The organism is Agarilytica rhodophyticola, assembly GCF_002157225.2.
In the GTDB taxonomy this organism is placed as follows: Bacteria; Pseudomonadota; Gammaproteobacteria; order Pseudomonadales; family Cellvibrionaceae; genus Agarilytica; species Agarilytica rhodophyticola.
Genome location: NZ_CP021745.1, coordinates 57,672 through 115,342 on the forward strand (window position 1 = coordinate 57,672; position 57,671 = coordinate 115,342).

Consider the following 57,671-nt stretch of genomic DNA (forward strand, 5'->3'; position numbering starts at 1 on the left):
TAAGTACGTGGAATGTAATATAGTCCGACAGAATCAGTTTTAAGAGACACAAAATCATCAATATCATGCACAATAATTCAAAACATTGTCTTACTGATTTGAAATTCCCCTTTTTTACCTAGGGGTTTTTCTATAGACTAGGAGCAAAACCGATACTTATAGCTATTTCCATGGATCCAACTATCAATGACAGCGATATTGAATCGCTGAATCAATTTTTACTTTCTTGTGAGTTACAAGAGGGAAACAATCCGCGTTATATAAATGGCGGTGGTATTTTTAAAGCGTCTATGCCACATAGTAAACAGCCGATGTTCTATGAGCCGCTAATCTGTTTAGTCGCTCAAGGAGAAAAGTTATGTCATGTTGGTGACGAAACCTTTAACTACAAAAAAGGCGATTTTTTTATCAATATGCTACCTATGCCCGTAAAAGCAGAAATCGCAGTAGCATCTGAAGAAACACCGTTTTTATCGGCAACTTTATCTATTGATCTCGTAAGAGTGGCTGACATGCTGCTAAAAATTGAAAAATTAGAAGGTGAAAGGGCACCTACTACTAATCAAACCAATTCTTGCCTAATGGTAGGTAAGGCTTGCGACCAATTGGTCACAGCATTTCATAGATTGGTGGCACTTGGAGCAAACGAAATGGATTCCGCCGTTTTAGGGGAATCTATAGTGAATGAAATATACTATCGCATTCTTATGAGCGAATATGGCTTTTCGCTACGCACACTCTTGTCTCAATATGGGCAGGTACAACCTATTTCCAAAGCGGTAAGCTTTATTCACAATAATCTAGATAAGAATATCCAGATTCAAGAACTTGCATCGTTATCTAACATGAGCAAGACAACATTTTTTAATACATTTAAGAAATTAATGCATGTTGCACCAAATCAGTACATCAAATCATCTAAGCTGCAAAAAGCACAATCACTATTAAAAAATGGAATGCAGGCCAATGAAGCGAGTTTTCGCGTTGGCTATAATAGTTTTTCTCAATTCAGTCGTGAGTATAAGCGTCTTTTTGGATTTTCTCCTTCAGAGACCAGACTACATCCCAACTAACGTTATTTAGTATACCGATTCTGAACCTATAGCTCAGTACTAGGCGAGGTTTTGGTCCATTTATCGTCCTTGGGTTATTAATGATAGTTAGGTGAAAATCAAACTGATAGGTCTAAATCTTGACATACTACCTATCGATAGATAGTATTGGCAGTATTATTTACTGTGCAGATAACAAGCAATCATATCGATATGCTGATTTCTGATTCATCCGGAACCATAGGATAAACAAAGTTTGCAAAGGTGGCCTCAATGCAAAAGTCGCTCAATACTCAATTGAATTTCATTCGAAGCAACAGCCATATGAAGCCTAGAGTAACCTACTCAGGCACGAATGAAGGTCAACAATATAATGAAGCCTATAAATTTTTTGATGTTGCTATCGAAAATGCTCGCTTCAAAGAAAAAAAATTTACTTTAAACGAGCACGGGTTTGAGCTTATTGAGCATCATCTGACTGACACAAATTTTGAAAATAACGCATGGATAAGCGAAGCTTTTTATTCAGAGATTAAGAATATTGTTGCTAAAGCAAGTGGAGCCTCCGAGGTGTTTGTATTTGATCATACAATTCGTCGAGGTACTGACAATAGTAAACGTCGGCCTGCTCAACACGTACATGTGGATTACACCCATACCACCGCAGCATCTAGAGCAGCCGTGATAATCGATGAGAATAGATTGGAACGCTTTAAAGGCAAACGCTTCATTCAAGTTAATTTTTGGTGCTCTATTAAAGGACCTGTAGAGCAACTGCCTTTAGCATTCTTAGACTCCCAGAGTTTGGATGAAAATGATTTGGTGAAAGCAGATATTGAATTCAAAAACCCAGACCACTTGGGCGAAATATATGCTTTAAAATATAACCCGAATCAAAAATGGTTTTATTATGCAGATATGCAACCACAAGAAGCACTCCTCATTAAAGGGTACGACACTAATCAACATGCAATATCCAAATTTACACCGCACTCTGCATTTATAGATCCTACATCAAAACGTGGTACTGCTCCTCGACAAAGTATCGAAGTGCGCACATTTGCGTTTTTTGACTAGGTGCTAAGCGTATGACATACCCTTCTCAACACCTTCTGGGAAAGCAAACAACTCTCGTTGATCTTGAGGGTGATGTTCACTCATTAATGCATAAATTCCGAGAAGCTGAGCCTGTCTCATTTGTACATTCAATCAACGCTTGGTTAGTTACTCGACACGATGACTGTTGTTTGGTTATGCGGGATACAGAAACGTATACTGTAGATCACCCAGGTTTTACCACAGCCCAAGTAATTGGCCCGACGATGTTATCATTTGATGGTCAACTACATAAACAACATCGTCGTCCCTTTGAAGCACCCTTTCGCAAAACTGCAATTAAAGAAAGCTTTGATAGAAAAGTAAACAAACATATTAATGCTCTCATTGATAAGTTTGAAGAGCTAGACGGGACCGAACTTATGAAGTCTTTCGCGGGCCCAATTTCTGTTCTCACCATGCAATCAGCACTAGGCATGGAAAACGTCTCTATTTCACATGCGCTTAGTTTTAATAACAGTATTATTGATACAGTTACCGCTTTAACCGCAGGAAAACCTAAAGATCACATAGGTAGCGAGGCGTTTTCTGCATTTCGAGACAGCCTAACACCTGAATTAAACTCCGACCCTAACACCAGTCTATTAGCCAGCGCTCACGCTAACCCAGGAGACCTTAATGATGATCAACTACTGTCTAATGCAGCTCTGTTATTGATAGGCGGCATTGAAACCACAGAAGGCATGATTGGTAACGCCCTGTATCATTTACTGTCGGATCTCGACTTACTAGAACGAATAAAATCTGATACGAGCTTAATTCCTAAATTAATTGAAGAATCACTCAGATTAGAACCCGCCGCCGGAGTCATAGACCGTTTTGCAACAAAGGACGTGGTACTAAGAGGACGAACTATTAAGAAAGGTGATTTAGTTCGCGTGTCTCTTAGTGCAGCCAATCGAGATCCCAACGTTTTCGAGAGGCCAGATAAATTCGATTTATCTCGCACTAACCTCAAATCCCATGTCACTTTTGCCCAAGGGCCTCATGTTTGCTTGGGTTTACATCTAGCGAGATTGGAAGCTATAAAAGCAATAGAAATTATTCTTAAGCGAATACCAAAGTTACGTTTAAATAGTGAATACAGCACTAGTGCAAAACCCAAGGGACTAGTGTTTAGAAAACCTGATAAATTATGGGTGGAATGGTGAAGAATTTTAGGGAAGGTTGAGCAATAGGTGCACCTGATTACCTAGGTGCACTTATTAAGGCTTCGCCAAAAATGCTACTTATAAAAACGCAAAAGAATTTTGAAGTTAAGCTAATTTAGCTAGTACAAAAATAAAATTTTATTTTGCTGAGGTATCTGAAATAGTAGGATCTATTAATACGGAGAAGTTATCATCGCTGACCTTGTAAAGATGTTCTCGACCGCGATATGGAAGATAGCAACCATGTCCTCTTACAAACTTTCCTATTACATTGTCACTATAATAAAGTGATGCACAAATGTAAGTATCTCTGCCACCTTCATTGCCGCCAATAACCGCATCATTTCTAATTTTATTAGGTAGGGCACCACGGACGTAAGGTCCATGTAGACGCTTTTCCCATCGTAATCCGCCGGAGATTAGGCGATGTTCAAGAGACAGGAAGGACTTACTGCTCTCTTCTCTTCCTCTGTAGGGAACGTAACATGTGTCGCCTGATCGAGTACCTGGAATATTAGCATATTGGCATACATATACAGGACTATTAGAATTTTGGCGATTAGACTGAACAAGAGAGTGATTAGGGAATTGGCTTGGAGATATATCTAGCCAGCCACCACCATACACCCAGCTATTAGGATCTGAATAAGCATTGGCCTGGTTGTGACCAAAAAGAGAAAAAAGAACAGTCAGAAGAAGTGATTTTAATTTCATTTAATGCATCCTATATATCCAAAATTAGTTTTCTAAAATCATTTGCTTCGTTAAAGAAGACAAGTGAAAAACTTTAGCACCTGTCAACATTATGTTCGCCCCCCCAAATGGGGTGAGAGAATAATTTTGACGCCTCAAGATGCTAAAGATTGAATGGTTTGTTCGAACCGGATCACTTATCCTATAAGATTTAGAAAACCTATAACGCTATCTAAGCCAGCGGCCTTCTTCACAATTTAAAAATAAGGCCAACGATTATTAAGGATATATAATAGTTTTAATAGATAACGCTTAAAAAGGACGGCCTTGATTAAACTCAAAGCGCTGACCGCTGTATCTTCCCGAAGAGCTAAAAACATTTAACTGCGTTGCCAGAATAGCATTCTCCAAACAATGATCTGAGTACCAATAGATTTTACCTACATTAATTTGTATAGTGCTAGGGTCGTCGATAATAATTTCTCCCAACTGTCCCGGTGTTAATGTTGCACCCACTGTGGTATCGATGGGAGTGTTAGTTTGGGAGAAGTTGTCGTCGTAAGTTACAGAATTTGGCAAATATGAGTTACCATTAACATCTGTCAAAAATAGCTTAATATTTACTGAGTAAGGACTAACGTTAGTAATATAAAAAATACCCAGCCATGCATTGGTTGAGGTGATCATTGTAGGCGTCCAAGCATAACCTGATTTTGAAGTGCCCACAGGGCATTGATTGTCAGCCTTCACAGAAGAAAAAGAAAAAAGTGCTATTAGCAAAGATAATATTCGATGTTTCATAAAAAGTTCCTTATTGTAAAAAAGTCATAGCAAACAATAAGATCACCATATTTTATCTCGAACGTACAGATCTATTTTTCTGTTTATATAATGCATGAAAGAAGATTTTGTAATGTACATATATGGTATTTTTATAAGGCTTAATTTATATTCAGCAGCTTCTACCTCCTTGCTAAGTAAAGCTACACTTTGTTAATTATTCAGGCCTAAGATCATTAATAATCTGTGCATCAACCCAATATATATCTACCTCTTTGTTGCTTCTGCCCTTTGCTCGACGATCAAAGAAGAGATATTTCCCGTCAGGCGTTACACTTGGATAATTTTCAGCATCGGCAGTGTTTATTTTTTCCCCCATATTGATGGCCGGCCCCCAAGCGCCATCTTTCGTTCGAAAGCTGATATAGAGATCTGACGAGCCATAGCCACTTTCTCTAATACTGTCCCAGATAATGTAAGATTCATCGGGTGCGATAAAGGGGTGAGCATTATAGTTACCCACAGAAAACTGCGGCCCTAGTAACTTCGGCTCTTCATATTTGTCATCTTGTAACCGAGAGTAGCGTAGAGGGATATCGAGGTTTTCACTATAGGTATCAAAATAGTGGGTGCCACTGGTAGCAACAGAAGTTCGCATAATGAGGATGTCTTTTAGAGGTTCCGCTAGACTTTTCAGGTCTGACCAATCGTTACCTACACGTTCTATATATTTATTTTGTAAATATATAGTGTCTCCATCTGGGGAGATGGAAAGCTCACTCACGTCTGATTTAATAAGCGATTCTTGCCATTGGTTGTTCTTATATTCAATAACCGTCAAGGCCTTACCTTCTTGCTTAACCCTTATGAAATAGAACGCGTTCATACCCGGCGCGAATGTACCCTCGATTTCTTTAAAAGCCTTTGTGTTAACAATGCCGGGGGCAAAGATTTCAGGCCTTGAGCCAGGTGGTTTTTGTCCGAGATAGGGCCCTTTGAGGGCTGAAAACTTATCTCCACTATAACTTTTACTACTCATACATAAAATAGCAAGGAGTAGGGTAACTATCGTATAAATACTGTTCATAATTCGTTCTTTATCACTTGTTAAATATAGTTAGTACAAGCCGTTTAATTAGGCTGAGAAGGCCGAGGATAACGAATTCGTATTTAAATACCTGAAGTCCTAGTGATTTTTAGCTGACTTCCAGCTGAAAAAAAAATAATGTCTATTTATCAAGTAATTACAATGGAAGGTTTTACTATAATCGAGATATAGATCAAGGTTTAGAACAACTAAATCGAAGTCTCGTCAGCCTCTAAAGCAGGCTTATATTGAAACGACAATAGCATCGCCAAGCCAGGATCTTTTCTTGCGATTTCAACCTTACCTTGCTGTGCAATCATTAGTTCATCCACCAGAGCAAGTCCGATACCTGTACCTTGGGTAGTGCGTTTAAGCTCATCACCACCCCGATAAAATAAACCGAAGATTTTACTGGCCTGATCTGTAGTGATACCTTCACCATAGTCACGTATCTCAAGTTGGATCCATTGCTTATGACTAGGATGAAAACGAAATATAAAATCGATTTTTTGCCGACATACATCTTTAATTCGAGTTTTATCAAAGAACTTTATAGCATTATCAGTAATATTGATGATGACTTGAGAAAAAGCGTCTTGATCAACTAACACCGTCAAATTTTCTGCACAGGGAAGTTCCATCAAGAAATTTTGTTGAAAACCATGCTTTTCTATGATTGAGGAGGTTTTAGAGCGAATAATATCCTGCAGTAACGCCAACTCCGTAGGTTCTAGCTTAATATTTTGTTGCTGGTTACTAAGACTAGACAATTGTAGAATATTATTAATTAAACGAGTAAGTCGTCCACTCTCATTATAAATAAATTCATAATAATCTTGCCGGTGTTGTTTAGAGATGATTGTACCTTGTTTGAGCATTTCTGAGTACATGCGGATTGAAGTAAGAGGTGTTTTTAACTCATGACTGACGGAAGACACAAAGTTAAGCCTTTGCTCGGCTAACATTAGTTGACTAACACCTAAGCGATAAAAGCCATAGCAAGCGGCTAAAATAACGACAATTAAAACAAGTATAAAAAGCTTACTAAACAACATCGACGCTGTCATAGGGATCTTGTCAGTAGAAACAAACACCCAATAATCACCAAAAGGACTAGAGAGTCTAGACCGAGAAATAAGTTGTTGCTGCCAATTTCCATCAAGTTGTTGCTGCCAATTTCCATCAATAGGCAACTTCGGTTTTACTTCAATTATACCATCTGATGAGCTTTCGTATAAAAAATAATCTGCTTGGTTGGGGGAATTAATATTCTGTAGCTTAACAAGTACAGGGGAAGTAAAACGCCGTTTCTCTAACAGACCAATAAAAGCGTATTGTAGATAGGCTTGGCGTTCTACTATGTAGCCTTGTAATTTATTTTGCTGGCCATTAGAAACGATCCGATAAAAAATAAAATATTTGGGGATATCAAAAATAACTTTAAATAATCCATCTTCTTTTTTTATGCCCCAACGTAGTTGATTTTCAATTGTGCTAGACTCAGAAAGTATTTTATAAACTTTAACAGCTAATTTTTCGCGCGCTATTAATTCTGAATCATTTTCCCCCTGAGCGATATAATTATCATCCTCCTTTGACCAGGAGAAAGGCCAAACAGGACTATTAAAGTGTCCTTTGTTATCATATTGAAAGTACCCAACCAGCCCCCTTATGTATCGCTGCACAGCTAACTGTTCAACATCAAGATCAGATAAAGGTGATATAGATTGTTGCAGCTGCTTGGTGAGAGGGTTATATATCTGCTGATAATAAGCAAAAGCATTGTTTGGTAAATTGTTAGATAAGGTTAACTTTGTAAAGAGCTTTCGATTAACAGAAATAACAAAAGCGTCGGCTTCCCTTTGATAGCTGGCGAGAGCATTCTCTTCAAGCTGCTGGTACCCAAAGTAAAGCAAGCTTGTTAAGGGAATTAATAAACACAATAAAAAACCAAGGGCGAAATAACGCAATCGGCGCAAACGTTGAGAATAATTAAGTAAAGGCTTATTTAGAAATCGCATTCAATCAGTATACAGCTGATAGCCTTCGCCACGATGAGTAATCAAATGCTTAGGGGACTTAGGGTCTATCTCTATTTTTTTACGGATTTTAGCAATATGAATATCCACCGTACGTGTATCCATATCACTGGTATTTTTATACCCCCACACTTCGGTAAGCAATTCATTACGCGAGACAGGTACCTTCTGGCAGTGTAAGTAATATAGTATTTCAATTTCTCGACGGGTATATTTTATTTCCTGTTGATAGGATACGCCAGTCAAAGTTTGAGTACAAATGGATACATCTTTAGTTAATATAAGCTTACTACTTTCTCCTGTCCGACCCGAACGCCTAAGTAAGGCATTTACTCTTAGTACTAATTCAGAGGTAGAGAACGGCTTGGCGACGTAGTCGTCGGCGCCAAGTGTTAAGCCATTAATGATGTCCTGTTCATCATTTTTAGCTGTAAGCATTAAGATAGCTTGGTAACGAGAATGCTGCCTTAAAGCGTCACACACCTCGAAACCGTTCATCGAAGGCAACATAACATCTAAAATAACGCAGTCATAGTTGCCGTTGATCGCAAGCGATAGACCATTTTTGCCATCTGTCTCGCTCTCAACTTCATAGCCATGAAAGACAAAGAGATCTGTTAGCCCTCTTAATATACTAGGCTCATCCTCAACGATTAGAAGTTTAGATTTACTATTCAAACTGTTCTCTTTTTTAATCTTACCTTCATTTGGCCCACTACATCATATCGCCAAGACTGTAGCAAATATTTACGAAGGACAAATGTAAACTTTTGTAAAAATCCAAGCCTCTCATTTTTACTTGCTGTGCCTATTTGGAGTCTTAGTATTCTCTTATATTGGCAGCTGACCACGCCAAGGAGCTACCTATGAACTTCAAGTTAATAAGCTATCATCTAATAATAGCACTTTTCTACATGTCATTGTTTAAAGCAACTATATCAAAAGCAAGAGCAGGGGAGACGGAAGACTTTGTTGCTAGGGTAAAAGAACACTATCAAAAAACACTGCCAATTAATGCTTTCTCGATGAAATATCATTTCTTAAATAGACGATATCAAGATCACAACTATTGGGATTATAAAACACCGAACCTTTACATGTCACAGCGAGTGGTTGAAGTAGATATGGAAAAAAAGCATTTTTATGATAATGATGTCGTCTACTTCGCTGGAGGACGACTCTATGATAGAGCCCAATTCCAAAATGATAAGGAAAGTTTTTTTTATGAAAGAAGTGCTACATTTTTAGGAAAAGCCATTCTTCGTCAAGATTTAGATAGTTTTGATAGATTCATGAGCCATATTGTTATGAATATAGATTTTTTGGCGGTAAGACCTTTACTCGAAGAAGTAAAGATAAAGAAAAATGTTACGCTCAAAAAGAGTAAACATTCCAACACAGCAACTCTTACGCATACAACATCTGATGGTGATACCGTCGCTTACAAATTTCGTAATGACCCATTACAGTTAGTATCCATCAACCATAGTTCACTCAATGGTATTTTTGTCTATAAAGACTATCAAACTTCACGCGATATAACTTATGCTCGAAAGGTATATCAATATTATGATGGTGAAACAAAGCCAACCTATATAAAGTTTAATGATCATTTTGATATTATTGATGAGGTAGATCCTGCCAGACTTCAAGTTCCACAAGGGTATGGCCCGGAGCTTCAAGAAGGAGATGGAATATTAGTGTCGAAGGAAATCGCTAAAAACCTTTATCTTGTTACTGATTCCTCAGCAGTACATAACAGTTTACTTAAAGTAAATGGCGATGAAATTTCTATATTTGGTGCCACTGGAACCAGTGAGATAGCCGAGAAGACAATTGAGCTCATCCGCGAGCAGTTTCCAGAGAAGAAGATATCATCCGTTTATGTTAGTCATCCCCATGGACACCAAATAGCAGGTCTTAAAGTTTTTGCCGATCAAGGTGTCGAGATAATGGCCGATGAATACAGTATTGCAGGTATCAAAGCTTACCCGAACTTCACTAAGGATATCAGTAAATTTAAGTTCAGAGTAATTGAACATGAACAGGTCATCGATGGTGGGCAATTTTATGTATTAGAAAATATGCACTCTAAGCGACAAAGTTTTGTTTATTTTAGGGAAAGCGGAATTATCTTTCAGTCACACTTCCTTCATGTTCCTCTTGACAATACCATTGCTAAAGTAATACCCAATTATACTAGAACCTTTATAGACTTTATCAGGAGCAAGAACCTAAAAATTAATCGGGTTGTCGGCAACTATGTTAATAATAATATTTCCGTTGAAGTAATGAATAAAATTTACGATGTTAATATTTAGTTGCTAGATAGAATTTAATGAATATTGGCTTGTTATTGGCAAGCTAATATTTAGACTCAGTGATTTTTGATACTGACATTTTTGTGATTAGAACTATCATGGGATAAAAGAGAGTATAAATGTAGTTGTAAATTGGTAATCTTGCAACAGAAGATGTCACTTTTTACAGGAGCACATCACAAATGGTAAAGCCAAAATAACAATCGTATTATTTCTAGCAGACAAATTTTTTAACTATTTTTAATATTCAACATACTATCACAATATGTTGAATATTTATATGATCACTTGATTCACAGATTTTCTACATATAGAAACATAATTCTACAACTCACTATGCAATTTAATTTATATGCCACATAATTAAATAGCCCTTGAATTAATTCAAATAACAGTCATATGAAAAAAATACCCTAATAAAATTAGTAAACTAGCCGCTAATGAAAGTAGCCCATCTTCATTATTTAAAGGTTATTTTGGCGATGCACGATTATTCGACATTCAATCGGTATTACCAAATAAATTAAATCCGAAATTTCTCATTATTTATTTTATCGAAACAATTTTTCGAAGAATTAAGCCCAATTAACGAAAAAAATAACCATAAAAATCATTAAAAAAATTTAATATATGAGTTGTTTTTTATTTTCGAATTATATTAATCACGTACTTATATAGTGCATTACATGCAATTTTTTTGTGCACTTTAATAAAGTACTACCAATCAAAATTTAAATTGTACTGAAACTCTTGGGTCTGACAGGTTTAGTTGGATCAGGAAAAATAATTGTTGAGAAAGTTAGAAAAATAATTCTATGAGCGATACGATTGATTTTCACGAAAAATATCAGAAAATTAAATTGTGAACTAATTCAACATTATAAATATATATTAACCTTGTGGCAGATTTGCCAAATGCTTTGGGTAGTATTTTTAAAAAAATTCTGTAGGGTTAACACAACACTGTCGAAAATTTTAATATAAAACTCTAAAATAAGTTTTATATAACACTCTTAGTAAATTTTATATAGTGCTCTGAATAGAGTGCGATCCCACTAGAGCGCCGATCAATAATTTATTCAGGAAAATCTACAACCGTATATCTGGATGATACTTGTTATAGCTTGACACATTTAAAAACAGAACTTATAGAGGAAATTATGAATTCGATAAAATCAACTCGTACACTGCTTACAGGTTTATATTTTTCTGTAGTTAGTATTTGTAGTTCAGCAACTGATATTCATATTGACTTGAATACACAAAAGTTTATCAATAGTCATTCTGAATTGGATCGAACAAGATATTTTAATATACATATGTCACCATCTGTAAATGCATGGACAAAAAAAGAATTAGACGTTCTACTTGATCTAAATGTAGGTTTTGGACGACAGTTTTGGGGACCGTTCGCCGAACGCAAGCCACCATACCCAAACTCTACGCAATCAAAAAGTTTAGGTGCAAGAAAATTCTCTTACGACAGTAAATCAATTTATTATGATGTTTTGAGTCACCGCAATGTTGTTACATCCCATCCAAAGGATAGTTTCACGCCGGGAATGGATACGGCGGCAGCCGCGAAATGGGCTGCTGACTATTTTAAATATTATTGGGATGATAAAAACCGCCCTGAATACTACGAACCTATGAATGAGCCCTTCGTTAAGGCTGATGAGTTTGGTATTGACCAAAAGGAAGCAATGCGGCAAATGACTAATCTTTTCCGCGATATCGGTAAAGAGTTCGATAAACAAGGAATCAATACTAAGGTCATTGGTTATTCATCTGCTTGGCCTTCAATGGAAAAGTGGGACTTTGGACATTTCCGTAGCCGAATGAAACCATTCATGGATAGCGCAGGCCCGTATATGGATGCGTTCGCCGTTCACCTTTATGACGGTATTAATGTTACTGGAGCCGATAACCAACGTTCAGGCTCAAATACAGATGCCATTTTAGATTTGATTGAAACCTATAGTTTTGTTAAGTGGAATAAGGTTAAACCACACGCTATTACGGAGTACGGCGGCATTGAAAGTGAAGAAGTTTTTGGTAAGAATTATTCCGACATTAAGTCAGCTCAGTCGGTACGCTCAATCAATCATATGCTGTTTCAGCTAATGGACCGACAAGATCGACTTCTTACTTCTATTCCATTTATCACGGGTAAGTCTCCATGGCATTACGAAGATCCAAAAGAAAAATGGGAACCATATGAAGCGACAATTCGTAACCCGGATAAAAATAGTATTAAGGATGGCAAGCCAACACGTTTTTATTGGACGCCACGCCTTTATTTCTATAAGTTATGGTCTGATGTAAAAGGTAAACGTGTAAAAGCCTATTCAGACAATATTGACGTTCAGGTTCAAGCATTTGTGAGCGGTAAAAAAGCTTATATTGCTCTGAATAACTTATCGGAGGATTACCAACACGTTTCATTAAGCTTTGCAAACGCAATGGGAAATATCTCCAGCATCAATAAAAAGTCATTAAAAATTTTTAAAAACTTAAAGCCGGTTTATCTTAGCCAGAAGAATCTTGGTAGTATGAATAACCTTGGTCTTGAAAGTGGTGAAACTGTGGTTCTAGAATACAATTTTCGTTACGAAATTAACCTAAATGAGCGGTTAGATGTTAAGTCCTATTATTCAAAAGATCACTTAAAACCTATTCTGGCAAACAAAACAATTTGGTTTAACATAAATCATATACCGGTGCCGAAGCAACAGGGAAAATCTTATCTTAAAATAAGCTTCTCCCGTGCTCATGAAAAATCAAAGTCACCTAAAGTCCTTATAAATTCTAACTCATACAAACTACCCTCAAACTGGAAAGGTGGTGATCAGGCTAGCCGCGATGAATTTTTTGGCACAGTAGTGGTTCCGGTGAATAATGCTCATTTAAAAAAGAATAACGCTGTAGGTATTGTATTTCCTGATGCCGGTGGCCGAGTCAGTTCTGTTGTATTGGAAGTTCATAATGAGAGCTCACCTGATAGTTCAGAAACAGTACGGATCATAGGGACACCTACGACACTCGATTCATCGAAAAACCATTCATTTGAGGTGAAATACACTGCCGAACGACGCCGAGAAATTATACTGGAACTCTGGGGTGCAACAGGTTTTATTGGGTCAGGAAAAAGAATTGTTGAGGCAGGCAGCGGCAAAACGTCAGTGAAGCTCGAACTTAATTCTGTACCCGTATCTCGCAAAGGCTATTACATAAAGACGAGCATCCGCCCGATTGGAAGTAGCTGGAAACATAACTTAAATACTAATACATATAGAGACATTAGAGTTGCTTCTATTCCAAAAAGAAAAACCTCAATTGTTATATCTGATGGCGGAAAGTGTGTGAATCTTACAGGCAATCAGTCTAATAACGGCTCAGCATTTGACCAACAACGCTGTGATTCTGGCAATAGTCGACAAGTTTTCTTACTACAAGAAAAAGCACAAGGCTGGTACCACATTAGAGCTACTGCTAGCAATAAATGTTTGGATATCAAGGAAGGTAGCTCAAAGAATGGAGCAATGATCCAACAATATAGCTGTGAAGATACTAATCCTAACCAGCTGTGGCAACTGGTAGATAACGGCAATGGCTGGTATCAAATTAAGTCTAAAAAAACCGGCAAGTGCATAGATCGAAATGGCTTCAAGCATGATAACGGAAAATCTATTCAACAATGGTCATGCACAGGTGGTTCGAATCAAAAGTTTAAGTTTGTCACTCGTTAAAAGATACCTATAGATAAATTAGATTTTGATGTAGCATGATATTGTTTTTGAAAAATTAAACAGGTTAACCGTGTTATGCGGAGTATGGCTATTTGCTCATGTGTCGAGCCTAGTCATACACTAACCACCAATAGCAAATCAGATATAGATATAGCTGCAACACGTGTTACAGATAGAGTGGCCAGATACCTTGTGGTAAGTCATCTGTCATCAATTAAAAAGCTGCATTTCCACTACTTTTTATTTAAATCTAATACCTTTTAGTATTGGACATAAAGAGAGCCAGTATGTAAAATAACAACAAATTCAAATACAAGTTATGCTTACATGGCCATTCCTAAACCTGTTCCTCTTTACCCTACCTATGCCGATTTAAAAGATGTTAATTTTGATGAGTATCCGCAATTGCAGCAATTTTTAAACTCCTCAGACAAGTGGTGGCTAAAGCATTGGAATTGGGGTCAGGAATTTTTAAGCTATATTGGCCGCAATAAATCTGAACATACCTATATTCGCTTTCGTAATGAAACAGAGCGGTTTTTACTTTGGGTATTTCTTATTAAGCAAATGCCAATGGATCAATTGAGGAAAGCGGATATTCTGGAGTATGCAGATTTTTGCTGGAAGCCACCGGTATCATGGATATGCTTGGCGAATTATGAAAAATTCGTATTTCATAATGGTGCCTATAGTCAGAATAAGCAGTGGGCGCCTTTTCGCCTAAAATTACCTAAAAATACCAAGCATGAAGAAGCTCCGGATAGAAAGAAATATAAACCTTCTCAACAAACACTAACAGCGACTTTCACTGCAATAATTGCATTTTATAAATATCTTATGAATGAGGAATACCTTTACGGCAACCCAGCACAAATAGCGAAGGGCGATTGTCGGCACTTTATCAAAGATGCGCAGATAAAAGAAGTTAGGCGTTTGAATGACGAGCAATGGCAGTATATGTTTGAATTGGTGTTAAAGCTTGCTAATAGGGATCGCTTATACGAACGTAGTTTATTTGTTATTGCGGCGTTAAAAACATTGTTTTTACGTATCTCCGAGTTATCAGAACGTCCGAGTTGGACGCCGACAATGAGCCACTTTTGGGAAGACTCTGATGGCAATTGGTGGCTCAAAGTTTTCGGTAAAGGACGCAAAATTCGCGATATCACCGTGCCTCCAAATTTTATTGATTATCTTAAACGTTACCGAGAATATCGGGGTCTGACACCACTACCTGCTCCAGGAGAAAACCAGCCTATTGTAGAAAAAATTCGTGGTCAGGGGGGTATGACTTCACGCCAATTAACCCGAATAGTACAAGACATTTTTGATAAGGCTTATGAACAAATGCTTGAGGTGGAGGGAGAAGATAAAGCGAGAAAGCTAAAGGAGGCATCAACCCATTGGTTGCGCCATACAGGCGCTAGTATGGAAATTGAAAGAGGGCGTGCGCTAAAAGATTTATCAGAAGATCTCGGTCATTCAAGTATGGCCACAACAGATACCATTTATGTGCAAACAGAAAATCGCATTAGAGCGAAAAGTGGTAAAGGTAGAAAGGTCAATTAGTATCAATTATTAAAACCTGCAAGTGACTGCAAACTTAGGAGGAAAGCAATGCCAAGCTATCTTTAAGTTTGGCGTATAATTTTCCCTTTTATCCAGAAAAATATTCATGTGTGCCAATAGAAACAATTGAATGTCATCTGAGTGGACAGCTTTACACATTGCTATTAGACTAAAAATTGGAAAAAAGGAGAGCACATGGATATATTCAGAAAGTTAAAAGTATTATTTGATTATGACGCCATAGCAACAGTTTTTGTTACCCTGTTTTTTATCTTCGTTTTTGCAGTAGTCATACAAGGGGCACAAATACCTGCAACCTGGGTACTGGGATAGCTTGGAGTTTTCATAGCACACTATAAACTCACAGCCATCATAGACTAAGAACTAGTGGTAGAATTATTTTGCACATCATTTTCTTTTTCTTTGGCTCTTAAGTTAATCTTCTCTTTCTCTTCGATTAGACGATTAATTACGTCATCTTTAACGGCAATTTCAGCTTCATATTTTGCAAGTTGAATGGTTATTTTTTGTTGTCCCTGTAATAAGTTATTCACTTCTTCTTTAAGTTTTTTATTCTCATATTCTGTGGTTTCTGATAATTGATAATACTTGTGTTTATCCGATTCGAGGGCATGTACCTGAGTTTCCAGACTCTTCACTTGTGCACCCAAACTATCAGTTCCTGTTTCAAGCTTAACCACATCCTTATGGCAAGAACTCAACTCAGAAATTAAACGTGAATTATCCTTATTTAACTGGGTAATATCCGTTTGTTTAATTGATAGAGTTTGGTTAAGTGTTCGTATTTCTGCTTGTAATTCTCTAACATGCTGTTCATGCTTCCTATGATCTTGATCACGCTGCTCTTTTACCGCTTGTCGGTAGTGTTCAAGTGCTTCTCTGCTGTGACGATGTTTATCTTCAAGAGAATCTATATGTGTTTGTTTTTCATCAAGGAGTTGGCTCAGTCGTGACTCATTTTGTTGATACTCTGTTTGCTTTATTTCCAGCTCTCGCAACATAGCGTCTTGACGGTCTATTTCTTTTTCGCACTGTTGTAACGCGTCCTTTAATTCAACACCTTGCTTGTTAAGCTCAATAGAATCTACTTTTAATCTCTTATTTTCATTATCGATATCTGTTAGCTTCTCTTCGTAACTAAGCTTTAACTTCTCTACTACATCATAAGCTTCTTGACGCAAACCGGCAGCAAGCCTCATAACCAATTCCTTGATGGGTTGGCTTAACAAGGTTTCGTCATCCATTGTGGTAGAGGCTTCTTCTTCCAGCTCTTTAAGATAGCGATGTATGGTTGATTTTGAGCCTGTATTACCAAGTTCTACCCGCACAGCATCAATGGAAGGGTTTTGACCTTTTGCTATCAGTGCTTCACGTGCGTTTGCGACTAACGCTTTATTTATCCCGCCCCTAGCCATTTTACTTACCCACCTCATAAGGTATCTTTTATTACATTACATACTACAGAATTACATGTTCTTAATCTAATCTATTTTCCACTTTCATAGCATATAAATACAATTATTACTTATAACTCAATAAAATCTAATATCAAGACATAGGTTTGCGTTAGATGAGAGATATCTGCGAATAATTAAATATAACGTTGCAACTCTTATCTTTCTATAATATCTAGAAGCTATAATACTTATAAATTATTACGTACATCGATGTTTGGACTGATATTACCATGTGAATCAATTTTTATCCTATCCACTATATTTCCACGTAGTGAATTACCTTGAACTAATATATTTTCTGTATTCAGGTCAGTGATGACAATCCCGTAGCTGTTTTCTCGAATTATATTATTTTGCATACAGCATGTTTTGTATAAAAATTAACATTATTACCAATAATATTTTGTGCATACATTCTCCGGTAAATATTTATAAATTACATTGGATAAAAATTACATACTGTTTAATATACCTGTGTTATGTTTTTAGTTGAACTTATCTATTCATTTTTTATTAATAACGGAGACACTATATTAGCGGCTCAATTTAATTAGATAGTGAGTACAAAATGAAAGGAAAAGTTAGTGACGCTCTTATCATTAGTTTGATAGCTAGTTCAGCATTTTCAAGTACAGCACTTATTGCTACGTGTGAGAACCCACAGTGACATTACGTCCCTGAAGTACACCTGTTTTATGAAACATATGACCTGTCGATCTATAATCAGCAAAGCAGCCTTGACGAGAAATTAACAGACACTCCTGTTGTTGGTGCACTATGTTCACAACGGGAATCAAAATTAAATAGCCTACTTAGGGTATCAAGTCCACTGATGGCTTTTTGCCAAGAAAATATGCTCCGTATCTACTCGATCAGCGATAGTGGTTCTTTTAATGTTCAGTCTGAACAAGACAATACAACACCTCAATTCTGTATCGTCGCCGAGGGTTACATTAATGATGTATATATTAATACATTTGGACAGTTGACTAGTAATTAAACCCCAATATTTATCAGTGCTAATCTAAAGCTTTTAACAGGTTAATTACAATAATCTTTATGCCGTTATTTGGTACTTGATGTAGCGTAGCCATAGGACTCAATGATTCTTTGAGCACTATGGCTGCTTAGGAAGCGTAAAAACTCGCGAGCTGCGGCGTTAGTGTTGCCTCGGCTCAGTAACGCCGCGTCCTGTTTTATTGGTCTATGATATTCCCTCGGAACAAGCCAAAAAGAGCCTGTTTTTAAATGGTTTCCATCCATAATTTGAGAAAACGCAATAAAACCTATTTGGGCATTACCAGTACGCACAAACTGGTAGGTTTGTGCGATATTTTCTCCCTGCACCCATTTGGCTTTGGTCTTATCGTGCAGCTGTAGGCTCTTCAATGTATCAACAGCAGCGACACCGTAAGGAGCAAGTTTTGGATTAGCAAGCGCGAGCTTATTAAAACTCCCCATCTTTAATACTTCTGGGTTATTTTTGATCAACTTTGAGTTTGCAGACCATAGAGCCAGCCTTCCGATGGCATAAGTCGCGATCTTATCAGGTACAACGAACCCTTCTTTTTCGAGCTTTGCAGGTATTGTTTGATCCGCCGATAAAAAGATATCAAACGGCGCGCCATGTCTTATTTGCGCATAGAATTTACCAGAGGCACCAAAAGATAAAAGGACTTTGTGACCGCTAGACTGTTCAAAAACTTTGGTAATATCTAGCATCGTATTTTTGAAATTGGAGGCAACAGCTACATGAACATTTTCAGCAAAAAGAGAGTGGCTTAGCCCTAAAAAAATCGCAATAAGCAGCGTCTTATGTACCATAATATATTTTTCCGATAGGCTCTAGATCGTAATGCCTATGCTGTAGTATAAACTGGTACGTTGTAATCTTGCACAAGTATCGCGTTAAAATGAACATCACTGTTCAGTTAATACTCATTTCATGAGGTGGTAGGTGGTTTATCAAGTGAGTCGAGTTATTTTTCTCATATTAGTTCTAGGTGGCTCTGCTGTAGCAGCCGAAAATAAAAACTGGTCTTTTGGAGGGAATTACCGGCTACGATATGAAAACTTAGATAACCCATTTAGGGCGAATATAGAAGACTCTGATCAAGTACTAGCCTCACGATTACTGGCTAGTGTAAAGTTTAATAATGACGGGGTATTTGGCGAATTTGAACTACAGGATTCACGTACATGGTTGGATGATGACAGTACACCTCTAGGTACTGATGACGTTAACCCATTAGAGCCGCTACAAGTTTATATCGGCTGGCGAAACAAAAATAATTTCTCCGCTAAAGTTGGTCGCCTAACCCTTAATATTGGTAGCCGTCGATTAGTGTCACGTAATGGCTTTCGCAATACAATCAATGCTTTTAGCGGCATGCACACATCATGGATAAAAGATAACTGGCACGCACAAACTTTATATACCCTCCCCCTACAACGCCGTCCTAGCGATCGTTTAGCCTTGGACAACAACGAAATTCAAATCGATAAGCATTACTCGGGAATTCATTTTGCGGGTATACACGTAACCCGAGAAAAGCAAAACAAAGAGTTGTTAGAGCTCTACTATTTTATGCTAGATGAGGAAGATCAAGCTAATTTAAATACAAGAAACCGCGCACTCAACACTTTAGGCCTAAGGTTATTACAACCGAAAAAACTTTCACACTGGGATTATGAATTTGAAGCGGCATATCAATTTGGTGAGGCACGAACAAATAGATCCGTTTCTAATACCAATGACTTAGACGTAAATGCAGGCTTTATTCATGTTCACCTTGCTTATCAATTTAACAGCTTATGGTTTTCTAGAATAGTTCTGCAAGCAGATTATGCCAGCGGTGATAAAGATCCCAATGATAATAAGTACAACCGCTTTGATACTCTGTTCGGGTCTCGAGGCTTCGAGTACGGGCATACAGGTATATACGGTGCTTTTGCCCGAAGTAATATTTTATCTCCTGGCTTGAGATGGGAATTCCAACCTCGCGATGCACTCTCAGCACTTGTCGGCTATCGCTCAGTTTGGCTAGCCTCTGACAAAGACGCATTAACCACTGCAAATGTCGTTGATCCGAGCGGCAACACCAGCAAGTTTGTCGGACAGCAGTTACAAGTTCGCCTAGATATTAAGTTATCATCATCCATTAAATTTGAAGTCGGTGGGGCTTACTTATTAAAAGGTAGTTTTTTAAAAGATGCTCCTAATGCATCGCCCACTGGTGACACCCATCATATATATTCTCAAGTGGTCGTTAAATTTTAAATCTGCTACAAAATTAGTGGACTGCGGATTTCTTTTTTGCCAAGGCGACCAAAGCATGAGCAAAGGCGCTGTCATCATTAGTGCGCATACCAAGATGAATTTGCTTATAAACACCAGCTTTGCCCAATGCTATTGCTTTTATTGGTAATTGTTCTGCAAACTGATCCACTAGCCAGCGAGGTAATGTTGCTACACCACGATGTGCTGCCACCAGCTGTAGCATAATCTCGGTGGCTTCCACCGTTTTATGCTTTTGGGGCCGACAGTTTGCCGGCAATAAAAATAAGCTGTAAATATCCAAGCGTTCAATATCTACTGGGTATGTATAAAGAACTTGATCTAATAAATCTTCAGGCTCGATAAATTGACGTTGATAAAATGGATGCTCGTGTCCAACAACTAATACCTGTTCATAATCAAAAACAGGAACAAAGGAAATTCCTTTTCGCAATAGGGGATCCGGTGTAACTAATACATCGATGTCGTGATTAAACAGCGCGGCCATTCCACCAAATTGAAATTGTTGTTTCACATCCACATCAACTCCAGGGAATTGCTCAAGAAAATCGTGAACTACGGTAAGCAACCATTGGTAGCAAGGGTGACATTCCATGCCTATGCTCAGGTTACCGCTCTCCCCTTTAGCATACTGTTGCAAACTCTCATCAATTCTCTCGAGCTGAGGTAATAAGCGCCTTGCTTCTCTTAACAAATAGTGTCCAGCCTCCGTTAGTTGAATCTGCCTCCCCTCCTTTCTCCACAAAGACAAGGCAAATTTCGCTTCTAACTTTTTTATGGTGTGACTCAAGGCTGATTGTGTCAGGTTTAATTTATCGGCCGCTGCGGTTAGTGAGCCCTGACGATCTATCTCAAGCATAATCCTTAAGTGCATTCTTTCAATCATTGTTGAACCATGAATAATAGTAATGGGTGCATAGGGATATTACCACTATTCATCATGAGTAGTCCTGTTGATACTGCGATTATTATTAAACCGATACTTTAACAGCAAGACTAATATACTCAGGTATCTCTACATATACCTTCCTATATATTTCGCCATAAATTGAGTACTTACTGGAGTATGATTATATTGGTGTTAGCGGGCTCTAACTTGCTACTTTCTCAAAGAACAAAATGATAAGATTATAGGGGCATTTCACTTATTTCTTTTAAGCAACTATTGCATAAACAACGATCCCAACGTTCAGCAATGAATGCTCTTTGTTTATCTGACAAATGAATGTCGCTGCAATGACAAATCAAAATAGAGCCCATTTTACACTCAAAATCTTTAAGGCAACGGGGACAAACAATAGTCTCATGCTTTGGCATCACTTCTGTATTCCAAGAAATATCTAGGCATATTATATGCTGGCACCAATGGATGAACAAACCCCTTATTATTTAACACGCCAACTATTGTTAGACCATGCCATAATCCTTTAACTGTGCACTTCAAATGTTACGCTTTTCTCACAACCATAGATTTCCGCTGGATAAACAACTAACGAATAGAAATACTATTAACCTGGTGGCTAATTAATATCGAGATGTAGATCAACTATATGGTTATGCCCGTCGTCGAAACAATTAACAATAAGCTCGACATCATATTACTATTTTTATTTATTTAACGTCTGGAATTGACGGATAAGTTGTTGTTAATAGATCCTATTTATATGCATGTGTTTTTGTTCTAAAGATCATCATAATTTTGGCAGTTTATATGAAGATAAATAAATATGAATTCTTATTTTCTGAAGTCAAAAGCCTGGAAAAATTCAACGTAATTATTGAAGATATCTTTTATGTCGTATCAAAAACCTTAGTTGGCCTTAAAGAATCGGATATTCGCGACATTATTCAACAGCCTTCAAATGTAGATGTTAGAGCCATGCTGATGAGACATGGAAATAAGACGGTTGGCTTTGTTATCGTTCAAAGAATAGATGTGACAATAGAAAACAAGGTTATCAGTGTTTTTCAATCGGTGGCGAGTGTGCTGCCAAAATATCGTACAGTGATAAACTTATCAAGTTACGTAAATGAGGTGGCGCTAAAACATAAGTTTTGTTTTCCTTTTCGCGAGATATTCTGTCTAGGTTTTTACACTTCACCGTCCATTTATGATGCTTTTCAAAAAGACTACTATGAGTTTTACCTCACAGTAGCCAATGAAATGCCAAAAAACTGTAAAAAAGTTATTGATTACTTAATACAAGAAGTTGAAAAAAATAAGAGCTCATTAGAATCTTCTATTGCTCTAATGGATAACTCACAATTCTCATATTTTACCAACGTTATTTCAAAAGTAGGTTATAAAGACCATTGTGGCATTTGTATTTTAATCCCTTTTTCTTGGCAAAATATTGGGATGAGTATTCTCAAAAAGATGAAAGCGCAAAAGCTTTTAACTAGAGAACGGATAATACAAACAAAAAACAAAACTTTTTTAACTGAAAAATAGTATTGTCCTCTCGTATAAGTATTTGAAAATAAATAAGCACCCTATTCTACTAGATCGATCGCACCTTTAGCCATTCTACCATTGGAATGGGCAACACCTTTTACAATTCTCTTTTTCCAACCAAAGTCACTTCCCAATATTTTTGCTTGTTTTAGCCCTTCTTCATAAAAAGATAAGCCTCGGGCAAATCTCTGTGCTCCTTGACGCATAGCCTGGGGAGTTCTACGTAAGCTTTCATGATGAATATCTGTATCCTGATCCCCTAACAAAACCACAACATCTTTACTTAGAGCTGTTTTTAAGTGCTCTTTCGATACACCAGAATTCTTGAGTCCATATGGGTAGATTTCATTTAGGCTGGGAAGTGTGTACCAACCGGCATTGGCGGCAATGTAACGTTTTACACGAGCATTAGGCTTATAATAAAGATAACGATGAACAAACTGTGAGCCGGCGGAATGGCCATATATGGTGTAGTGTGTTTGCTTGCTCTTGATAGCTAGAACAACTGTGTCAAAAATAGACTCGATAGACGAAAACGTCCATTTTTCTTCCTTTCGTAAAGCATGGTCATTAGCAAAGACATAACCCAAGTTATAGTGTTTAGACGAAGGGAAATCTGCTTTAGAGAATTCTGGAGCGATAACGATGACGCCCTTGTTTTGTGCTAAGGGTTGCCACTCTTTAAGATATCTATGAGCGCCTCGCTTTGCACCATGCATCATGATAAGGATGGGAGCTTTTTTCATATCTACGCCCTTAGGCAAAAACACCCATACTGGGATTTTGGGGCCTGCCCAATCACTAAAAATAAAACGATTAATGTCACCGGCTTTTAACTGCTCATTGCCTGACAACAAAGGCGATTCAATATTGTTAAAGTAACCTTTGATTTCTTCTGAGTACCCACTATGAATATATAGCACTAACAGTAAAGTACTGATCTTAATAAAATAGTGAGATAAGCGGCGATATAAATAACGAGACATGCATTTCTACCTTTTTTTTTGACAAAAATATCCTATGCAAGCTGTGTCCGCAAATGAAATATTTACATTTTTAAATGCATAATTCGCAAAACCTAAATTTAATAAACTAGCGCTTAGATGTAACTTTGCAAAAAATAGTTGTTAAGGAATGTGAGGTAAAAATAGATAAGGTGTGATGGACTTTGATAGAAATTATGCTGGTTATGTAGGGGATACCTCATAACCAGCATATACATAGCAACTGCTTATAATACTAACTACGTGTAAATAGCTACTTTACTTTAGATCAAAGCGATCCAAACGCATGACTTTAGTCCAAGCATTAACAAAGTCTTTTACAAAGCGTTGTTGCGCATCGTTATAAGCGTAAGCTTCAGCAACTGCTCGTAGTTCAGAGTTAGAGCCGAAGATCAAATCTACAGTTGTTGCTGTATATTTCACACGGCCAGTTTTACGATCGACGCCTTCATAAAGGCCTTCAGTCTTTGCTTTTCTCCATTTAGTTGACATATCCATCAGATTAACAAAGAAGTCGTTATTTAAAGTACCAGGCTTACGGGTGAATACACCATGTTTAACACCACCGGTATTCGCATCCAGCGAACGCATACCACCTACAAGAACCGTCATTTCTGGTACGGTTAAGTCAAGTTGATCTGCTCTGTCTACTAGCATATCGGCTGGTGAACGGTAACTTGTACCTTTATTAAAGTAGTTTCGGAAAGCATCGGCCTTGGGCTCAAGCAAGCTAAAGGATTTAACATCTGTTTGCTGGGCGGTAGCATCTCCACGGCCAGGTGCAAATGGAACTTCAATCTTCACACCGGCATCTTTAGCGGCTTTCTCAACTGCAGCTGCTCCACCAAGAACTATCAAGTCAGCCAGCGAGATTTTATTACGGCCTTTGTTAAAGCGTTTTTGTACGCCTTTTAACTTGTCTAGAACTTTGGCCAATTCTCTTGGGTTGTTAGCCGCCCAATCCTTTTGTGGTGCCAGTGCAATTCGAGCACCGTTAGCGCCGCCGCGCATATCTGCTGCACGATAACTTGATGCCGAAGCCCAAGCAGTGCGAACTAATTCAGGCACAGTTAAACCAGACTTTAAAATTTGCTTTTTCAGGTCTTTAATCTGCTTAGCATTTACCAGTTTATAATCGGCAGTTGGAACAGGATCTTGCCAAATCATCGCTTCTTGAGGGTATTCGTCACCGAGGTAGCGGGCACGTGGTCCCATGTCACGGTGGGTTAATTTATACCACGCTTTAGCGAAAGCTTTTTCATACTCGTCAGGATTAGCAAGAAAACGTTCTGCGATCTTTTTATAGTCTGGATCATATTTCAATGCTAAGTCGGCAGTTGTCATTACAGGAGGATTGAACTTACCTTTGACATGGGCATCGGGAACAGATTTGTGCAATGATTCATCCGTTGGAATCCATTGGATAGCACCACCGGGGCTGCGAGTTTGTTTCCATTCAAATTTAAGCAGGTTTTCAAGATATAGGGTGGTCCACTGTGTTGGAGCTTGCGTCCAAGCACCTTCAAGTCCACTTCCTACCGTATCTTCAGAATGGCCTTTACCACACTTACTTTTCCAACCTAAACCCTGTTGCTCGATTGGAGCCGCGGCAGGTTCTGCGCCGACACACTCACTTGGCTTGTGAGCTCCGTGCATTTTACCGAAGGTGTGACCACCAGCAACAAGCGCTAAAGTTTCTTCATCATTCATAGCCATGCGCCCAAAGGCAATACGAATATTTTTTGCTGAGCCTAGTGGATCAGGCTTACCCATAGGACCTTCAGGATTAACGTAAATCAATCCCATATGGGTAGCACCGAGAGGACCTTGTAATTTGCCTTCACTGCCTCGACGATCACTGGCCAGCATTTCTACTTCTGGTCCCCAGTAAACCATGTCAGGTTCCCAATCATCTTCACGGCCTCCAGCAAAACCGTAAGTTTTGAAGCCCATATTCTCAAGAGCCACATTACCAGCAAGAACAATAAGGTCACCCCAAGAAAGGCTTTCACCGTATTTTTGCTTTACCGGCCAAAGTAAACGGCGAGCTTTATCAAGGCTAACATTATCTGGCCAGCTATTGAGAGGATCGAAGCGTTGTTGTCCGCCATCTGCACCACCACGTCCATCTAATGTACGGTAGGTACCAGCGCTATGCCACGACATGCGGATAAAGAAAGGTCCATAGTTACCAAAATCAGCAGGCCACCACTCTTGTGAGTCGGTTAACAGGGTATCGATATCTTTTTTAACTGCACTTAGATCAAGTTTGCTGAATGCTTCAGCATAATCAAAGTCTTCACCTAATGGATTGGAGCGTTTATCGTGAGCTCGTAGTGGTGCGAGGTCTAGTTGATTAGGCCACCAGAATTGATTGGACTTGGCTCGTCCTTCTACAACATGACCAGTCCCTGATGCACCTTTTGGTTTTGTGCTACCACTATCAGCAAGTACACTGCCGGACATCAAGGACGCAGAAAGCATTGCTGCGGCAAGTGTGGTCATACGAAAAATACGTTTTTTCATAGGAAATTCTCCCCTTTATTGTGTTATTCGGAAACGGCGTATATCCAGTTATCACACGTCTATCATTTTGCACTTCGATCTGGAGGCGATGGTTTTAGGATGCTGTTAGGCCAAGGTTTCAGATCAATCGATAAGTGATGGAGAAAATGTAAGCTCTATCAGTTATTTTGTATATTTGATAATTATAAAGATAGCATTCGGTTTTTTAGATTGGTTAACAAATGGAAATTTGGGATGCTCTAACGCTTATCCATTAGCCAGAAAAAGAGAAATAAGCAATTTTTGGTGCCCAACTAGCATCTAGATATGCTGATTTAATCGAATTTATATCATCATATTTAAAATTGACATGCAGGTCACATGATCTGCGTGTTGAGGACTTGTCTACTTACGCAGGGAATACATCACTGTTCAGGCTATAGCTTTCGGGCGTGTCGAGAGTGGCGAATGTGTAAAACTTTTACAGTTTCATCTTCCACAAGATAAAGGATGCGATAACTGCCGATAATTAAATGCCTAACGCCTCGCTGAATATCTATATCTTCCGGAGCGATAGGACAGCGTAAAGCTAATCGATCCAGCGCCTCAATACCTTCAATAATGGTGATGTACCAAGCAACGGCATTTTCAGGAGATTCCTTTGCTATTTGCTGGTAGCGTTGTGTTAAATCATTTTCGGCGGTGGGTTTTATTTCAATACGATAACGCTTCAACGTTGAATACCATGTGTCTCTTCGAAGCTCTTGGAAAACTCACCTAGAGACCTCCCCTCTTCCTCGAGGGCTTGACGAATACTTTGAATACTTTCGGCATATTGCGCAAGTTCTGCCATTTTTTCATAGCTTTCAGCATCTTGCACCACTACAGCAGCTTTGCCGTTGACGGTAAGAATTTCAGGACGCTTACTTTCGTTAAGCCTTTTTATATGCTCTGCCGGTTTACGGCTAAAATCGGTGACGGTATGAATATCGCTGCTATTGAACATGGGCTTTTTCCTCCTAAACAGAGAATAAACATATTATTCTCTGTTGACAATATCTTAGTGCTCAGTTTGAGTTTTTAAAATTTCGAGGATTCGACAACATATCCAGGTGAATTAAGATGAGGCAAGTAGCTTTTCTCTTCGGCGACTGTAAGCTTTGATTTTTTCATTGGTGTGTTGCAACAATTGACGCAGCTTTTCAACTTTCGTCAGGTGACGATAACGATCTTCTTCCACTATGGGTGTCTCGCTATGAGCAAATAGCTTCAACTCCAGCTCTCCGAGTTTTATATAATTTTCTAGTTCTGCTTTGGATGTCAAAAGCTTCTTCAATTTTGTATCTATCGCTTCGATACTCAGCTCCTGACATTCATAAGGCTCATCTTGCTGGTGGGCAAATAGTGGTTCAGGTATATCTGTTTCTGGCACCACAAAAGGGTTGGGGTAATCATCGATAAACTTTTCAAATAGCTCCGCAAACTCCCCTTGTAATATCGTCTGTTGATCGGGATTGTCTGACAATTTATATTTGTTATAACAATGGACGATAGCCATCCAGTCCCGGGCTTTTGTTGTTGAGGCGCTAGAGGACATTATTTTAACTTCGACATGAGAATATCAATGTTCAAGGCCAAACGACTTTGTACACTATCTAAGTTATCCCAGTCGACACCCTTCCAGTCTAAATCTTTTAGGCCACCTTCAATGATGGCACGAGCAGCCTTGCTCGCATGCTTACCTTTTAATGCAGGAATTGAAATGGAACTTCGAGTACGCCCTGCCCTTTTCGGTTTGGGTTTTTGCGCAGCTTGAACTTTAGCTGCATTAATCGCCTCGTCTAAACTTTTACCCTTAGCCAGTAACGCAATAACATCTATTTGCATTTTTTCATCGGCGACTTTTTTGATAAGTTCAGTGGCGACACTTTTAGATGTGATAATGAAATCTAATATTCCTTGCAAAACCACTTTAGATTTCACTATCTGAGTATTTTGATAGTAAATGGTTTTTGAAATTCCTAGGGCGGTGTAGATTTCTGGCGTTGTCAGCCCCTGCCCTTCTAGATCCTTTAGCGCCTCGATAAAATCTAGAAGATCTGCATCCAGCGGCAAATCTTCTTTCTGACTATTTTCTATAAACTTTAACAGTCGTTGTTTTTTGGGTTCTTTGTGATATACCTTGCATGGAATCGTAACACTATCGCCAAACGCAACCTTCCATGCAAGAAAACGGCGATGGCCAAAAACCGTAATATATCGCCCAGCTTCCTGGTAGACGGCGATACGAGATTGTATCGGTTCGGATTTAAGATGCTCAGCAAATTCAACAATTCCATCGATAAGCCGTTGGTTTATCTTAAAATAGCGGTGATCTGGGTCTAGTGCATTCTTAGTCGGGTTGGCAGGTAAGATGTAACGGGTACGAGCATTCTTTTTATTTAGCACAATCGAGGCGACAGGAATATCATCTTCAATAAAGTCTTCACCTTTAACAGGTTCTGCCATGCCTGCCCGATCTGCACTCCAAGTACTTTCTACTGCTTTTGCAGCAGCAATACTGCGCTGCATATTTTTAGTGATACCGGATGTTTTGTCAGAATTCTCAATGGCAGCATCCGACTTTTTTTGTACAACACTCTCCTCTGAGCTAGCAGCTGATTCTTGAGTTTTCCTATTTTTCTTTGTTCTCAGGCCCACAAAAACTCCTTCTATGAATTAGGCAATTAACTGTTGGTTTTCATTTGAAGAAAACATTTTGCGACGAACAAATTCAATAAATTGCATAATTTGTGTTTCCGCTTTAGGGTCTGAAAGCTGAGCGTTAACGATCTCTCGCTCAGGAATTTGCTCAAATGCCATTGCAACGAGATTGCGCAAATCAAAATCTGGCATGTATTCGCGCGTTTCAGGGTGAGAGCGCAATAGTTCTAAATTCGCTTTATGATTGTTCCTTCTCAGATCGACAAGATTAGGAATCACACCAATAATGTTTAGGTCACATACCCTGAATTTATTTTCTTTCTTTATTTCAGTCAGCATTCTTCTTACTCCATCGATGCTATAGGTCTCTGCAAGTGTGGGTAAAAACACATCTGTACAGGCTCTAAGTACCGGTGTAGAAATAAGGTTCTTGCCAGGCGGGCAATCAAAGATAATTAAACTGTATTCCTCTTGCACATCATCGCCATTACAGAAATCAAAAATACGCTGATATATTGCATCGAGCGTAGACTGATCCGCAGACTTTTTTAAATCATCGAACGAGTTAAGAACAGCACCATCAGCAGGCAGTACATCTAAACGATCACATATAAGGCTTTCATAAGGTACAACATCATTACCGTAGTAAATCGAAATGGAATTACTGCGTCCGCCCCATTGCACGTCATCGGGATCATTAGGATCAAAATCATCGTGAATTGGAGGTACGCTGTACCCTTCCCCAGCGACAGCTTCCATTTTAATTGCGGTCTTACTTGCATTTTGCTGACCGTCCACATCGATGAGTAGAACCCTTTTGTTTGGATCTAGCTCGGGGATAAAACCCATAGCTGCCCGAATAGCGAGATGCAAAGCAAGTGTTGTCTTACCTGGTCCTCCTTTTTGCATGGCTGACGCCACAACACGCATCCCGTTGTACATATTGGCTGGACTCTTGGTTAAATTCGCATTGCTCATACTAGTATCTCCTATAAAGTTATAGGTACTCGCTGCTATTTTGACGATACAATAAAACTAGGCGTTTATTTACAGATATGTGAAAATATAATTCAAATACAGGGGCATGTCACGGCCTGTATGAGATTTTTTGTGAAGCTATTAATATTTAATTATTTTTGTAGGGAAACATAGAGTCTACGCGGGCTAGCAAGGGCTTTGACTTGCTAATTCCGGCTCCGGAAAAGCTATCTCCAAAAAGATAGCTTAACAATGGAGCATCTACAAAAAACACATTAGTGTCAGTATTAAAAATTTAATTGAAATTCAAATAAACTCTATATATTTCAATAAGATAGATGATTTTTTTTAATAATTCCGGGGCCGGAAAATGTTAAAACCACCTTATATTTCTAATGAAGAGAATATATCGGCTGAAGAAATTGAAATTCTATGTGAAAAGCTTATTTTAACGAAGCTTGAGATTTCCTATTTAAAAGGAATCCATAAACTTTCAGTATTAACCGGTCGCGAACTTAGCATTATGGAAGTCCTAGATGATAGAGTAAAGTCCACAAATGGAGCAAGAAAGAGGCTAGAGACTTTATTTTCAAAAGGCGCTATCAGAAGGGCAGAAAGAAAGATTCCAGGCAAAAACCGCCCGGTAATTGTTTATAAGTTTAAACGCTTAGGAATAGAAGATACGTCTAGACAGGAAATCATACCTAGCGGCGATACCAGGCACAGTATCTTGGAAGTTGAACCTCGCAACCCTATGGTTTCTCACAAAGGTATTTCTCGCTCTCTTAATTCTCCCGCAATTGACGACTTACTATGTTCGGTATTATTCGCAGCCTTAGAGTTTAATCGCCAAGGTAAAGGTAATATTAAGCCTGTAAAAGTTGAGTGGTATGGCGAGAAAGTTGATGTTATTACTCGCTGTGTCACAGGTTTACGATCTGAAAGTAAAGTGATTGCAAGAGTTACCGATCTAAAATACTGGATAGCGATGCTCACAATTTCGGATCAATTAATCAGTCATGCTCTCCACTTAGGTGAAACACCGAAAAATTTCTTCGCGATAGAAATAGGGGCGATTAACGAGCAACTAAAGAAAGAAAATTCCGGTGGCAATATTGAAACAGCCCTAAAAGCACTAACCCGTTTAGCCGATACCGTTTTTGATATTGAGAACCTACCCCAACGTATTTTAGATCGTTTTAATTTTGAAAAGGCATCTCAAAGAATCGAGCCCATCTCTAACTTTGGAGTATACGAGGACTATAAAACCTCGGCTCAACAACGTAAGACCATTACCATAACCTACTCATTTCCAGAGGTAATATTTCAAGGAATATTGTCCGACAGGATCAATATCTATCGTATTAATCCTGAAGTACTTACAGAAACTAATGAGGTTATGTTTGCTCTTCATTTGTTTAACCGCAGGTTAATAGGTACAAACGCCTCCATGCATTACAAAACAAATTTGAGAAAATTAAAGATGGCAATAGTGCCAGACAAAGATATTAGTTTTGAATTATTTTGTAAGCGCTTAGCCCTAGGCTTGGAGAAAAAGCATAAGCAATTGGGAACAAGGCCAGGAAATAAAAACCTTCAGCCCATTGTCTGGGATGATAAAAAGGAAAGAATATTATCCTACTACGCAAGTGTTGATGGTTACTACATTAGGATAAGAGGGGGCGAGTTATCTATTCATATAGATCCTACAGATTCTTATGTCGGCCTCAATAGTCTTCATCATTCTCTTAAGAAAAAGTCATCAATTGTAGCTAAACTCCCAAAAGGTGTTTCATCTCTCGACGACGTTGATATCGACTCTATTGCAAAGAACTTAGATCTCTTCGATGACGGTGAGACTATGGAGTGAGATTTACGATAAGTGAAAATAGAATTTGAAGGATAGTTTTGCATTAACTAAATCTGAATTAAACTGACACCTCTTTTGTTGCAGGTCATCATACTACAGGGACTTTTCATCAGATACGCCCTCCCTTTTTTTCTCCCAAATGCATCACATCAAGTATTTCCATATAACAGCATTATGTTGTCACCTGAGCAAATGTATCTTATGGAGTTAGTTTGAAACTAAGTAAATTTAAACGGTATGTTCGCATATTATTTTTGTTGTTGTTTAAAAAAGTGATGTATCTGCGTGGATGTTTATTATTTAATAACAGTAGTATCGTACTCATTGTTGTAATATTTTATTAAGAAAATACACATACCTGTTTGTAAGTATACTGAAATTAGAATAAATTTTAAGAATATAATACCTATGGAAATTTTATCTCATTGTTTTTATTGACTTTTTTTAATAGAAATGAATCTTTACTCCATAAATTATAACTTCACTCCATATTCCCCTTTTAACTCCGAAAACCCTAATTTCACTCCATACTTTTAAACTTTACTCTATTAAACTTAATTTCACTCCATATCCCCTATTTACACTCCGAATTGCTTCTATTTTCACTCCGTAAAATAGGACTGTTTATATACAGCCTATAAACAATTTATACACAGCTTATTTAAGTAAAAGTGGGTGTACTTCTAGTTCCGCTTCTAATTTCCATAGTTGTTATCATAACCAAGAATACGATGGGCTAACCCTTTGACTTATAAGCCTTTATAGCAAAATGATGCAGAAATTGAGTGGGCAAATATTTTACTTTAATGATAAAATGTCTCCGCGCGGAGACGCATGATTAATTGGTAATAAAGTGATAGAGGCTGATAATGGATTTAGAATTTAGAAACATACATATTGATATGTTTGCGTTGAGCAAAGCTGAAAAGAACCAGCCCAAAACTTCTCTTGAAGATACTTTGATTACAGAATTTCAAAATGAAATGTATGTGACGCGCGGTGTTGTGCTTGTAACAAAGGGAAGGGCGAGTATGCGTTATTCCGTTGTCCATGGAATCGAAGTGGTTCGCGCCGCCAAGGCGGCATTGATTGACTATGTACCTTGTCTTATTAGTTCAACTTTCAGCGATATATTTATCAAGCTTGTTGGTTCTATTTCTGTTAATGACGCCATGCCCAGTAAACCGGAGAACGTAATTGAACAGGCAATTGTTAACTATAAACAAATTACTGGAGCGAAGCTTTCTTTTAGACGAGCAGAAAACATAGCCAAGTTAGGTAAGAAATCTACTCTTTACACAGATAAGCGTTTAGCAAAGAATCTTGACCCTCGAGTGCAACAATATGTAAAAGAGGGAAAACTAGGGAAAACCGCTGCCAAATACATTAGCTATGAAAACCCCGATAAGCAATTCTCATTAGCCACGATGGTAATATCTGAGTCATGGACTACAAGGGATATAGAGCTGTATAGAGCAGGGGGCCAAGATTCTCCTATTAGAAAAACAATGTATGCAGACATCGATACTATACAAAAAGAGATAGAAGAGTATTCAGGTTATAAAACTCAGATTATTCCTAAAACTAAAAATACTGGAACCATGAAAATTAATTTTTACGGTACAGAACAAATGATCGATATTGCCCAAAAATTATTGAAGCTAAAACATGATTGCATGTATACAGTATTGGGTCGTCATAACGGTGAAAAAGAGAAACAGGAGGTTTCAGAGATATCTATAAAATATTCTAACCTCGACATCATAGATGATTTGAGGGCAGTTTTAACTAGCAAAGAGGGGATGAGTATGAGGTAGCTTTTGGGTTTATTTTGCCTCTTAGGCCGATACAACTCTGTTTCTGCCTGCCCCTTTTGCACGATACAAAGCTTCATCCGCCCGTTTAATTGCCTTCTCAAAACTTTCATTACCGAGGATCTTAACTACGCCGATACTTATCGTAATGTTTAATTGTGTTTTATGGTTATCAAAAATATGTTCCGCCACTTTCAATCTTAAAGTTTCTGCTAAGCGTGAAACTTTCTCAGGTGACGAGCCCTTGCAGATGAACAAAAATTCTTCGCCGCCCCAACGGCCTATATGATCATCGTGCCGCAAGCGTGAGCGCAACACTTCGGCCACCTCACACAGAATTCTGTCGCCCGCATCGTGTCCATGAGAATCGTTAATTTTCTTAAAGTGATCAATATCCAATAGCATAAGGCTTACATTATCTGATGCGCGATTTCCCACTAACCACTTTCCAGCAATTTGAATTATGCCGGCTCGGTTGGGAATACCTGTTAATGAATCTGTTAATGATTGTTCGCGATAAACTTCGGAACGTCGTCGTATCTCATTGTGATGACGATATAGGGCAAACAAACATATTACGCCAATAGTGTAGGCCAGATAGGCCCACCAAGTTCTCCAAATCTCAGGAATTCTCACAATGTTTATTGCGATACCTTCCTCATTCCATATACCGTAAGCATTCGCCGCTTTAACGCGGAAAACAAATTTTCCTGCCGGTAAATTAGTGTATGTTGCCGTTCTATTTGTGCCTGTATAAATCCACTCTTTATCAAAGCCTTCAAGCATATAAGCATAGGTATTTTGATCGTATGCCCGATAACTCAACGCCGAGAAATTAATAGAAAACATTACATCCGTAGGTGTAATATAAATAGTTTCCGATTTATTTAAAGAAGAGGAAAGAGGGGAGTCCGGCTGACCTATCACGACGGATTTATTGGCTATTTTAAAGTCTGTGAGACCTATTATCGGTGGAGCTGTGTCGATAGATATGTTGCTAGGATCAAATACCGAGAGACCTGTTGTACTGCCAAAATACAGCATGCCACTATCGCTTAAAAGAGAAGCATCGCGATAAAAGTTACTGCCTACCAATCCATGGCCGGAGTTAAATGTCTGTATAGTGAATTGTTTAGGATCGACCCGTGCTAAGCCACGCGTTGTCGCTAACCATATATAGCCGTCCGCAGACTCTAATATAGACGTTATATTTAAGCTAGGTAATCCACTTTCCATGTTTAGGGTAATGAATTTCTCAGTCTTTGGGTTAAATATGCTGACGCCTGCTTCTTGAGTACCAACCCAAATTCTGTTGAGAGAATCCTCAAACAGCGCAATGATACGTCTGCCACCTACCGAATGTTGGTCTCTTTTATCTGGTTGATAATGGGTAAAAATGCCCGTTGAGCGGTCTAATCTATCAAGGCCTCCTGTGGTAGCAACCCAGAAATTGCCCGCCTTATCTTCAAGGACTGTTTTCACATAATTAGCAGAGATGGAATTGGGTACGGCTGGCGAATTGATAAAACGTTGAAAACTGTCCGTTGTTGGATCGTAGAGATTGAGACCTCCTGCCTCAGTTCCTACCCATATTTTATTATCGCTATCGCGATAGACTTTCCAAATAAACTTACCGCTAATACTATTCGGGTTGTCGGGCTCTGGTAGGTAGGTCTTAATTTCCTTGGTTAACAAATTAACTCGTTTTAAACCATGAGACCAAGTACCTACCCATAAAGTATTATCTTGGCCCTGCTCAAGTGAGAGTACTGTTTCATCTTCTAGACCTGGCCAGTTAATACGTGTTACCACTTCAGTATCATTATGCAGTTGGTTAAGTCCTCTCTCCGTTCCGAGCCATACTCGACCTTTGTCATCCTGCATAATATCGATGATCTCAGAACTAGTTAGAGTGTTCTCCTGCATAGGATGGTGCATATAATTCGTAAATGCAGTGGTGGATTGGTCGAAGTAGTTGAGGCCGCCGGGAAACGTGCTTATCCAAATGTCACCCATCCTATCTTGAAAGAGATCACGAATATTATTTGTGGGTAAGCTTTTAGGTTTGTGGATATCGTAACCGTAGTAGAGAAATTTCTCTTCACTTGAGGGATATATAGCCAAGCCACTATGGTCGGTGGCAATCCACATATTACTCTGATTGTCGAGAAATAGATCCCAAACTGTATTTGCCGCAAAATCTGTTAAATGAGTAAAGTAGCCGGTCGCTGGGTCTAGCTGACAAATACCATTGCCAAGTGTTGCTATCCAAAGGATATTATGTTGATCCATTTCCACATCAAGGATTTTGTTGCCACATAACCCTGAATGGTCTTTCTCTGTCTTCCTTACCTTATAAATATGTTCCAATGTTAGATCATTGGCGTTGTAGCGAATTAAACCTCGGTCACGATAAGCCACCCATAGTTTTCTATGTTTATCGAGGTAAATCCGATAAACATAGCCCTGTACGGGTGTGTGACGCATCTTACCTGTTGCAGTGTCTATGATGATGACACCTTTTTGGGTGGCAACAAAAAGCTCATTATTGTCCCCCATTTCCAAATCAGTGATGAAATTATCGGGAAGCGTCGTTGAACTTCCCTCCTGTGCGCGAAAAACATTAAACCTTTCTAAGTAAGGATCAAAATGATTGAGACCATCTCCTGTCGCAATCCATAAATGTCCTCGAGCATCCGTTAACATGTCTAAAACATAATTATTAGAAAGGCTATCGGAAACGCTTGGATCAGCAAGGTATACTTTTAATTCAGCACCATCAAAACGGGCGAGCCCCTGAGTGCCGCCCAGCCAAATAAATCCGTCAGAGTCTTGAGTGATGGCATTAATCGTACCTAAGATGTTATCCGTATGGTTGCCTTCAAAAACCCTCTGAAATTGGATGTTATGAAAAGAATGAGATTGAACTGATTTAGAGATCGTTAGAAAGAAAAGATATATAAGAAATTGGAGGGTAAGACACATTCCGTGTTTAATTAACTCAGAATGCATTAAATGCCCCATTTTCCCAGCCAAATATATATGCACAATTTAAGTATAGCTCTATCTTTGTCCATTATCGTCGCTATATAAAAGCTTTCCTGGCAGTTATATTATTAATTTTTCTAAATAAATATATAAGTGTGCATATTCACGCCGCACGTTATTTCATTGTTAGTATAAAGCAATGAGACTATATCTAATAGATTTCATTAGCTCACTTGTAAAAGACTAAATGAGTAGCAAAATATAAAGGTAAATACTATTTTGGGGGGAAAAGTTTAATTATCATAAAACTCTTAACAGGATGCATTGCAGTAAGCTGCAATGCATCAAAAAGTATGAGTTGTCGGCTTGTTAATGAAAAGACTTAGTTGGATGATTCTAATTTATCCTGAGTTTTCTCGTCGAAATCGCTCGCGTGATGACGCTCGTGAAGTTGTTGATCTAGCTCTCCCCAAGTTTTGTTGACGATTTTTCCTCGTTTTACAGCTTCGCGAGCCGCAATATCATTTGCCCATCTTAAAACATGAGTGTAGGTATGCGCTTCTAAAAACTCTGCTGCACCATATACTTTATTCAATATAAGTGCTCCATACCAAGGCCATATCGCAATGTCAGCAATGGTGTATTCATCCCCACAAATATATTTTTTATCCGCTAGTTGCTTATCAAGCACATCCAGCTGACGCTTCACTTCCATAGTAAACCTATCGATACAGTACTCGATCTTTACTGGCGCATAGCTGTAAAAATGACCGAACCCACCGCCAAGATAAGGGGCACTTCCCATCTGCCAAAATAACCAAGATAAACACTCCGTTCGTTTAGATGCATCCTGTGGAATTAATGCGCCAAACTTTTCGGCGAGATAAAGCAAGATAGCACCAGATTCAAAGATTTTAGTGGGCGTCTCAGTACTACGGTCGACTAACGCAGGAATTTTAGAGTTAGGATTAATATCGACAAAGCCGCTCCCGAACTGTTGGCCTTCGCCGATACTAATTGTGTAGGCATCGTACTCTGCACCGGTGTGACCGAGAGCAAGCAGCTCTTCGAGCATTATGGTGACTTTTACGCCATTTGGTGTTGCAAGAGAGTATAGTTGGATCGGATTGTCCCCGACAGGTAAGGTTTTATCATGGGTTGCGCCAGATATTGGCCGATTAATTTTTGCCCATTCCCCCCCATTTTCAGCATTCCATTTCCAAACTTTTGGGGGCGTATAGTCGTCTTTATCACTCATTTAAGTATTCCTAGTCGCGTTATTAAGTGGTTGTAGCCAAGGATAATATCAATCGCTGATTATTACCCCAATACTTGATTTAAAGGTGTGTACCGATTTGTTTAAACTTGTGGGTTTAGATACCGTTTTCAAGGGGTAAAGGTAAAAATTTGACGATTGGTTGATTAGTCCCCATTCTAACCAATAGCGATAGCCTACAACGTGAGCAGTTAGCATGTGACGCTAAAATTGAAACGGGCCTATCAACTTGAATATTGATAGGCCTCCTAATGTACAGAAATAATAGGTTTGGACCGCGTTAAAAGTCACCTTTTTTAAAATAAGGCTCTGTCCAAAGGATACTTTGTATTAACACCGATTTAATCCAAGCTTGTTGCATAGCGTCAATTTCCTTGGCGGAATAATCTGAATTTTCTAAAAATGGTCGAAGAGTCGCCGTCACAGGATAAGTAAGAGCAACCACGTAACGGCCATGAATATGCTTAATTGCTCTAGCATTATCTGTCTTATTTTTACCTTTGCGATGATGGCGCACACCAATTTCATACTGATAATTTAACCAATTTTGGTCGTAATTAGCGTCCGCTGTGTCATAAATCCATTGTATAAAACGTTGGCGGACTCGACCGAGGTAACGGCTGTCAGGTTTTCCTTTGGCATCTGAAAAATAAGCTAACAGATGAGGTGTAGATCCTACAAATCCGTACCATGTATCTAATATTTTTTCCGCTTGAGGTTCCAAAACTTTACGGCTTTTGCGAAGCCATTTTGCATCGTCTTCAGTAAATAGAACGGTCGCTTTAAGCTTTTCTAAGTCGTCCAAGGTATAGGGGGCAGTCATAATGGACTTCTTGCCATAAGTGTACCCCGGTATTGCATCTTTCCCAGCTGAAACAAAAGGGGAAAGTACAATAAAACAACAACATACTACACGTATAAGTTTTCTCATTAGTATCTCCTGCAAATCTCACGTTAATTTAGTATCGACTAAATACTTTATTAACGATAACAGCATTTCCTTGCGCTTGCAATAACTGTATTTACTCGATACTATGTGAGCATGAAATACAATGCTGAAGAAATCACCCTAATATTGTTAGAACGATTAGCAAGAGTTATTAATAACGATGCTGCACTCAGTGCAATAAAACCTGCGCAATGGGAAGCATTACGCTTTTTCTCTCAGGCGAACCGTTTTTCGCGTACACCTTCTGCGTTGACGGCATACCTTGGTGTTACCAAAGGCACGGTGTCACAAACAATTAATGTACTTGAACGAAAGGGTTTAATTCAGAAGGTTAGTGCAGAAAAAGATCGGCGCTCAGTGAGTATTACACTTACACAAAGTGGCTTGAGTCTATTAAACGATGACCCTTTAAAATCGTTAACAGATTCAATAAAACAACTGAATCACAACCAAGTAGAGACGTTTAACCAAACATTAAAGAGTGTGCTCTCTAGCGCGCTTAAGCAAAGGGAAGGTGTGCCTTTTGGCGCGTGTAGAACATGTAAGTATTTTAAAGAAAATTTCCCTGAAGGTAATCCACACCAATGTTCTCTGTTGCATGTCCCACTCTCAAACGCAGATAGCCAGTTAATTTGTCGAGAGCATGCCAGTTAAAATAGAGTTTTGCAGTAATTTAGAACAGCAACTTCCTCAAAATATAATATGCAACTTTTACTGCGTATATCACGTAAGTATCACTAGGGCTTTAAAGATGTAACCCTTCATACATATCACTACATAATTATAGTGGTATCAATAAAAAATATTTGGCATCTTATATAACAAATGGTTGATTTAGCATGGTAAAAGGATTTTTATATGAACTTAATTGTTTGAGCTACTAATAATGAGAAGGGGAAAAAGTAAAACTATACTGTTTGTTAAAGGCTCTAATGGTTTTTTATCTTTCTTATTTTTCTCTATCGATACTTATCTATAAAATAATCACTATACATTTAAATAGCCAGCACTAAATAAAAATTTTTTTGTTTAGTGCTGGCTATTTAAATGTAGAAAGATTAGAAGATAAAAATAAATATGTTTGACTTCAATTTTTATATAAAACTTATTTTAAAAGGTGCAACCTCAGGAATATTGAATACGTAATATTGGAGGCACTATAGGATAAATAAATTTAATTAATAGGATGCATATATGAAAGTTGAAAAAAATCGAGATGTTTTTTTAAAAAATTTTATCTCTCATTATTTCAAATCTGTGAAGGGCCTTGGATCAATTTTACTCAGTTCATCTCTACTTGTTGGCTGTGGAGGAGGAGGGGGGAACAACGACAATAATGGAGGAAATGGAAATGCTCCAACACCTACCGTAACGCCAACACCAACGCCGGAACCACCAACAACTTCTGTTATACCGAGTCGCTCCAGTAGTATCGCATTAACATCCGGGGACGAACGTCTAGTTGTCGTTAATCGGGAAAATAATAGTGTTTCAGTGATTCAGGTCAAGAATGAATCGGGTGAGGACACTGAAATACTACAAGCTGAAATAACTGTAGGAGACGAGCCACGTTCCGTTGTCATCACTCCCGATGATACTAAAGCTTTAATAACCAATGCTGTCGATGGTACTGTTTCGGTTATAGACTTAAGTCAACCCATTCCTTCGGTTATTGGAGAGCCTATTGAGGTAGGTACCGAGCCTAGAGGCATTGCAATTTCTCCAAATGGAACCTACGCTTATGTCGCTAATCATACACAAGGTACAGTTTCTGTTATTTCTATAATGACAAACCAAGTAGTAAATACTGTCAATGTCGGAGGGAATCCTATGGCAATCGCCATTACCAATGATGGAGATGCGGAAGACAGTGATGAATATGTTTATGTCACTCGCTTTTTTTCAGAGGTAATCGATCCTGTCAATAGACCTGATGGCTTTAATGATGCCAAGCAAGGTAAGGTAATATATTTCAATGTAGAGAGCTCCTTAAATGATATGCCCGCTACTTTTGAATATAATCTATCACCTTTAGCTAATGCAGGTTTTGCTGCTGATAGGAGACGCTTTTGTCAGAATACACGCAACGCGTTACAAGATACTGGTACAGTTTTTTTTAATAGCGGTGCAGATGGGTTAGGAAATGGAGCAGCGGCTTTGAAAAATGAGGTGTTCTGTCCTGATACTAGTAGTGCTGATATTAGTGATGGAGGCAATATTGCGAATACTGCTCAGGGTGCTTATACCAATAATTTATTTGCTGCGATGATTCGAAATAATACACTGTATATTCCCAACGTAGGAGCATCACCTGAGCCCCCTGTTAAATTTAATGTCAATGTACAGGCACTTATGAGTTCGATTGATCTGTCCAATGGTGTTGATACAACAATAAATCTTAACGATCAAATTAAAAGGGAAACGCAACCTACATCGCCAACGGAATCTTTAGATCGTTTATTTGGTAACGACATTGTCGCCATCGATGCTAATTTAGCCGGTGATCAATTTTTAATTGTGAGCCGAGGTGGAAACTATGTGATGCGGGCAGGCTTAGATAGCCAAGGCCAACTGGATATTAACGCTCCATCAGGGGTGATACGATTTAAAACCGGTAATATTCCAAGTGGTGTAGTGATGAGTCATGATGGCACACGTGCCTATACTAATAACGAAGTAAGCTCTTCGGTAACATCTATTGACTTGGAAAATAATCAAGTAATTACACAGGATATAGCTTCAAGTACACCTGCGGCACCAGGTACGCAAAAGCATCGCGAGCTTCTAGGTAAATTAGTTTTTTACACCGCACTAGGTACGCCAGATACTTTTGATACCAATGGTGATGGTGTATTTGATACTGAAGTTCGAGATATCGAGCCTTTAGCTTTTCGAGATAAAGCATCGGACAACGCTTGGAGTAGTTGTGCTTCTTGCCATGAAGATGGTCATAGTGACAATGTAACATGGATTTTTCCTACAGGTCCGAGACAAACTATTCCTTTGGAGGGTACTTTCGCAAAAAATAATACCGATGATCAGCGAATTCTAAACTGGAACGGTGTACGCGGAAGCGTTACTGACTTTAATAATAATTCGCGAGGTGTTCAGGGCGGAACAGGGTTTGCGACAAATGTTAATGGCAGCAATAGAACTACTGAAGTCTTTAATCATGGGCCTACTAAAGGTATTAGTGATGCATTAGATGCAATGACAGAATGGGTTGCCAATGCTGTTCGTATACCAATTATGCCTGATATTAGTAATACTGCCGCGTTAACATCTGGACGTGCAACTTTTGAAAATTACTGTGCGAGTTGCCACGGTGGCGAAAAATGGACAAAAAGTACGATTTCCGCTTATGAAAATAATCCTACTTTTGCCGAAAACCCCCTGGGTAACAATTTTTTTAATGGTGTGTTAGCACTTGATCCTAATTTGACCACGGCAGGTCCTCAAATTCGCTCAGTTGAAATTAATGGTGATACTACAAACTTCTTGGATGATGTGGGTACTTTATTTGCCGCTAATGATCTTGAAATTCGTGGAGCTGGTGCTATAGCGGGACAATCGACTCAAGGCTTTAACTCCCTTGGAGGAATAGGCTTTAATACGCCATCTTTATTTGGGATAGCACTAAGCTCACCGTATTTACATGATGGTAGTGCTGTTACTCTTGAAGATGTTTTCGCACTACATACTCTGCCGCAGCAAGGTAATGCAACAATTGATGATACAATTAATGATCCGATAGTTTTGCAGTATCTAGCAGAATTTGTGCTTGCTATTGATGAGCAAACCCCAGTTATCGAAATTAGTACCCAATAAAATAGTATTAGATATCTCTATTTATTAACTTGAGTTAACTATAATGAAGTGGGAGCATCGAAGCCCACTTCATTTTCAGTTAAATAGCTCTCACTACAAAATTATCTATTTTCATTTGCTGTTCAATTAGATCGCGGTAAGCAGGACAGTTTTTTAATAAGTATTGATGAGAACCCACATTGAGAACATTACCTTTTGACATCATAACAATTTGATCGTAAGTATTCATAGTATGTAAACGGTGGGTAGCGATGATAGTTGTTCGTCCTTTCATAAGCTGTGATAGTGAATGGGATATAGCTGTTTCTGTTGCGCTATCTAGTGCGGAGGTCGCTTCGTCAAGCAATAAAATATCAGGATTATGAAGTATCGCACGTGCAATGGCCAAACGTTGTTTTTGACCTCCAGAAAGGTTGACACCATCTTCACCTACTTAAGGGTTTACTTATATCAAATGGACGATTTAAATAATTTCTTTTGTACCAATTATCTGCTGCTTGGTGAGGTTTAGCTTCATTAACAAAAGACACTTCATTAAAAGAGAACGTTGGCTTTTCTTCAAAGCGGTTCCAGTATACTCCGTCATCTAGTATTAAACGATGGCGGAATATATCCGAACTATCAGCAAGGTAAGCTTGAGCTTTTATAAGCCTTTTAGGTTCGAATTTACCTTTAAATTGGAGTTTTCCGCCAATTATTTGGTGAGTTGATTCTTTATAAATCAATTGTTCAAATAGAATTTCGGATTGCTTTTCGTGTAGTGCGGAAATACAAAAAATTGTGTTAGGCATTATTTAGAACTTTAATTGTTAGCTGATGGAATTTTAAACTCGAACGGAATTTTTAGGCGCCACTGAAAATCTAGAAATTTTCATTAGGCAATACAAAATACTATGTTGCTTCTATTACACTTTCTAATGGCTTTTACGTTTCAATCGTGAATATTAAAACTTTGAGAACTAAATCTATAAAATGCCTAATTTTAGATTAATAAAATGAACTATTTAAAGGTTATTAATGACCATATTAATGAAATGTATAAATGGAAAGTAATTTTTTTTGAACTATTAATATTTATTACTAAATATAAAGATGAATTTAGTTTGACTCATGGCCGTTTTTTCTTTTATTAGTAGTAAAAGATGCAAAAATGGAAGCCTGTTCTAAGAAGTAATAGAACTTTAATATTCTTATAACAATAGTTTAATAGTACTTTGATTAATCTATTTTATTTAGTAATTATTAGTACTCATTGAATAGTAGATACTGATAATTATTTTATTCTGCTGTGTTATCGCTCATGATCAGAGCTCATCAACTTTCGACGAGCATAACTAGATAGTATCCATCGTAGTTCAAATATGGCTAACTTATTTAGTGTTGATTACCTATAGTCTTTGTATATGCGGGCTTAAATTCCTCTCCAGGATGGCGCCATAAACAACGCAAAGATTGATATGGGCGAAGCCAACGAATAGTCAGTGACTTACCAATTAACAAAGCTTTGTATATAGTATTCTCTGATAGAGAGCATTAGCCAAAACGATCATCTTATCACCCAAAACCTTAAAGGATAGATTTCACTTTCCTGGTGTCAAATTGATCGATGTTCAGTAATAATAAAAATAAGGCTTGCCATCATGGATACATCTACTCACGTTACACCTAAGTACCGCTTGACGGTGCTGTTGCTATTAACCCTCGTTTATGCTTTCAATTTTATTGATCGACAAATTATTGGTACTTTATCGCCTTTTATAAAAGATGACTTAAATCTTACGGACTGGCAGCTTGGTCTGCTCAAAGGTATTGTTTTTGCGCTTATTTATACCCTAGTGGGAATACCTATCGCCTGGTTAGCGGATCGTTACAATCGCGTCAAAATCATGGCTTTTTCGCTTGCTGTTTGGAGTGGTTTCACGGCCCTATCTGGTATGGCTACAAACTTCATGACTCTTGCTCTCGCTCGTTTAGGGGTAGGCATAGGTGAGGCCGGTGGGAGCCCTCCTGCCCATTCTATTATTTCGGATATGTACCCAAAAGAAAAACGCACCAGTGCCTTGGCGATCTATTCACTTGGCATACCTATAGGTGTCATGTTTGCATTTTTTGTCGCCGGACAGTTAGTTTCTGCAATAGGGTGGAGGGGGACGTTTCTCGCTCTAGGTTTACCTGGTGTCGCGTTGGCTATTGTAGTGCTTATCTTTATCAAAGAGCCTGAGCGAGGAGCGATGGAAGCAGGAGGTTTTGCTAACAAAGAGCGAGAGCCTTTCTCGGAGTCAATTAAAAACTTACTCACTATTAAGTCTTGGTGGGGAATGTGCATGGGGATAGGCTTTGCTTCTTTCGGCGCCTATTCTCTAGCTCAGTGGGGGGTAGACTATGTATTTAGACACGACCCTAGCTATCATCCAAAGAATAACCCAGGTAACTTTCAATCGTTAATGCTAGCATTGGGCCTTATTAACGGCATAGTATATGGTTTAGGTACATATATTGGCGCCTTAGTGGCTGAAAAATGGGCTAAGAAAAATGTTCGTGCATATGCTTTGGTACCAGCTATATGTTTGTCAATTGGGGTGCCGGCCTTGATTTTGGGCTTTTGGGTTGACAGTGTTAATACCTATCTATGTTTACTGGCAATTTATTTATTTATGTCTGGCAGTTACTTAGGGCCAAGTTTCTCTATCGCTCAAACATTAGCGCCTATCTCAACTCGTGCAATGTCAACAGCCCTGTTTTTTTTGTTCTTAAATATTATTGGTTTAGGTTGTGGGCCAACTTATGTCGGATTTCTCAGTCAATTTTTAATGACGGATTTTGGCGAAGCCCAAGCACTAAGAATTGCCCTATCATCTTTGGCTATATTTTTTGTAATTAGTATTTTTGCCTTTTTATATGCTGCTAAACATTTGCCAAGGGATTGGGCGGGAGCAGAAGAAAGAAACGAAGGTACATAAATAAGTGATATCGTTAACATACTTAAAAACTGTGATTGTGCAATAAGATAATATATTTAAGTATATGTCTAGTAAGAAAAGTAGAGGTACTTTTTTTTGAGAAAGTACCTCTCTCTATTCCGTCAAGTGCCTGTTTTTAATCAATGTTTAAAACACCATAAGCTTGCAAGGAGGATTCAAGATTTATTTTAATAGTCTTACGAATAAGCTCAATATGTTCGCGTTTCAACTTTTTCACATTTAAGCTGCGCATAAGTGTTTCTCGTTTTAGATGGAACCCTAGAACAAGTCCTATATGAGAGAGGGATATGATTTTTACTTCATCACTATCTGCTGGTAAACCAGTACAAATTGAAATGCATTTATATGTTATCTTTTGGGTTGGTTCAAAGTATTTCTTATACACTACGTCGAAGGCTGGAGTTGGGCTTGTATGTTCTCGCATGAGAATTTGAGCCCAGCTTTTTGGTTCATCGCCCTCAATTAAAGAGGTAAGAATATTATCCTTCATTTTAAGGTATATAGTTAATGCTTCTCTGGCGGATAAATTATCTTGACTAAGTTTCTCGTTAACATACGCACTGGACTGCTGCAAATGCTGTAAAACTTGCTGAGCGATATATTCTACAACAGCGATATAGAGCCCATCTTTACCACCAAAATAGTAGGGAATAGAGGCAACATTTGCACTGGCTTTTTCCGCAATCATCCGAACCGTCGCGTTCTTAGGTCCATGCTCTCCGAATACTTCAATTCCAGCCATGATTAGCGCATATTTTGTTCCTTCGCCGCGCTTTTCCATACGGCTTTTATCCATATTGTCAAGCATCTCTAACGACATTAGTTAATACCTTATGTTCAATTGAATCATTATTACTATGCTGCTCGCCGGCAACAAGCCCTAGCTGTCTAAAAAAACGTCGAATATCATCAGTAATCATAATCAAAACAGGCGTCAATACAAGTACAATAACAGTAACAAACAGAATACCCATTGCAAGTGAAATGACCATAGGAATTAAGAAACGTGCCTGCATACTGGTCTCTAGTAGCATGGGTAGAAGCCCCAGGCTTGTTGTCAAGGTTGTCAATAAGATAGGTCTAAAACGGCGCCTTATTGCGATCAAGCAACTATCAAAAAGACTCTTTCCATTGTTCCTATGCTGGTTCAGATAATCTATCAAAACGACGCTGTCGTTCACTACGACGCCCGATAATGCAACGATACCAAACATAGAAATAAAAGTAAGATTTTCTCCTAGGAGAAAATGGCCCCAGATTGCGCCCACCACGCCAAAGGGGATTGTCACCATGATAATAATCGGTTGGATATAACTACGTAATTGCCCACCAAGTAAAACAAAGATAACGATAACCGCGATCAACATATTACTTCCAAGGGAGGCAAGATCTTCTGATTGCTCTCGGCTTTCTCCTTCAAATGTATAGGTTAAACCGGTAAAACGTTGTTTTAGTTGCGGTAAAATATTAGCATTTAAGGCTGCGAAAATTTCGTTGGGTGTGGCGATACTGTAGTCAACATCACTGGTGACACTTACTACACGGCGGCCATTAACCGTCTGTATCTGTGAAAACCCTGTCTGTTCTTTAATATTAGCTACCGAGCTCAATGGTGTCTCCGAGCCGTCGGGTAAACGAATCCTCATATCATTAAGTGCGGCTAGGCTTTCGCGTTCATCTTTAGGGTAACGCACAAAAACAATTATTTCAGATCTACCACGTTGGAAGCGTTGCACTTCTAGGCCAAAAAATGCTGCACGTAATTGTTGTCCAAGTTCAGCAGGGGAAAGGCCGACAGCTAAACCCTCATCGCTCAAAGAAAATACATATTCTACATTACCCATTTCAAAGCTATCAGTAACATCTAGAGTTCCTTGCAAATTACTTAATTCAGCTTTCAGTTTTTTTGCAGCTTGATTTAAAATATTCTCATCTGGGTGGGTTAACTCAATTTCAATATCAGGTTCTGAGCCAATAGGAGAACTGGCAAAGTTTAACTGTTCGATACCCGATAGGTGCTCAATACGTTTTCGTATTTTTCCTTCTATCTGCTTTGCTGAGAGTTCGCGAAAATCTGAAGGCAAAAGCTGGATCTTTACTTGACCGATACTATTGTCAAATGATGCACCACCAACGCTTCCAGGATTCGAGCTTGCAGAAGTTTGTCCTATAGTTACTACGATACTTTGAAACGGATCTTCACTATTTGTGCCAAGCTCTTTACGTACATTAATTACTTCTTCTTCAATATTGAGTAATGTTTTTTCTGTAGTTTTAAATGGTGTACCCACAGGCATAGTTACATCAATCGTGATTTCATCGCCTTCGACACTTGGGAAAAAAATAAATTTTACTGTGCCACTGGATACCATAGAAAAAGTAACAATAGCAAAGGCAAAGAAACCTGCTACGGTGGCATAGCGCCAGGAGATAAAAAAAGCGGCTGCTGGTGATAACACTCGGTCGACAAACAGCTTTAAAAATCTATCAAATATTCGGCGAATATCTAAGACAATACCTTTACTCCAGCGACTGGGATTGGATAAGTGCGAAGGTAACACGAAGTACGCTTCTATTAATGAAAAAAATAGGATTGGAATCACAACTACAGGGATATTACTGATAACTTGACCGAGTGTTCCGGTGCTAAAAGCAAGAGGGGCAAAAGCCGCCATTGTCGTGGTAACCCCTACAGTAACGGGTGCAATAACTTTTTTGACACCATGAAAAACTGCGTTGTGATCTCCCTTGGCGTTTTCCTGCTCTTCAAAAATACTTTCCCCCATGACAATAGCATCATCTACCACAATACCTAGCACAATAATCAGTGCGAAAAGCGAAATCATATTGATGGAATACCCCATGAAGTACACCACCATTAGTCCACCTAAAAAAGATACTGGCACAGCGACACTCACCCAAAAAGCCAGCTTTAAATCTAAAAATAAAAGTAGTACTAAAAAAACTAACATAAAACCCAATACAGCGTTGCGTAGCATAAGGTTTATACGGTCGTTCAAAACAGCTGTCTGATCGTTCTGTAAAGCCAACTTTAAGCCTGTAGGTAGCTCAACTTTGTCGAGATAATCCTTCACTATAGACGCGACCTCTAAAGTATCTTCACTTTCACTGCGGCGCACTTCAATAAATGCAGCTCGTTGGCCATTAAATTTACTAATAAGGTTGGTATCTTCGAAACCATCTACCACTCGACCAATATCTTTAAGCCGTAGAATAGAACCGTCTGGTAGGGCACGGATTGCCATTTTCTCAAAATCTTCTCCGTTATAGCCGCGCTCTTGTACTCTTATGGAAATCTCTCCTTGGCTAGACTCTACTGTCCCCGCAGGAGTATCAACAGAAAAATTACTAACAGCTCGGCGAACATCTTCAAGGCTAAGGCCGTATTTACGTAAAGATTGTTCTGACACTTCTACAGAAATCTCGTAATCCCTAATCCCACTGACCGCTGTTAACGCTACGCCAGGTAACGTGCGTAAGTCGTCTTCTATTGTCTCAGCCCAGTATTTAATCGTCGCCTCCGAGGCATCACCATATAAAGCTAAAGTGACCACATTCGGTGTAACTTTTACTTTACTAATAATGGGTCTTTCGGCATCTTCTGGAGGAAAGTCAACTAAACTATTTACGTTAGTTTCAACATCATTATAAACTGTGTCAGCATCTGCAAAATCTTTTAGCTCCACATTGATAATACCTGTACCTTCGCTTGCGGTTGATGCAATTCTTTTAACTCCCTCGATACCCAATAAGGATTCTTCTACGCGATTGGTGACAGCGTCAGCGACCTCGTAAGGCGTAGCACCTGGATATACAACGGACACGGTTATTAAACGAGGGTCAACAGTGGGAAAAGTTTCGGAGCGCATGCTCGAAATACTGATAATGCCACCTATAATAAATAAAAACATAAGAATATTAGCCGCGACATGATTATCGATGAACCAAGCTATTATGCCGCGCTCCTCAATTTTAGAAATGCTCATAAGGCTTTCTCACGCTCCTTATTAACAAGTTCATTACGCATCACTTTCATACCTACTTCACCACCATCCAAACGACTAACCACTACTTGAAAATTACCGTCTAAGCCTGAAGCTGCAACATATATGTCATTAGATTCAATAATGTCAGGTTGTAATTTTATTAATTTATTTTTCTCATCCACTGCCCATATCACCCCACCTTTCTGAATCGCTGAAGAGGGTAGGCGAGTAATACCGTTTAATTGGTGTCCTTTAATATCTATTCTAGTGAATACACCGGGAATTAATGTATTAGCATTGTCAATGCCGAAGCTCACGTTAGCAAAACGTGTATTGGCATCAAAAGAGGAGGTTCCCCTTTTTAAATATCCTCGATACTTTTTAGTTTCGCCTAAATAAGATGTTGTAACTATAATATTTGGATTTTTTTCTTGTAGTAGCCATTCTAGTTTTTGGCTTGGTAATGATGCTCTAATTTCAAGGGTTGATCGATCAAACACCTGTGCAATACTTTGGCCAGCAGAGACAAAGCGCCCAGTAGCAACTTGGCTTGATAATACACGACCATTAAAAGGCATTCTAATTTTGGTTCGCTCAAGGTCCAGTTCAGCATTTTTTAACAATGCCTTTGCTGCCTTTAAATTAGCCCGAGCCTCAGCCAATTGCGGTTTCCTAGCGACAAGATCGGGCGCTATCTTACTTCCATTTCTCTGGCGCCATTCAGATAGGGCCGCTTTGCTTTCTGCTTTTTCTAATGTTAGAGAAGTACTTGCACGAGCTACTTCAGCTTCTAGTCTCTCTACTTCTAGTCTAAAGTCTCGTGGATCAATTTCAAACAAAACACTATTTTTTTTAAACTCACCGCCATTATAAAATTCCTGATTTACATTAATAATTTGCCCACTAACTTGGGGGATAACATCGATATTGGTTATCGCTTCCACGGTCCCAGTTGTGTAAAAGGAAATATTGTGAACGCTTTGGCCTACATTTTCCGTTTCCACGAATAGTGCTTTATCAGGTGCATTTTTTTCTTGGGCTTGTGGTTTGTTAGTTTGCAGTATGTTGGAAATCGCAAAAGATGTCAGAATAAAAGCAATAACCAACGCAAGTTGGATAAGACCTTTTATTTTTGGAGAAAATTGTAAGTTCATGGGCAAGTATCCTGTGGAGTATCATGAGAGAGCCAGTCGCCGCCTAATGCAAGATACAAGTTAGTACGTGTATTCCATTTTTGCTGTTCACGGGTAATAGCATTCTGTTCGATTTGGTAACGGCGTTGTTGGGTATTTAAAAAATCACGTAAAGATAGAATGCCTTTACGGTATCTTTCTTCTGATATATTTTCGGCGTGTTTTAGTGAAGCTACAGAACGATTTAACGACTCTACTTCACCTGCTAATTCTTTTTCTGCCTGCAATGCACTTTCGACTTCCCGAATGGCTGTTAACACATTCTGAGCATATGAATAAGCGAGTTCTTCAGCTTCTGCTTTTTGCAATTTGATATTAGCACGGAGTGCTCCACCTTCAAAAATACGAGTGACCAAGCTACTAATAATCGATCCTGTTAATTGTTCAGAACTGAATAAATTATTGGTCGTCTCTCCCGTAACACCAACGCTGGCAACTAAGTTTAACGTAGGATAAAGATCTGCAATTGCCACTCCAATATCAGCATTAGCGGCTTTTAAACGCAGTTCGTTTGCACGTAAATCCGGTCTACGGTCGAGTAAGTGCGCAGGTAAACAGACGGCAACATCTAGCGGTGCTGGTAGTACAGGGAATTCGATAGTACTTAATTTTGTAGTGCCAGGAATTTCACCTAAAAGAATATCGAAAGCGTATGTTTCATCAGTTAGTCGTCGGCGGAATTCATTGACGTCAGCGATAACAGAACTGTAGTTCTCCTCGGCAAGTAATACATCTTCAAGGCTTGCATTTGCCGCTCCCAAATCATAGCGATTGCTGACTAAGTCAAGAATTTGTTTGCGGTTTTTTGCGTTTTGTTCTGCTAAGGACAGTAATCGTTGATTGACGGCAATGGCAATGCGACTTCTTAGAAGCTGTGTAATAAGGCTCTGTGTTAGAGCTTGTTGGTCATAAACTGACGCTAAAAAATTAGCATCGGCAGCACTTACCGAGTTGCGAATACGGCCAAACAAATCTAATTCCCAAGATGACTCAAGTTCAGCGGTGTAATTTGTTGCATATTGCCTGCTACCAGCAGCACTTGTTACCGGCATAAAATTACGCCCGCTGGAGGTATTGAGCCTTAAGCTGGGGGAATAGCTACCTTTCTGTAGACCAAGTCGTGCACGTGCTTGTAAAACGCGGGCACCTGCTTGTTTTAAATCCAAGTTCTGTTTCAGTAGCTGATCCACATAACGAGCAAACAATGGATCGTCAATCCGCTGCCACCAATTCCCCATGCTCTCAAATGACTCTTTCTCTGGTGCATGCAAAAAGACTTGTTCTGGCTTGATCCGAGTATCCGGGCGCTTGAAATCAGGTCCCACAGTGCATGCAGTAAGCAGAGATAAACAGATAAAAATTAAGCTGTATTTCTTCATTTTGGGTTCTCGGCCTTCGACCGTTATATGCTCATTTGGTAGCCATCTTAATGTAATCACATGATTTAATCAATTGATTAAATCATGTGATTACATTGTTTTTTTGCGAAATTAACTATCTACTACTAGATAATTTGGCTTGCCGCTAGAATGAAGATAGATATACAAAAAGTTCTAAAGGTGTTTAATTCCATTTGATTTGGATTTTATCAAGTGATATCGGCATCAGGGGGTTGTCGTATATAAAAATAATACGCGGAGCCTTACTTAATAGTAAGAAATGTCAATGAGAGATGGCTTACTTTGATGATATGCAATGTGTAACTATTATATGTCCTTCTCAGTTTGGCTAACATAATACTTGCTCGCCCTAATAAAGGGACGAGCATTATCATGACTCAATGCTCTGTGGTTTGAAACCGTTGAGTATAATTATTTATCTGTCCGGCACCCTATAATTTTCTTCTATTTTGCGTATTATTTAAATATATCACGGCTTTATTTTTTAAATATAAAGAGTTTTTCAATTCATTTGATCAAATTGTAGTAGTAACCGAAATCGTTTTTATTAGATAAAAAATAAGTCCCACAACTATTTAAAATTATTAACTTATTGTTAAATGGCGCAATTGATTTTGCAGGTAATTTACGGCATCGCTACGTTGCCCAGACCGTATTCGAATATTTACTCCAGTGTTTTGAGAAGTACCACGGCCGCCAATGATTCCGGGGCGGTAACTTTGTTGGTAGTAAGATACCTCAAATAGATCTGGTCGGCTTGCTATGCTACTCATAATGTTATGTTCTAAACCCTCTAGGTCTCGATTAACAAGGGAGTAAATAGAATGGGATTGGCTAGCCAATGGAGAGTTCTCAAATGCCGGAAATATTCTTAACACTCCATTATCCGAAAGTGAAGATATTGCATTACTAAAAAAGTTTTTAGTTTCTGTAACAGATCGAGCATACATAGGAAGAGAAAATAAACACCAAACTTCATTTTGGCCTCTATCACGCCGGCCTCTGATAACTTGCCCTGAATTGCAGAAGTTTCCCTGGATATGGTGATGTGATGCTCTTCTTGAAGCAGGTTTATGTAAGTCAATATTTGTAATAGTTGCACCTCTAAGAGATGAGCGTAAATTAGAATCACCGCCACCGACAAGTAATATATTTTTTCCTCGGAAGTCAGTGTCATTAAGATTAAGAAAACTTTGGTATTCAGATAAGCTTCTATCATGGCGTTGCTGACTCACAGATGGAAGTTGTGAGCCTCTATTCTGTGGGCAAGCCATAACTCTGGAAACAATGTTTGCACGTTGTGTATAACTGAGATTTTTCATCATACTCATATTATCGGGACAAAATAAATCGCCTAATAGTGTTTTACTATTTGAACATTTATCTATCGCGTATTGAATTGATTCGTAGAAGTTAGGCTTAGATCTTGCGGTGTTCATCAATTCCCAACAATCATTGCGAACATTATCCCCTTGATTTTTTTTCGCTATAATATTTGCAAGTTCGCTGTGAAAAGATGGCCTTCTAGACGATGATGCATCGGCTCTATTAGCTAAAGATTGAGATGCACTTGGCATAGTTGGTCTAGAGGAACTAGCCTGAGAACGTAGCCAAGAAGTTTCACCACGTCTATTAACGTGATAGGGACGTCTATGGGGGTTATTTGGCGTTGCGCGTTCTGGAAAAACATCGTAACTTCTAGAACGTGGTCTATTTCATATCCCTTTGGCTTAAAGATTATTAGCAGCTTCATTATTTAAATGAGAATGATCTGAATAGTAAGTGAGGTTTGCTTACTAAACTTGAAATAAGTTGGGCTATAGTGGAACAAACACTGCTGGTTGTGGAAAAAAATTTATTTGAAAAATCTAAGTTATCAGAGGGTCAGCAAATACAACTCAGTAATACATAGAATCAGTTACTCAGAAATTTTTCTCTGCTACAGGAGAAATGTAATCTGTTTTTTCATAAGCCTGATGGCTTTAGTGTAAATGCATTTGCATTGCCACATTGTACTGTACACCGATGAGTTAGTTGTTTTATTAGAAGAAAAGCAAGGCGTGTTATTTACAATTATGTTACATGAGATGGGCTATCTGAGCACCAACACAGTTTGGAAAATGGTCTTTCGTTTAGCAGTTTTTACAGATACGATGAAGGGTTTTTTATCCATACTAGAGGAAAGTGAAGATGATAATACGTTTTTGCTCAAGTGTTTAAATTCACATGATAGCACTATGGAGCGGGTTAAAGCTTTAGATCTAGAAGTACAAAACTAAAAGGTTAAAACATCACCGGGGAAATCCGATGGCGTCTAAAAAGGTATTGATAATCATTATCATTTGTGGATAATCTCACGTCCTCTGTAGTTATGGCTAATAGCCGAAGGAAGTTGAAGATGAACATATCCATAAATGCTATCAAATTAATTTGCACAGCAATTTGTTTTTGTTTTGTATTATCTGCTTGTAATGAAAGTCATGTCGCTGCCGGCGGTGCACATACAGTTGCTTACAAACAAGGTATTTTGTATACATGGGGAAGAAACGATAGTAACCAGGTAGGCAACGGCGAAACTTCTCGTAGTGTTGATACACCTATTTCGATAGAACTCAACTTGCCCAAGCATGTTCACATAGTGGATATAAAAGCTAATTTAAATTTTACAACTTTACTCGACAGTGATGGAGACGTGTGGGTTTGGGGAACAAATGATCAGGGCCAAGCGGGTAGTGGTACTGTCGATAGAATTTTAAAGCCAACAAAAATCAAAGCGCTTGATAAAATATTTATTACTGATATAGGTGCAGGGCAACGTCATGTTTTAGCTGTGAGTCTAAAGGGAAGAGTATGGGCATGGGGGAATAATGGTGCAGGTCAGCTTGGAATAGAAGTTTCTGATAACAATGAAAATATACTTAATCCCATACTTGTGCCGAATCTGAAAGGTATCGTGGAAGTCGAGGGAGGAGGGGCATTTAGTTTAGCAATCACGCAGGCAGGAGAGGTATATGCTTGGGGTGATAATGACAACGGCCAACTCGCTATTGACCCAATTGTGGTTAACCGTCGTCATACTCCTAAATTAATCGACAATATCCACCAATATGTTCGTGCAGTGTCAGCGGGAAAAGACCATGCTGTGGCATTATTGTACGATGGTAGTATGTTGTCCTGGGGTCAGAATTTCTCCGGTCAACTTGGAAATGGTACCAATGAAAATATGTTTACCCCAAGCCTTATTGATACCTCTGGAGTTAAGATGCAGCAAATTTCAGCTGCAGGCAACTTTACTCTTGCTATATCAACAGAAGGAAGATTATTTAGCTGGGTGCAAAATTTACTCGGTAGTTTAGGCATTGGAACAGAGGATAGTAGTGTGCCGCTACGGGTAGATTTTTTTAATCAACCTGTGATCAGAGTAGCGAATGGTCTTGGCCATACCGTAGTGGTGACAGAAGAAGAGGATGGCAGTGAAGCTTTTTGGACCTTCGGACTTAATTCCTTTGGTCAGATTGGTATTAAAGACGCGCCTTTTGCTAACTACATTCCGCAACGTGTTATTTTTGATTGATCATTAATTAGTGCTAATAAAACTCTAGACTATTTAAAAAATTCACTTGAGTTGACTTCGATATTGGCTGGGGGTTTTGTCCGTTTCCTTTTTAAAAGCAGTATAAAAAGAAGACTTAGCATTAAACCCCACTGCCATTGCTATATCCATAACCGAGTCACGGGTATTTAGTAGTCGCTGTTGTGCGTCTTCTATTCGGTGTTTGTTGACATAGTCAAAGAAGTTCATTCCTAATGTTTCATTGAGTGTTTGAGAAATATAGTTGGGAGATGTATTGATGTGTTTGGCAAGTTTTTGTAGAGATAAGGTATTATCGAGATACAGTTGGTTTTGTGTCATGGCGAATTTCATATCACTGGCAATTTTATTGGATTGCTCTTGATTCAGTGCTGAACGTTGGTATTTTGATTGGGTTCTTGCCTTTAATTCTTGATCATTATTTATCAACACCTTATCACTGTCGTCAGCTGTATTATATATCTCTTCAAAGCCCGGTTTTTGCCTTAAGCCCCAAATGCATATACTCCAAATCATTATTAACGTGACGGCATTAATGGCAATGTCATTGATAAGCCGGATGTTAAAAATGTTATCCCATACAATATTGACGGCACTCGCCCCCCAAACCCCACCTACAGCTAGTAGTAACCAGCTTAACCAGCGGATTTCTCTGGTTTCAGTGCTAGCAAATAAGTCTTTCAAATGTGTACGGTAATCATGTAATCGATAAATGATGCGATAGAAGTAATAGGCTGATTGCACTGCCCATCCAAGTACCAGTAAGAACGTAATAATTAAAGCAGTATAAATAAGATAACGTAATACAGGTGTTGTGTTCTCTAATACGGTTTCATCACCATTACCTAATAGTCCATATGTCAGTTCACTGGGTAATATCAATGTAAATATAGCGATGAGAAAACCAAGTGCTGACAATATAAAGTGTCGAACAGTGCTTCGAGTGAAGTGCCAAGGGTACTCAGAAGTAATGCCTTTTACATATAACCAAAAACTAGGGGCAATCCCTAATATTGCTGGCAGGGCGAAAGCTAAAGCTGCTGTGCCTAGTTGCGGCATTAATATCTTCAGAATAGGTCGACATATAACGACACCAATACAGAACAAACATATTGCCAGTGGCAGATAAGCTTGGCGTGTTAGCGATCTTAAAACAAGCATATGTCCGCAGAATAAGATCAGCGTTAAGGTGCTGATATTTAATACAATCAGTGCGGGATTCTCAATCACGTCAAAATCTCAATCCATCCAAGATAAGGTTAAATTTACACCTGTATGACCGTAAAAAGAGTCCAATCCTAATGGCCAGTACCCTAAAAACGTCCATAACACTAGGTTTGGACGACAGATATATGGTGATCCTACACAATTGCTCCGACCTTAACCATGTAATAAGCATAGAGCAACGAGGACAAATGAAGATGGAAATAGCGAATTATAGACGTGAAAATACGCCGGTCGATCAAAATTCAAGAGCAAAAAAGACACCCTTTAACTGGCCTGTGGTAGGCTTTTTGTTGTTTATGACAGCAATCCCAGCTATTCCAGCCTTCTTCTTAATTGCCTTGGTATTACTCGGTCCTTCCACTATTGAGGGTGTATCATCAACTATTGATCCGCTGCATTTTAGCACTCCTGCAGCAGTTATTATCCATGGTGGCTCTGGTATATTATTCTTCCTTACTATGCCTTTCCAGTTCTCTCCTTCATTGAGAGAGAAGAAGGAAAATTGGCACAAGAAGGGCGGTTACGTTGCGGTGTTATCTGGTTATGTAATGGCTATTTCCGGAATTTG

Annotated in this window: 44 protein-coding genes and 1 pseudogene (1 of these 45 only partly in view); 18 read left to right on the top strand and 27 right to left on the bottom strand. The window is 38.7% G+C overall.

Annotated elements, in window-relative coordinates; all coding sequences use genetic code 11:
* Positions 1-170 precede the first annotated feature (170 nt).
* The 3 genes from BVC89_RS28575 (at position 171) to BVC89_RS28585 (ending at position 3,319) form a co-directional block, all read left to right on the top strand.
* Complete coding sequence (locus BVC89_RS28575) at positions 171-1,073, top strand: AraC family transcriptional regulator (protein ID WP_103654370.1); 903 nt, start codon at positions 171-173, stop codon at positions 1,071-1,073.
* 252 nt (positions 1,074-1,325) lie between these two features.
* Positions 1,326-2,129 (top strand): CmcJ/NvfI family oxidoreductase, encoded by an 804-nt coding sequence (locus BVC89_RS28580; protein WP_103654371.1) that lies wholly within the window; start codon positions 1,326-1,328, stop codon positions 2,127-2,129.
* Between the two features lie 11 nt (positions 2,130-2,140).
* A complete protein-coding gene (locus BVC89_RS28585; protein WP_103654372.1) occupies positions 2,141-3,319 on the top strand; it encodes a cytochrome P450 in 1,179 nt (392 codons plus the stop codon).
* Positions 3,320-3,457: 138 nt separating this feature from the next.
* On the opposite strand, the gene BVC89_RS28590 is transcribed toward BVC89_RS28585, so the two are convergent.
* The 5 genes from BVC89_RS28590 to BVC89_RS28610 form a co-directional block, all read right to left on the bottom strand.
* Complete coding sequence (locus BVC89_RS28590) at positions 3,458-4,033, bottom strand: DM9 repeat-containing protein (protein ID WP_103654373.1); 576 nt, start codon at positions 4,031-4,033, stop codon at positions 3,458-3,460.
* Positions 4,034-4,324: 291 nt separating this feature from the next.
* Positions 4,325-4,813 (bottom strand): hypothetical protein, encoded by a 489-nt coding sequence (locus tag BVC89_RS28595; protein ID WP_103654374.1) that lies wholly within the window; start codon positions 4,811-4,813, stop codon positions 4,325-4,327.
* Positions 4,814-5,009: 196 nt separating this feature from the next.
* Positions 5,010-5,879, bottom strand: coding sequence for a TolB family protein (locus BVC89_RS28600; protein WP_103654375.1), 870 nt, complete (start codon positions 5,877-5,879; stop codon positions 5,010-5,012).
* Positions 5,880-6,088: 209 nt separating this feature from the next.
* On the bottom strand, positions 6,089-7,900 hold the full coding sequence (locus BVC89_RS28605) for a sensor histidine kinase (protein ID WP_103654376.1): 1,812 nt from the start codon (positions 7,898-7,900) through the stop codon (positions 6,089-6,091).
* Positions 7,901-8,596 (bottom strand): response regulator transcription factor, encoded by a 696-nt coding sequence (locus tag BVC89_RS28610; RefSeq protein ID WP_103654377.1) that lies wholly within the window; start codon positions 8,594-8,596, stop codon positions 7,901-7,903.
* A 188-nt stretch (positions 8,597-8,784) separates the two neighbouring features.
* Between BVC89_RS28610 and BVC89_RS28615 the strand changes: the two genes are divergently transcribed.
* The 4 genes from BVC89_RS28615 (at position 8,785) to BVC89_RS30025 (ending at position 15,890) form a co-directional block, all read left to right on the top strand.
* A complete protein-coding gene (locus BVC89_RS28615) occupies positions 8,785-10,239 on the top strand; it encodes an MBL fold metallo-hydrolase (RefSeq protein WP_103654378.1) in 1,455 nt (484 codons plus the stop codon).
* 1,160 nt (positions 10,240-11,399) lie between these two features.
* Positions 11,400-13,988, top strand: coding sequence for an RICIN domain-containing protein (locus tag BVC89_RS28620; RefSeq protein WP_103654379.1), 2,589 nt, complete (start codon positions 11,400-11,402; stop codon positions 13,986-13,988).
* Positions 13,989-14,315: 327 nt separating this feature from the next.
* The gene (locus BVC89_RS28625; protein ID WP_103654380.1) at positions 14,316-15,557 is read left to right on the top strand and encodes a tyrosine-type recombinase/integrase; all 1,242 of its coding nucleotides are present in this window, start codon (positions 14,316-14,318) and stop codon (positions 15,555-15,557) included.
* Between the two features lie 195 nt (positions 15,558-15,752).
* Positions 15,753-15,890: a hypothetical protein gene (locus BVC89_RS30025; protein ID WP_158658192.1), complete on the top strand. Its 138-nt coding sequence runs from the start codon at positions 15,753-15,755 to the stop codon at positions 15,888-15,890.
* A gap of 44 nt (positions 15,891-15,934) precedes the next feature.
* On the opposite strand, the gene BVC89_RS28630 is transcribed toward BVC89_RS30025, so the two are convergent.
* Positions 15,935-17,011 (bottom strand): DNA-binding protein, encoded by a 1,077-nt coding sequence (locus BVC89_RS28630; protein WP_245929452.1) that lies wholly within the window; start codon positions 17,009-17,011, stop codon positions 15,935-15,937.
* 856 nt (positions 17,012-17,867) lie between these two features.
* Here BVC89_RS28630 and BVC89_RS30030 point away from each other — a divergent pair.
* Positions 17,868-18,035 carry a hypothetical protein gene (locus tag BVC89_RS30030; protein ID WP_158658193.1) on the top strand — a complete coding sequence of 56 codons (168 nt, stop codon included), beginning with the start codon at positions 17,868-17,870 and terminating at the stop codon, positions 18,033-18,035.
* A gap of 65 nt (positions 18,036-18,100) precedes the next feature.
* On the opposite strand, the gene modA is transcribed toward BVC89_RS30030, so the two are convergent.
* Positions 18,101-18,859 carry a molybdate ABC transporter substrate-binding protein gene (modA, locus tag BVC89_RS28635; protein ID WP_103654382.1) on the bottom strand — a complete coding sequence of 253 codons (759 nt, stop codon included), beginning with the start codon at positions 18,857-18,859 and terminating at the stop codon, positions 18,101-18,103.
* 145 nt (positions 18,860-19,004) lie between these two features.
* Between modA and BVC89_RS28640 the strand changes: the two genes are divergently transcribed.
* Entirely contained in the window at positions 19,005-20,315 is a 1,311-nt protein-coding gene (locus BVC89_RS28640) for an alginate export family protein (RefSeq protein ID WP_158658194.1), read from the top strand.
* A gap of 13 nt (positions 20,316-20,328) precedes the next feature.
* On the opposite strand, the gene BVC89_RS28645 is transcribed toward BVC89_RS28640, so the two are convergent.
* Together BVC89_RS28645 and BVC89_RS30835 are read right to left on the bottom strand one after the other, a co-directional pair.
* Entirely contained in the window at positions 20,329-21,219 is an 891-nt protein-coding gene (locus tag BVC89_RS28645; protein WP_103654384.1) for a LysR family transcriptional regulator, read from the bottom strand.
* A gap of 242 nt (positions 21,220-21,461) precedes the next feature.
* Positions 21,462-21,650 (bottom strand): cysteine-rich CWC family protein, encoded by a 189-nt coding sequence (locus BVC89_RS30835; RefSeq protein ID WP_103654385.1) that lies wholly within the window; start codon positions 21,648-21,650, stop codon positions 21,462-21,464.
* A 394-nt stretch (positions 21,651-22,044) separates the two neighbouring features.
* Between BVC89_RS30835 and BVC89_RS28655 the strand changes: the two genes are divergently transcribed.
* Complete coding sequence (locus BVC89_RS28655) at positions 22,045-22,785, top strand: hypothetical protein (protein ID WP_103654386.1); 741 nt, start codon at positions 22,045-22,047, stop codon at positions 22,783-22,785.
* A gap of 41 nt (positions 22,786-22,826) precedes the next feature.
* On the opposite strand, the gene BVC89_RS28660 is transcribed toward BVC89_RS28655, so the two are convergent.
* From BVC89_RS28660 to BVC89_RS28690, 7 genes are all read right to left on the bottom strand, one after another.
* Positions 22,827-23,774, bottom strand: a complete 948-nt coding sequence (locus BVC89_RS28660) for an alpha/beta hydrolase (protein WP_103654387.1) — start codon at positions 23,772-23,774, stop codon at positions 22,827-22,829.
* Between the two features lie 276 nt (positions 23,775-24,050).
* Complete coding sequence (gene katG / locus BVC89_RS28665) at positions 24,051-26,318, bottom strand: catalase/peroxidase HPI (RefSeq protein WP_103654388.1); 2,268 nt, start codon at positions 26,316-26,318, stop codon at positions 24,051-24,053.
* 416 nt (positions 26,319-26,734) lie between these two features.
* Positions 26,735-27,031, bottom strand: a complete 297-nt coding sequence (locus BVC89_RS28670; RefSeq protein ID WP_103654389.1) for a type II toxin-antitoxin system RelE/ParE family toxin — start codon at positions 27,029-27,031, stop codon at positions 26,735-26,737.
* A complete protein-coding gene (locus BVC89_RS28675; RefSeq protein WP_103654390.1) occupies positions 27,028-27,303 on the bottom strand; it encodes a type II toxin-antitoxin system Phd/YefM family antitoxin in 276 nt (91 codons plus the stop codon). Before BVC89_RS28675 ends, BVC89_RS28670 begins: the two co-directional genes overlap by 4 nt.
* Positions 27,304-27,414: 111 nt before the next feature.
* A complete protein-coding gene (locus BVC89_RS28680) occupies positions 27,415-27,894 on the bottom strand; it encodes a hypothetical protein (protein ID WP_103654391.1) in 480 nt (159 codons plus the stop codon).
* On the bottom strand, positions 27,894-28,997 hold the full coding sequence (locus BVC89_RS28685; RefSeq protein WP_103654392.1) for a hypothetical protein: 1,104 nt from the start codon (positions 28,995-28,997) through the stop codon (positions 27,894-27,896). Before BVC89_RS28685 ends, BVC89_RS28680 begins: the two co-directional genes overlap by 1 nt.
* 18 nt (positions 28,998-29,015) lie before the next feature.
* Entirely contained in the window at positions 29,016-29,978 is a 963-nt protein-coding gene (locus tag BVC89_RS28690) for a ParA family protein (RefSeq protein ID WP_103654393.1), read from the bottom strand.
* A 370-nt stretch (positions 29,979-30,348) separates the two neighbouring features.
* Here BVC89_RS28690 and BVC89_RS28695 point away from each other — a divergent pair, with 370 nt between their 5' ends.
* Both BVC89_RS28695 and BVC89_RS28700 read left to right on the top strand, forming a co-directional pair.
* A complete protein-coding gene (locus BVC89_RS28695; RefSeq protein ID WP_103654394.1) occupies positions 30,349-31,848 on the top strand; it encodes a hypothetical protein in 1,500 nt (499 codons plus the stop codon).
* Positions 31,849-32,717: 869 nt separating this feature from the next.
* Positions 32,718-33,665, top strand: coding sequence for a ParB/RepB/Spo0J family partition protein (locus tag BVC89_RS28700; protein WP_103654395.1), 948 nt, complete (start codon positions 32,718-32,720; stop codon positions 33,663-33,665).
* A gap of 21 nt (positions 33,666-33,686) precedes the next feature.
* On the opposite strand, the gene BVC89_RS28705 is transcribed toward BVC89_RS28700, so the two are convergent.
* From BVC89_RS28705 to BVC89_RS28715, 3 genes are all read right to left on the bottom strand, one after another.
* Positions 33,687-36,674 carry a ligand-binding sensor domain-containing protein gene (locus BVC89_RS28705; RefSeq protein WP_158658195.1) on the bottom strand — a complete coding sequence of 996 codons (2,988 nt, stop codon included), beginning with the start codon at positions 36,672-36,674 and terminating at the stop codon, positions 33,687-33,689.
* Between the two features lie 358 nt (positions 36,675-37,032).
* Positions 37,033-37,908: a glutathione-dependent disulfide-bond oxidoreductase gene (gene yghU, locus BVC89_RS28710; RefSeq protein ID WP_103654397.1), complete on the bottom strand. Its 876-nt coding sequence runs from the start codon at positions 37,906-37,908 to the stop codon at positions 37,033-37,035.
* Positions 37,909-38,206: 298 nt separating this feature from the next.
* On the bottom strand, positions 38,207-38,857 hold the full coding sequence (locus BVC89_RS28715) for a protoglobin domain-containing protein (protein WP_103654398.1): 651 nt from the start codon (positions 38,855-38,857) through the stop codon (positions 38,207-38,209).
* A 111-nt stretch (positions 38,858-38,968) separates the two neighbouring features.
* On the opposite strand from BVC89_RS28715, the gene BVC89_RS28720 reads away from it, so the two are divergent.
* Positions 38,969-39,529, top strand: coding sequence for a MarR family winged helix-turn-helix transcriptional regulator (locus BVC89_RS28720; protein WP_103654399.1), 561 nt, complete (start codon positions 38,969-38,971; stop codon positions 39,527-39,529).
* A gap of 540 nt (positions 39,530-40,069) precedes the next feature.
* Positions 40,070-42,703: a beta-propeller fold lactonase family protein gene (locus tag BVC89_RS28725; protein ID WP_103654400.1), complete on the top strand. Its 2,634-nt coding sequence runs from the start codon at positions 40,070-40,072 to the stop codon at positions 42,701-42,703.
* A 79-nt stretch (positions 42,704-42,782) separates the two neighbouring features.
* Here BVC89_RS28725 and BVC89_RS28730 read toward each other — a convergent pair.
* Together BVC89_RS28730 and BVC89_RS28735 are read right to left on the bottom strand one after the other, a co-directional pair.
* Positions 42,783-43,115: pseudogene (locus BVC89_RS28730) on the bottom strand (ATP-binding cassette domain-containing protein); the annotation flags it as partial.
* Between the two features lie 13 nt (positions 43,116-43,128).
* Positions 43,129-43,494, bottom strand: a complete 366-nt coding sequence (locus BVC89_RS28735; protein WP_103654402.1) for a condensation domain-containing protein — start codon at positions 43,492-43,494, stop codon at positions 43,129-43,131.
* A gap of 849 nt (positions 43,495-44,343) precedes the next feature.
* Here BVC89_RS28735 and BVC89_RS28740 point away from each other — a divergent pair.
* Complete coding sequence (locus BVC89_RS28740) at positions 44,344-45,663, top strand: spinster family MFS transporter (protein WP_103654403.1); 1,320 nt, start codon at positions 44,344-44,346, stop codon at positions 45,661-45,663.
* Between the two features lie 136 nt (positions 45,664-45,799).
* On the opposite strand, the gene BVC89_RS28745 is transcribed toward BVC89_RS28740, so the two are convergent.
* The 5 genes from BVC89_RS28745 to BVC89_RS28765 all read right to left on the bottom strand — a co-directional run bounded on the left by BVC89_RS28745 (position 45,800) and on the right by BVC89_RS28765 (position 53,861).
* Entirely contained in the window at positions 45,800-46,504 is a 705-nt protein-coding gene (locus BVC89_RS28745) for a CerR family C-terminal domain-containing protein (protein ID WP_103654404.1), read from the bottom strand.
* The gene (locus BVC89_RS28750; protein WP_103654405.1) at positions 46,485-49,691 is read right to left on the bottom strand and encodes an efflux RND transporter permease subunit; all 3,207 of its coding nucleotides are present in this window, start codon (positions 49,689-49,691) and stop codon (positions 46,485-46,487) included. Before BVC89_RS28750 ends, BVC89_RS28745 begins: the two co-directional genes overlap by 20 nt.
* Entirely contained in the window at positions 49,688-50,845 is a 1,158-nt protein-coding gene (locus BVC89_RS28755) for an efflux RND transporter periplasmic adaptor subunit (protein ID WP_103654406.1), read from the bottom strand. Before BVC89_RS28755 ends, BVC89_RS28750 begins: the two co-directional genes overlap by 4 nt.
* Complete coding sequence (locus tag BVC89_RS28760) at positions 50,842-52,263, bottom strand: efflux transporter outer membrane subunit (RefSeq protein ID WP_103654407.1); 1,422 nt, start codon at positions 52,261-52,263, stop codon at positions 50,842-50,844. Before BVC89_RS28760 ends, BVC89_RS28755 begins: the two co-directional genes overlap by 4 nt.
* Positions 52,264-52,868: 605 nt before the next feature.
* Positions 52,869-53,861 carry a hypothetical protein gene (locus BVC89_RS28765; protein WP_103654408.1) on the bottom strand — a complete coding sequence of 331 codons (993 nt, stop codon included), beginning with the start codon at positions 53,859-53,861 and terminating at the stop codon, positions 52,869-52,871.
* Positions 53,862-54,275: 414 nt separating this feature from the next.
* On the opposite strand from BVC89_RS28765, the gene BVC89_RS28770 reads away from it, so the two are divergent.
* Both BVC89_RS28770 and BVC89_RS28775 read left to right on the top strand, forming a co-directional pair.
* Positions 54,276-54,563, top strand: coding sequence for a hypothetical protein (locus tag BVC89_RS28770; RefSeq protein ID WP_103654409.1), 288 nt, complete (start codon positions 54,276-54,278; stop codon positions 54,561-54,563).
* 119 nt (positions 54,564-54,682) lie between these two features.
* Positions 54,683-55,858: an RCC1 domain-containing protein gene (locus tag BVC89_RS28775; protein ID WP_158658196.1), complete on the top strand. Its 1,176-nt coding sequence runs from the start codon at positions 54,683-54,685 to the stop codon at positions 55,856-55,858.
* Positions 55,859-55,900: 42 nt separating this feature from the next.
* Here the strand turns inward: BVC89_RS28775 and BVC89_RS28780 are convergent, their stop codons facing one another.
* Positions 55,901-56,935 (bottom strand): helix-turn-helix domain-containing protein, encoded by a 1,035-nt coding sequence (locus BVC89_RS28780; RefSeq protein WP_158658197.1) that lies wholly within the window; start codon positions 56,933-56,935, stop codon positions 55,901-55,903.
* Between the two features lie 362 nt (positions 56,936-57,297).
* On the opposite strand from BVC89_RS28780, the gene BVC89_RS28785 reads away from it, so the two are divergent.
* On the top strand, positions 57,298-57,671 hold the 5' portion of the coding sequence (locus BVC89_RS28785; protein ID WP_103654424.1) for a DUF2306 domain-containing protein. Its footprint extends 352 nt past the window's final position; 374 of the gene's 726 nt are visible here — the first part of the coding sequence; the start codon lies at positions 57,298-57,300; its stop codon lies beyond the right edge, outside the window.

Coding starts and splice junctions, on each gene's coding strand:
- BVC89_RS28575 (WP_103654370.1), top strand. CDS start 171: ATGGATCCAACTATCAATGACAGCGATATTGAATCGCTGAATCAATTT.
- BVC89_RS28580 (WP_103654371.1), top strand. CDS start 1,326: ATGCAAAAGTCGCTCAATACTCAATTGAATTTCATTCGAAGCAACAGC.
- BVC89_RS28585 (WP_103654372.1), top strand. CDS start 2,141: ATGACATACCCTTCTCAACACCTTCTGGGAAAGCAAACAACTCTCGTT.
- BVC89_RS28590 (WP_103654373.1), bottom strand. CDS start 4,033: ATGAAATTAAAATCACTTCTTCTGACTGTTCTTTTTTCTCTTTTTGGT.
- BVC89_RS28595 (WP_103654374.1), bottom strand. CDS start 4,813: ATGAAACATCGAATATTATCTTTGCTAATAGCACTTTTTTCTTTTTCT.
- BVC89_RS28600 (WP_103654375.1), bottom strand. CDS start 5,879: ATGAACAGTATTTATACGATAGTTACCCTACTCCTTGCTATTTTATGT.
- BVC89_RS28605 (WP_103654376.1), bottom strand. CDS start 7,900: ATGCGATTTCTAAATAAGCCTTTACTTAATTATTCTCAACGTTTGCGC.
- BVC89_RS28615 (WP_103654378.1), top strand. CDS start 8,785: ATGAACTTCAAGTTAATAAGCTATCATCTAATAATAGCACTTTTCTAC.
- BVC89_RS28620 (WP_103654379.1), top strand. CDS start 11,400: ATGAATTCGATAAAATCAACTCGTACACTGCTTACAGGTTTATATTTT.
- BVC89_RS28625 (WP_103654380.1), top strand. CDS start 14,316: ATGGCCATTCCTAAACCTGTTCCTCTTTACCCTACCTATGCCGATTTA.
- BVC89_RS30025 (WP_158658192.1), top strand. CDS start 15,753: ATGGATATATTCAGAAAGTTAAAAGTATTATTTGATTATGACGCCATA.
- BVC89_RS28630 (WP_245929452.1), bottom strand. CDS start 17,011: ATGAGGTGGGTAAGTAAAATGGCTAGGGGCGGGATAAATAAAGCGTTA.
- BVC89_RS30030 (WP_158658193.1), top strand. CDS start 17,868: ATGGCTTTTTGCCAAGAAAATATGCTCCGTATCTACTCGATCAGCGAT.
- modA (WP_103654382.1), bottom strand. CDS start 18,859: ATGGTACATAAGACGCTGCTTATTGCGATTTTTTTAGGGCTAAGCCAC.
- BVC89_RS28645 (WP_103654384.1), bottom strand. CDS start 21,219: ATGATTGAAAGAATGCACTTAAGGATTATGCTTGAGATAGATCGTCAG.
- BVC89_RS30835 (WP_103654385.1), bottom strand. CDS start 21,650: ATGCCAAAGCATGAGACTATTGTTTGTCCCCGTTGCCTTAAAGATTTT.
- BVC89_RS28655 (WP_103654386.1), top strand. CDS start 22,045: ATGAAGATAAATAAATATGAATTCTTATTTTCTGAAGTCAAAAGCCTG.
- BVC89_RS28660 (WP_103654387.1), bottom strand. CDS start 23,774: ATGTCTCGTTATTTATATCGCCGCTTATCTCACTATTTTATTAAGATC.
- katG (WP_103654388.1), bottom strand. CDS start 26,318: ATGAAAAAACGTATTTTTCGTATGACCACACTTGCCGCAGCAATGCTT.
- BVC89_RS28675 (WP_103654390.1), bottom strand. CDS start 27,303: ATGTTCAATAGCAGCGATATTCATACCGTCACCGATTTTAGCCGTAAA.
- BVC89_RS28680 (WP_103654391.1), bottom strand. CDS start 27,894: ATGTCCTCTAGCGCCTCAACAACAAAAGCCCGGGACTGGATGGCTATC.
- BVC89_RS28690 (WP_103654393.1), bottom strand. CDS start 29,978: ATGAGCAATGCGAATTTAACCAAGAGTCCAGCCAATATGTACAACGGG.
- BVC89_RS28695 (WP_103654394.1), top strand. CDS start 30,349: ATGTTAAAACCACCTTATATTTCTAATGAAGAGAATATATCGGCTGAA.
- BVC89_RS28700 (WP_103654395.1), top strand. CDS start 32,718: ATGGATTTAGAATTTAGAAACATACATATTGATATGTTTGCGTTGAGC.
- BVC89_RS28705 (WP_158658195.1), bottom strand. CDS start 36,674: ATGCATTCTGAGTTAATTAAACACGGAATGTGTCTTACCCTCCAATTT.
- yghU (WP_103654397.1), bottom strand. CDS start 37,908: ATGAGTGATAAAGACGACTATACGCCCCCAAAAGTTTGGAAATGGAAT.
- BVC89_RS28715 (WP_103654398.1), bottom strand. CDS start 38,857: ATGAGAAAACTTATACGTGTAGTATGTTGTTGTTTTATTGTACTTTCC.
- BVC89_RS28720 (WP_103654399.1), top strand. CDS start 38,969: ATGAAATACAATGCTGAAGAAATCACCCTAATATTGTTAGAACGATTA.
- BVC89_RS28725 (WP_103654400.1), top strand. CDS start 40,070: ATGAAAGTTGAAAAAAATCGAGATGTTTTTTTAAAAAATTTTATCTCT.
- BVC89_RS28735 (WP_103654402.1), bottom strand. CDS start 43,494: ATGCCTAACACAATTTTTTGTATTTCCGCACTACACGAAAAGCAATCC.
- BVC89_RS28740 (WP_103654403.1), top strand. CDS start 44,344: ATGGATACATCTACTCACGTTACACCTAAGTACCGCTTGACGGTGCTG.
- BVC89_RS28745 (WP_103654404.1), bottom strand. CDS start 46,504: ATGTCGTTAGAGATGCTTGACAATATGGATAAAAGCCGTATGGAAAAG.
- BVC89_RS28750 (WP_103654405.1), bottom strand. CDS start 49,691: ATGAGCATTTCTAAAATTGAGGAGCGCGGCATAATAGCTTGGTTCATC.
- BVC89_RS28755 (WP_103654406.1), bottom strand. CDS start 50,845: ATGAACTTACAATTTTCTCCAAAAATAAAAGGTCTTATCCAACTTGCG.
- BVC89_RS28760 (WP_103654407.1), bottom strand. CDS start 52,263: ATGAAGAAATACAGCTTAATTTTTATCTGTTTATCTCTGCTTACTGCA.
- BVC89_RS28765 (WP_103654408.1), bottom strand. CDS start 53,861: ATGCCAAGTGCATCTCAATCTTTAGCTAATAGAGCCGATGCATCATCG.
- BVC89_RS28770 (WP_103654409.1), top strand. CDS start 54,276: ATGCATTTGCATTGCCACATTGTACTGTACACCGATGAGTTAGTTGTT.
- BVC89_RS28775 (WP_158658196.1), top strand. CDS start 54,683: ATGAACATATCCATAAATGCTATCAAATTAATTTGCACAGCAATTTGT.
- BVC89_RS28780 (WP_158658197.1), bottom strand. CDS start 56,935: ATGCCGCAACTAGGCACAGCAGCTTTAGCTTTCGCCCTGCCAGCAATA.